The sequence below is a fragment of the Agrobacterium larrymoorei genome (genome assembly GCF_013322225.1).
Classification (GTDB): Bacteria; Pseudomonadota; Alphaproteobacteria; order Rhizobiales; family Rhizobiaceae; genus Agrobacterium; species Agrobacterium larrymoorei_A.
In genome coordinates, this window is record NZ_JAAMFB010000026.1 from 1 (window position 1) to 53,966 (window position 53,966).

Consider the following 53,966-nt stretch of genomic DNA (forward strand, 5'->3'; position numbering starts at 1 on the left):
TCCTGAGTCCGCCCAATTAGGGTGAGTCCGGCGAATTGGGTGAATGCCTTGTTCTTTGGAATCAGCGAGATAGAATCCGCTCGATAAGGACGGCCGACACTGTAACGTCGTAGCAAATGACGATCTCAGCGACCAAAAACAGGATGGGAAATGTGGGCAAGACACAAAACCGGGACGATGTAGGCCTTGCCGCGCGGCGGCTACTCGCTTCGTGCCGCGGCAGAATGGCGCTGCGCCCGCGCCAGTTCTACAAACCGGCGCTTAACCTCGTCAAACAGGACTGGTGGCAGCGCGCCGTAATAGCCGGTTTCACCGTCTATCGGCCTGACGTCGGGTCCGGGCCAGACGAAGCGGTTGCTTTCGGTCAGAACAATCCACGAGCGTTCGTCATCAAGTCCCAGGCGCCGTTTGGTGGTCGCCGGAATTTCAACAGCGTCTTGCGGATCGGACGGCGGCGAATGCGTGATAGGCAGAACCCGCACTGCCGGCGTTCCGTCTTCCAGTGTGGCAACAATCGCCAGGACCACCACGGGACGGTCCTTGTCGCCTTCCTCACGGCCTTCGAGATGCTGCCAATGCCAAAGATATGAGTATCGAAACAGCCAGCCTACCTTCGGTTCAGTCGGCAGCATGCTTGTCCGTCAACAGTTCGGCATTGAGATGATCCAGACTAGGCTCCATCTGCGATCCTTCAATAGCGTCGAGCTCATCGTCGCCGAGCATCGCCGAAAGTTCGACCCGGCGGTCACGCTTAGCCAGACGCACATAGTCTTCATAGGCGATCAGAACCGTACGGGGCCGACCATTCTTGGTAATGATCACCGGCTCGCGAACGGCCGCATCCTGATAAGCCCCGAAATTTTTCGAAACCGCCGCGGCGGTAACCGTGGATGTCATGGCAAAACTCCTTTGTTCCGGAATATACGGGATTTCCGGAACTTTTGCAAACACGCGACAGAGATTGGCGGTGTGAGATGAAACATGATTTGCAGATCCAGACTGCCAAAAACAACGCCGTCCTGAAGAGAGCGGAGGAACTGGATGCACTTGACGCAATCCTGCCTTTCGATCGCCGCGATCAACTTGCAGATCTACTCACCGACGATGATGTCGCGACGCTCAAACATCTGGCCAGCGAGGGAATGGGCGACAACACCATGCGCGCATTGGCGTCGGATCTTGCTTATCTGGAAGCTTGGTGCGTGCTGGTAGCAGGTACTCCCCTCCCCTGGCCTGCGCCCGAAAGTCTGCTTCTGAAATTCGTCGCCCATCATCTCTGGGATCCAGTAGAGCGGGAAACCAATGCCGATCACGGCATGCCCAACGACGTCGCGATCGCTCTCCGCCTCAAGGGCTTGCTGAGAAGCACCGGACCGCATGCGCCGGCGACCGTTCGCCGCCGCTTGACGAGTTGGTCGATCCTGACACGCTGGCGCGGGCTGACCGGATCGTTCTCGGTACCGTCGCTGAAAAGCGCACTCCGGTTGGCGGTTCGCGCCAGCAATCGTCCACGGCAGAGAAAAAGCAAAAAGGCTGTCACCGGCGATATCCTTGCCAAACTGCTGGCAGTTTGCACGGGCGATCGGTTGGTCGATATGCGTGATCGGGCGCTGCTCCTGATGGCTTTTGCGTCCGGCGGCAGACGCCGTTCCGAAGTGGCGGAACTGCGCGTCGAGGATCTGGTAGACGAGGAACCGGTTCGCGCCAATCCGGCTGACGAGCACTCCCCTCTGCTGCCCTGCCTGACGATCCATCTGGGCCGGACTAAGACTACCACGTCAGACGATGATGAACATGTCGTGCTGATCGGCCGCCCGGTTGTCGCGCTTAAGCATTGGCTTGAAGAGGCAAAGATCGAAGCGGGACCCGTCTTTCGGCGTATCGACCAGTGGGGTAACCTCGATCGGCGCGCGATGACGCCGCAGTCTGTAAACCTCATCCTGAAAACGCGCATCAAGCAGGCCGGGCTGGACCCGGCGCAATTTTCTGCACACGGACTTCGATCCGGTTATCTCACAGAAGCCGCCAACCGCGGCATTCCATTGCCTGAAGCCATGCAGCAATCCTTGCACAAGTCGGTCACTCAAGCGTCAGGGTACTACAACAACACCGAACGCAAACTGGGACGCGCTGCCCGGTTGGTCGTTTGATCACAGTCTCGTAAACGCCAAACGCGCAAAGAGCCTCTCCTTCTGTGTAACGCCGAATATACAGTTGTGAGAAGGCTAAAAGCCAAATCATCAAGTTGGTCATCATTCGAGTTGACAAAGTTGAGATCAGAACGATGCCTAGCGTGCAGCGCGTTTTTGAAACCGCAAGCAGGATGATACCGTCTATCTGACCGGCCGGTCGAGGCTCTCAATGCTTGGAAGTCCGCGGCCCAGATCAAAAAAGGCAGTGTGTTTCGGGGGATTGGGCTTTGGAGACGGTTTCCAATAGAGTGACTGAAGAGAGATCGATCAATGCGGTACTATGGCGGGATTGGAGAGTGCGGAGTTTTCTGCTCATGGGCTGCGGGTTAGGCTATCTAACGGCGGTGGCAAACCGAGGCATTTGCTACCTGAAGCGATGGCGCAGTTGCGTCATCTCGTTATTCAGCAGGCATCTAGCTAATTCAACAAAGCGCCGCGGTGCAGTGGACGATCCGCAAGGCGTCTTAGCTGATGGGATAGTATTCAACACGCTTCAGCGCTGAAAGTAGCGCTTGGGTGAACTTCCCATCGGTGGCGGAATCAGTCACGATGCAAGCCAGCGCCATCAACGTTTCTTCGGGGGAGCCGTCGCCCATTGATCTGAATCCATGTGCAAACCGCGTTTCCTCGCAATACTCCCAAGTCGCTTTGTCTTGCGACGGGCCATCATTAACGGCCTTCTCAGGCGCAAGCCCCGAAGCGAAACCCTGGCGCAGAGAATCTAGATCTGACGAGCAAAATACTCCACACGGTAGTATAACAAACGCATCGAATGGGTAGCTGTTAGATCCGGATGCGGCAAATTCGTAGAGAAGATCGTCTCTTAACGTTGGCTCAATCTGAAACGCGAAAAGTAACCTCGTTGGCACATCGCAGTTGGTCTTTGCCGCAAATGCTTCAATCTTTTCCATTGCTTCACATGCAAGGGTAAGGGTATCGCGCGTTAGTGTTGACTTAACTTCGATCACCAGGCGAATATGCTCCCAAGTCACTACGGCATTAATTGACCCGGCGTCGATCGGCCATGCCACTCCTTCAAACTCATCGAGAATGACAAGGTCTAGCTCGGGCTCTAACTGCTCGCCTCCAACGGCGCTCGCGAAAACATTTGTGTGAGGTCGGTATCTCTTCGAGAGCCATGTAGCGATAAAGCTTGCTACGGCGTCTTCTCTAATTACGCCTTTGCCTCCTGGCAATTTGTGGGCAGCGCTACGATGAAACGCAGCCATCATTTCGTGGTAGTGGCCTAGCAGCGTTCTTGACAGTCTTGTTGGCGATTGCGTCATCCAGGTCTCAATCCAAAACTCGGAAAATAGCCTATATGACTTGAGAGTCTTAAGGAATAGTCAGGTATAATGGCCTTTCAAAAGCGACATTGTCGCCACATGCAATCCATCCATTTGAAGTGGACTCGACACTCACCCGCGGGTGAAAGGATCCGAAAGTTCGATAATGTGCTATTCAAAAATCGATGAGCGAGTAATTCCTACCAGGCATATTCCCACAAACAAGATCCGCTCAGTTGCAATGAAGCGAGCAGCATTCAGATGCAGCTTCGAAGGCTGTCAAACACCGATCAAAACAAATGAAGGTGCCGTAGTCCTCGAAATAGCGCATATTCTTCCCAGAAGTCTGGGAGGCGATTCGAGCCTCGATAATATAATCGTGCTCTGCCCTAGTCATCATCGCCTTGTGGACATGTCTGAACAAGAATTCGGACCAGACGTTCTGCGTCGGATGCGTGCGGATCATGAACAGCGTATTCTCAAGTCAGCAGAGAAGACAAACACTCCGCCGTCTCTTCTTCCGCAATCCACCAAGGTTTCGTTAAAACAAGCTCTCGAGTTCTGGGACAGCAACCGTGATTGCGACAATGAAGCAGTATGGCACCAGTTTTTTGTCACCAATCCTCATATTCTGGCGCTCAGCCTCCCGGGTAACGCATTACAATTCGGAGACAAATGCTTCTTAGGCGGCAAAGACCTATTCAACCACAACGGAAGCATCGTTGATTTCCTGTACGTGCCGGAAACGCTGCAAGGGGTCACGCTTTTCGAAATCAAAACGCCTCAAAGTCCGCTGTTAGGATCAGAGTATCGAAACCGGTGTTTCCCGCCTTCTCTGGAACTTGCTGGATCCGTTGTCCAATCCCTTCATTATAGGAATCTTGCCTTCCGTCATCTGGATGAGCTAGTCAGTGGCTTGAATCCAAAACCATCAACTTCGGCAGTGCACGCGGCTGTTATCGTTGGAAATCGCAACGTTTTAGGCGGTAATCAGGACAAGCAACGTAGCTTTGAGCTGTTCAAGGCAGCTGTCCGCGATGTGCAAATCATCACATACGACGAGCTGTTTGCGAAAGTCAAAGCTGTCTTGGAGCTGTAAATTCACTTGTTCGATGAACATTTCAAGGCACATTAATCTTACACCAGAGAGTGACTCCGGCAAACAAATTAGGAAATAGAGCTTTGAAAATAGCGCGGCGGCTTTTTATCGTACCCTTGGCTAACGACCGTCATGGAAAATCGACAATTTTGAGAACTCTCGTTTCACAAGGTACTGGTCAGAAAATTGGCCATCACATGAAGGGGGTGCGGTCACTTGTTAGCCCTTGGGGTCGTCCTATCGACGCCTTCGTATTTGGCAGATCTTTCCAAGAGAAAGAGAAAGCGAAGTATGATTCCGTTGAAGCAGCTCTCAACGCCAACGATGCTATGTGGCGGACACGAGAACTAATCATCATGCCAAGCCACGTGGCATCGAACGATCACATAGACATCAAGCAGATGATCGAAGTTGCCCATTCTGCCGGCTTTGATGCCATCGCCGCGTCCGTCGTTATGAGTTGGGAAAAGACCAAAGAGTGGGAAAAGGGTGATAATCGAGCCGATTTTGCTGCGATATGGCCGATGAACTGGGACGAGCGCTGGACGTTGCCAAACCCTTGGGCTGAAAAATATGAGGGCCAGCTTGAAGCTCTTGGGAATGACCTGTGGTCTTGGGTTGCCCGTGCATTAGCGTCATGACAACTACAATTCGTATCAGCTTTGCACACAGGGGACCACGTTCCGAGTTCGGAAAACAGCCGCTTTGCTCATAAATTTGATTGCTCTGCTAGTCAAAGATATGGCCGGTTAACTGTCCGCGAACGACAGATATATCGCGCGAATTCCCCGAAGAATGTCCTGACGCTCCTTGTCCGGCCACGAATGGAACCCGAACAACTCCGTGCTATAGAAACCCATCAGCGCCAGATAGGCCATTAATGCCGCCTGTGGTCGCTCACCTGACGCCATCGCGTTCAAATCGAGGTCGGTCCAGTCTCGCATGAAGCGCTGGAGCCTATCATCGTTCGACATCGAAGCACTGAGGGTCACCGCAACGGCCTTGTCGATCTCGTCGATCTTCTTTTCGGCCGAAGCAATTCGACCGAAGAGTTCTGGATGCGGGGTATCGGCTGCCGCGCTCACGCATTCCGCGATATAGGCCATATCCGCCTTGACCCGGCGATCCACCAGAGCCTCGAGAAGAGCGCTCTTGGATTTGTGATCGTAGACAACCATCGCCTTGCTAACGCCGACCTCCTTGGCCACGGCATCAATTGACAGGCCCGTAGCGCCGAGACGAGCGACGACCCTTTCGGCGGCGTCAAGGATATCGTCATTGGTGATCTTCCGCGGCCGGCCCATTTCATCTCCTTGTCAGGCTTGAATGATATACGAACGATCGTATATAAACGCAATATCTAAACGATCGTTCAGTAATTGGTGACATGATGCATACCCCCAACCGTTGGCTTGTCCTCGCCGCCGTGATGATGGCATTTACGCCCGTTGTCGTGGATATGACGATCCTTCACATCGCCGTCCCGTCCCTCACGCTTGCACTGTCCGCGTCCGGTACAGAGGTCCTGTGGATCATCGACATCTATCCGCTGGTCATGGCAGGCCTGCTGGTGCCGATGGGTACCCTGGCGGACAAAGTCGGATGCCGCCGGCTGCTTCTTGTCGGTCTCGGCATTTTCACATTCGCTTCGGTTGCTGCAGCTTTCTCAACGTCTGCAAGCATGTTGATTGCCGCCCGCGCCGTCCTCGGTGTCGGCTCGGCGATGATCATGCCCTGTGTGCTCGCCGTCATCCGGCAGACATTCGAAGACGATGCCGAACGGGCGACCGCGCTCGGCGCATGGAGCGTCGTCGGAATGGCGGGCGCGGCGATCGGGCCCTTGGCGGGTGGGCTTCTGCTTGAGCACTTCTGGTGGGGTTCTGTCTTTCTCGTGAACGTGCCGATCATGATGATCGTTATTCCGATGGTCTGGATTTTGATCCCCAGACGGTCTGGAAATGCCTCGGCAAGTTGGAAGCCAGGTCAGGCCCTGATTGTCATCGCGGGCCTGATGCTTACCGTCTATGGAATCAAGACGGGGGTCAAGACCAACCTAGACGGCCAATCCGTCACAACACTGCTGGCGGGCGCAGTTCTGCTGGCCTGGTTCGGCCGGATGCAGATGACGTCGAAGACGCCGATGCTGGACCTCTCCCTGCTTGCAAAGCCGACGATCGCGGTCGGCTTCCTCATGGCCTTTGTCGCCAGCGGTTCACTGGCGGGATTCGAACTCGTCCTTGCGCAGGAACTGCAATTCGTCCTTGGCAAGACCCCGCTCGAGGCCGGCATGTTCATGCTGCCGCTTGTCATCGCCGCTGCGGTCGGCGGTCCGGTCGGAGGTAAGCTCGCGACGTGGTTTGGACTACGCTCGGTGGCTTCCCTATCGATGGCTGTCGCCGCGGCTTCGCTGGCCGCGCTTGCTTTTGCCGATTTCAAGAATGCTGGGGTCGTCGTTCCCGCCCTGCTGGCCGCCCTTGGTTTCGCGCTCGGGGTTGGACTGCTGGCATCATCGATCGCAATTATGGGAAGCGCGCCTGAAGAGAAAGCAGGTGCGGCTGGCGCGCTCGAAAGCACGGGTTACGAGCTTGGAGGCGGACTGGGTATCACCATCTTTGGCGTCCTGGTGAACTCCATCTATCGAAACTCCTTCATACCACCCGCTGGCGCTGTCGAGTCCGCGTCGAACTCGATCGGCGAGGCCATGACGGCCGCGAATTCTGCGGGAGGCACCCTCGGATCCGAGATTGCTGCGGCGGCGAGGTTCGCATTCGTCGATGCGCACGGTACCGTATTAATCTCGGTCTCGCTGATCATCGCGTTGCTGGCAATCGTGGTCTTTGCGTCTTTGCGTGGGGTGAAGATCGCGACGTCACACTGACAATTCCAAAGGCACTCCTCGCTACTGCGACCGGCGTCTCTTTAGGAAAGGCCATGACGAAGTCGGAGAAGCCACTAGCGGACTTCGCCCGTTAGAGTGCCATTTCACCCTCAGCCGGAACGAAGTCCAGAACTCAGTTCGACAACGCTCGTAGCACTGCCTCGGGTTCTCTTTCCATTACACGAAGAAGCGTTCGAGCAGCGCCTGACGGCTGCCGGGCCCCCTGCTCCCACTTTTTGTATCCTGAAGCACTCGTGCCGAGAAATGCAGCCATTTCATCTTGCGTCAGGTGCAGCTTTTGGCGAATTGCTTTTGCGTCCACGGTTTCCAGATCAACGGTAGTGACGCGTAGTCCAACCACGTCCTTACCCTGGGCATGTCCCAGAGCTTCTGTCATAGCCTGAATCAAATCCTCGCCGAATTTTGTCGTCTCGCTCATGGTTTGCTCCTGTACGTCGCTTTGATCGCCTTCGCGAACGCAGCAACCGCCTTGGCCTCTTCCGGCTTTAAATCGGTCTTTTCATTCTTGCCGTAGACGAGAAGCGCATAGATGGGCGCGTCGTCGCCGTACCAGTAATAGATAACGCGGGCACCACCCCGTTTGCCTTTACCTTTGGCACCAAATCGCAGCTTTCGGACACCACCCGCACCCGGTATTTCATCACCAGTCAGAGGATGGGCCGCGAGAAAATCAATCAGATCCTTGCGCTCGTCGTCGGTAAACAGAGCTGCGGCCTGTTTGACGAAGAGCGATGTTTCAGCGACTGTTTGCATATTGCCCTATAACCCATTGGGGTAGTTATGATGATTGGACGAGTTTTTGTCAATGGTCATTCACGCCGACCTTTTCTCAGCTTCCCCGTTCAACCGTAGCAGTGCCATCACCATCGGCCCGAGTGAAAACTCCCCGCGTGCCGCCCGGTTGGTGAGATCCCGCAGATAGCCGCCCGCAGAGTTGATATGCCCTGCCCTCTCCAGAATGCAGGCAATCGCAACCGCTGCGTTTTCAGGCCCCATGGTTTCGCAGGCCTCCTGATAGGCCGACGGGCTGACGCCGAGCATCGATCTTACCACGACGGCGGCCGACATGAGATCGCGCCAACCACCCACAGTGCCAGCCGGACCATAGTCGATAATCTGTGGGCATGCCTTCAGCACAACACCCAGAGGAAACGCCTTCAGCGTCTCGGTGTCAGTCCCGCGTCTCTTGCTCGGCTTTTCGCCCTGCTCTTTTTCAGAGCTAGGTTCAAGTTCATGGAAGGATTCGGATTTTGAATTCTGTATGTGCTGCTCAATATGAGCAGCATTGGTGCTATTAAATTCTGAATTTGACTGCGTATCCAACAGATTAAGGATTTCCTCGCGGAGAAGCTCGAGTTCGTCGAGGATGCTGGCGACGTCAGCGATGGTTGGGGAGCGTGGAATGCGGGCTACGAGGTCGATGTACATCGTCTCGATCGCCATCCAGTCGCCGTCAGCCCCCTCCTCTATCGCCGCAGTGATGAGCTTGCGGACGTCCCGGCGGCAGATTGTCAGGTTCTCTTTCGCCTTACGGAATGCGGAACGAGCAGCAACGACTCTCTGCGCGATGACAGCGAGTTCCTCAGATCGGGCAAGGATTGGCGAAAGGTCGAAGCCAAACGCATTCTCGATCTCGCCGGAACCGTTCTTCCTCGCATAGCGCTTGCCGTTAGCACTGTCCTTGCGGACGATGAGACCAGCATCGACCAGAAGCGCAAGATGGCGACGCAATGTGGCCCCTGCCATACCGTGGGCTCGAAGGATCAACTGCGCGTTTGAAGGAAACACGACGAGCTGTGCGTCTTGGCGCAATTCGTTTTCCGGATAGAAGCTCAGAAGCGCGTCGAGCACCGCCAGGCTGTTCGACTGTAAGCCGAGCTCTTCTCTCGCTTCGGAGACGTCACGGAAGACTTTCCACTTTTCGACTGTCTTGCCAGCCTTAATCTCGTTTGTTGCCACCTGGCGCTTCACCAAGGCAAGCGTCATTGGCCGCCGCCCAAAAGGCGTCGTCACACTTCCTGTCTGCATTCTCTCACCCTCTAAAAGGCAAAAGAAATTTGCTCGCCAAAACAGCGCCAAAGACTCTTGACTGCGATTCGGGGAAATGCGATTCTCTCGTTGCGACACATTGAGAAGGGCTTCCACGACGGTAACGTTTGGGGGCCTTTTTCTTTTGCGGTTTAAATCTCCCGTTTGCGATCAATTGTCAGCTGACAATCGAACTAATGATCTGTTTCAGAAGCATTATCTCTTTCGAACCGTTCAACCAGATCGCTCATTTGAGCGTCCAGAAACTGTGCGAAGGCTTCTGATGTGATGGTGACTTTCGCGCCTTTGTTCGTTCGCTCGATGGATGCGAGGACGACCCCCTTGCGCGTGCGAATCTTTCCGGCCGCGTCCTTCTTCGAGACTTTCGGCCCCTGAGCCTGATTCCAGAGACGCGTAAACCGATCGTTCGTATCGCTTGCCGTAAACTGGTCATCGGCGATAGCATCAGCCACGCGCTTGGAGGCCGCTCTGTCCTTCAACAACTCGGCAAAGGCCAACCAGCGTGGGCGACCGATTTTCGAGGCCGGTCCAATCGCAAGAATGACCTCTGTCGGGATGACATCCGAGACCTGCAGAAGCCGCGACGTTTCAGGCTTATCGACCGAGAGAGCTTGCGAGATCCGGTCGCGATCGAAGCCATGCTGCTCAAGCCTCTTTGCGAACAAGGCTCGCTCGATAAAGCTTAGATCGACGCGTGGTCCATTCTCCTGGCCTTGCGCGACTATAAGCTCTTCGTCGGAAAGCTGACGCACAATCGCCTTGACCGGCCGTTCCAGAACGATGGCCGCACGCAGTCTGCGGTGACCGTAGGCCGCCTGGTAGTGGTTGTCTTTCGTCGGATGCGGACGGACCAAGATGGGGACCTGCTGGCCACTTTCGCGCATGGAAGCGATCAGTTCATCCAGCGCGGCATCCTTTTCAGTCGGAATACGATCCTGAATGAACGAGGCCTCGATCTGGGCGGGACTTAACTCCACAACCTTGTCCCCGGCTGCAAGAGCAGAGCGCAGTTCCTTCGCCGCAGCGGCTTCATCACCGAGACGGCCAAGCGACAGGTTCATGGCTCGCACTGCACCAGCGGGCTTGTGCTGTGGCTGCGATTGGATAGGTGCCTTCGCCGCTTCGTCGCCTGCGGAGCTGACCATATTCTTGAGAATGTCACGACCCTTCATGCACGCCCCCATGAACTCTTGAGAAGAGCTTCCACTTCGAGGTTGACCCCATCCATTGCTTCCACCGCGCGATCGTAGGTCTGCCGGTTCATAGATTCCCGAGCGGCCTCGTAGATCGTCTGCTTGGAGAGGCCAGCATCAGAAATTGCTGTCGACTTCACCATCATGGACGTGAGCACACGATCGCCGAACAAGCTCCGCAAGAATGCAACGATCTGCGCTTGCGGACCATCGTTTGGCTCGTACCGCGTGACCAGATATCGCATCCAATCATATTCCAGGTTACCGCCTGCGTCCTTGACCACCGAAAGAAGGTCAGACGTCATTGCCAGAAACTGGTTCATGGACGCCACGTCGAGCATCTGGGGATGGACCGTTATCAGGACGGCCGTCGCAGCGCAGAGCGCCGAGAGCGTCAAGAAGCCGAGGGTCGGCGGGCAGTCGATAACGACGACGTCGTACCGGTCCGACAGGTCCGCCAGCGCGTTACCGACCCGCATGAAAAACATGTCAGTTTCGGTTCCGTTGCGCTCAGCAAGGGCTCGTGGCGTGTCGTGCTCGAATTCGTGAAGTTCGAGATTTCCGGGGATGAGATCCAGACCCGGGAAATAGGTTTCTCGAACCACCTCCCCTACCGGACGACGAAGCTCATCGTATCGGATAGCCCCGAACAACGTCTCGTTTTCACCAACGTCGAATTCCGGCTGATAGCCCAACATCGCGGACATCGAGGCTTGCGGATCGAGATCGACGGCGAGGACGCGGTAACCGCGCAGAGCCAGGTACTGAGCGAGATGCGTCGAGGTCGTTGTCTTACCCGATCCGCCTTTAAAGTTGGTGACCGCAATGACCTGCAGATGTTCGGTCTCGCGGCGTCCGGCCAGATAGGCTGGCTTTGTCTTACCCAGGATCTGGCGGATGGTGTTGATCTCGGACAAGGAGAAGGTCCGCCGACCACCCGACGTCTTTTCGGAGGTAACGGAATCTTCCTGAGCCGCCAGATGCCGCACGTAGCTGTCGGTTACCCCAAGCAGTTTTGCGGCTTCCGTGCTGCTAAAGCGGCGAAGCGCCTTTTGGGCATCAGGTGAAAACAACCGGGCCGAAAGCTCTTGAAGATTGCTGCTGAGTTTCGCGGCATCATCGGCTATAGTCTTATCAATCGAGACGCGCTCGATTTTGTCGACCTGGGTGCTTTTTGCGCTCTTATTCGCCATTCACGGTAAACCTGACAATTCTCTGCGATTTGCGCAAATGATCTCATAGACCGCATAACCGTCAAGCTGTTTTTGGTTAACCGAAATTAACGATTTCTGGCCGGATAATTTCCTTTTATATTTCCGGCCCTTAGCTGAATTGTCAGCTGACAACCGATTGCTGAGAGTTAGCCGCTCTCACCCGGCGGTTTCCGAGGTCGAGAGAATCGGTGCTGTACTCAGGGACATTGACCCCGTCTCAAGCGCCGTTGCAATGATTGTCGTGGCTCGTCGCCCGGTCGACACACGCGTCCGATGGAGCAGGTATGAAGTGTCGAGCTGATCCAGCTGCTCAGACGTGAAACGGAGTCCGAGGCGAACGCCATTGGGCTTGGGAGACGCTGATCTCGGAAATCAGGATCTGACTGCAGATCCGGAATGCGAACCATGCGAAAGATGGACAACGTTGGACGTCACATCCGATGTCGCAGCGAAGAGTGTATAGCCATCTCGACCCCGGCGCTTCGTCTGATAGAGCGCGCTGTCGGCATTTTCCAACAGAGTCTCAGGTCTGGCGGAAGATTGATGTTGCGTAACGATGCCAATGCTGACGGTGACACGCAGTCGAAGGGCATTCCATTGCAAGGGCGTGCCCTTGACTGCTCCGACTATCCGCGCTGCAACCGCTTCAGCGTCTTGTGTGTTTGACTGGGGGAGCAACAGACCGAATTCGTCTCCTCCAATACGAGCGAAAACGTCGCCGTTTCGCAACTGCCCCATGATCACCCCCACCACGTGCTTCAGTGCCGCGTCCCCTGTCGCGTGCCCATGCCTGTCGTTGATCGCCTTGAACCGATCGAGATCGAACAGAAGCAGGCTGAAATCATCCTTGACGCCATCGCCATCACAGGCCCTGTTCAGATGCGTCATAAACAGCCTGCGATTGGCGATCCCCGTCAACTCATCCTCGTTTGCCAGCTGTTCGACTTGGGAGTGCAAGCGTTCGACAGCTGAGATGAGAAAACCGAAATTCCAGACGACCGAGGCAAACAGGAAGACCAAGAGGTCGATCGAGGCGGCCTGATAAAGTTGGAGGTCAGGCCGGATGCCGGTCACGATGAGAAGGTTGCCCCCAGCGATGACGCTGTGGGACACCACGCCTGCCCCCATCGCTATTGCGGCAACGACCGCTCCAAGATCCCGGCGGTGTCTGCGCAAAAGATAGCTTGCCGCGAGCGCGAGTGGGATCGACTGAGCCAGTGTGTAGACAGGATTACGGCCATACCAAGCGTGAAATGTAGCGAGCATCACCAAGACGCTGACACCGACCAAGATGGAGCTCCACGCCCCATGCACTTTGTCGCCGTGAAACTGACGCGAGCCGCACCAATTCAGATAGAAACCCAGGATAACGAGGCCATTGCCGGCTACCGTGTTGGTGATAATCCCGCCCTCACCTTGAAGAGAAAGAGCGATCCCACCAACGACACCTGCAGCGCTACCTGCAAGCCAGTACCGCGCAGCATGCAGATCCCTGTATCGGTAGGCGATCATGCTCCAAAGCATGCAGTGTGAGAGATTGAGGAGCAGAACGACAACGAACAGCGTGAAGAAATCCGGCATAAGGCATCCTCTTTGAACCGCAGGATGACGGCTACATGCTAAGGCTTAAAAAGCATGTGAAATAATAATGGGTATTTTAGGGAATGTCTGTCGGAAGGACGGACACGCGGTCTGCTCGCGGCTCGGCGGCCTCGCCACTCGAAGATGGAAATGACGGGTGTTGAGTTTTAGTAGGCCCCACCCTGCGCCACGGCTCCATTCCGCGTTATGCCACCAAAACCTCATATAGGGCGTCAGCTGAAAATCCCTTTGGCGGTGTGAATGGTTCGCTTCGAATTGGAAAATGGATCGAACTCCCACGACATTGAACAATCACAAGATCGTTCATGAAACCAGGTGACATCCGAAAACGCCGAGCAACCATCCCGATAGTAATCGCCTTCTCAACGAAGGCGATGACACCCTCAAGCAATGCAATGGGATGTGACTTTCCCATGGCGATCTCCCTTCGTCACCGAGTATCGCTTTAGCCCCCGTCGATGTCCAATGCGCCTTGAAGGCCGTGAAGATGGTCGGCAACAGCCTGAGCCTTGGCAGCGGCCGTAACGATCGCCCGCTTATCCTGCTTTAAAACCTTCAGCCAGCTTTCCAGATACGTTGCGGTGTTTTCGCGTGGATCGTGCTCGAGGCCAAGGTCCGCGCACACGAAGGCTGCCGACAGTTCCGCAACGAGCTCTTCCACGGCATAGGCTTCAGTCCCGAACCGGCCGGAAAGATCGCGATCGAGACGGTGTTTTGCGCCGGTCCAGTGACCGAGCTCGTGCAGAACCGTGCTGTAAAGATGGACTTCGCTCAGAAAGCGTTCACGGGCTGGCATCTCGATGTCATCAGGACCTGGACGATAGCAGGCGTGCTTGCCGCCATACGTGATCTTCGCGCCGGTTCGACCGATGAAGTCTTCGACATGCCCGAGGAGGGGCATTGAGCCCTCCGAAATGTCTTCGACCGGGCTTTTGAAGCGGTCGGGTAGGCCATCGATCTGCTCGACGTTGAAGACCGTGTAGCCCTTCAGGTACGGGATGCTTTTGTCGTCGGCTTCCTGCTCCTTGGGCGTGAAGGTTCCGTACTTGACGACGAGGGTTCCCTGTTCGCCCTTTCTGACCTGGCCTCCAAGATCCTGAGCCTGCCGGTAGGTCATCCAGGTGTTCTCGTCGTAGCCGGCGAGCTGACTGGAAAGCCACAGCATGATCACGTTGATGCCGCGATAGGCTTCGCCGGTGGCGCGCAGTGGTACCGGCGAGCGGCGGACGGTTCCGCGCCAAGGGCGGATCCAGGGTTTCGTTCCCGCTTCCAGCTGCTCGATGATGGCATCCGTAATGCGCTGGTAGGTGTCCGTGCTCTGCATCGCCGTCTCCTTTTCGTTGGTTGACGGCAAAAAACGGAGATAGCCGAGACGAGCCCATGCACCCGGAGGGCCGCAACGGAGAGGAGGACCGCGGAGCGGTTGAATGGGGGAGGGGCTATCGTAGCTTGTCCGTCAATCACCCAACGAAACGGGAGACGGCAAACACAAGGGAGCACGGACCGCTAACGGCGCTGCGGTTGCTTGTGCTGAATGGGGAAGGGGGCTGCGCTAACGATCCCGGTCGTCCCGGTCGGTCTGCTGCCCACGGGTTGCTAAATGCTGCGCTTCGACGGCCTTGAGCTCTGCGTTGTGATTTGACTGTTGCGGCGCTTGTTCAGCCTTTTGCTCGACGCTCTGAGGCTGCGGTTGGGCCTCCTGCTCCGGCCGCCCCAAGGTTCTGAAGTCAGATCGGGCGGTGAATTTCACCTCTTCGTCGTCGGCTGGAATCCGCTCCGGAAGGTCGGCGCGATCGACAGCGATAATGCCGTTCTCGGTCACAACGGTTGCAACGCGGTTGTCATGACCGAACACCTGGCCCTCGATCTCTTCGCCCGGGCGGACAGTCCGAACATAATGCTCGAAGGGCTTCTCGCCGACCTGCTCCAGATCCGCGAATGCACCGCGTAGCGCCTCACGGCGGTTGGGGTCTATCGCATCTTCAACGACGTGCTTCAGCGCGGGGCTGGCAGGGTCATGTGTCGTGGCAATGGACGCTTCGATCATACGGGTTTTGCTGATCACGCTCATATCGATGTCGTGCCCGTAATGCCGGCCGAGCTCTGTGATGAAGGTTTCCTGCGTCCTTCCGTTGCCTTCGCGAAACGGATGGACATAGTTCAGCTCTGACAGCGTTTTTGCGGCTCGCTCAACGAATTCTTCCCTGCTGGCTGCCCGTAACGCCTGCGGATCGCTGACCGGCTTCACCGCCTCATTCAAACCCATGTCTATACGCGCGCCGTGCAGGAAAGACGTTCCGCCTTTTGAAAGGCCACCAATCGGCTCGAGACGAGTTCCGTCAACCACCGGGCTTTCGTTTCTGGTATGACCCGCCCATTCGTACACATCCTGAAATATGTGGCCGTGGATTGCCTTGAGATGAGCGGCGTCAAAGTTACCCTTGGGACCATCACCCTCAAGGATTTCGGAAATCCGGTCCTGCGTTGCACGATACTCGACCGTGCGAAGCTCCGATTTGGATTCGATACCAAACTTGTTACGGAGAACGTTCTGGCGATCCGGATCGTCTGACGTATTCGGATAAGTGTAGGAACCCCTGGGGTATTCATCATCCATACGTAAACCAACAAAAAGCCGTCTGCCCTAGCAGACGGCCTTGAGCCTCTTGAGACTTGAATGAAATGATCAGCCCTTGGGCTGCGGTAAGATGCGGGCGCGATACTCTTCGCGGGTGAGATCGCCGGCAACGTAAGCAGCGGTCGCCGCTTCGAGCAGGGCGTCGTCGCCCTGATAGCCTTGGCGAATGTTCATGGCTCGAGCCTGATCCGTGCTCTTCTTTCGAGCCGCTACGGCTTCCGGGGAGCGGTCGGGACGGGTGGAATGAATGTTCATCGACAAATCTCCAATTACTGTTCAACCTAACACGAAAAGGGCCGAAAATCCAGCTATTTGGCGGATTTTCAGCCATTTCGGGGTGAGGGGCCCGGTCATATGCCGGGCTTCTCTACGCAATCAATCGCGTGGTTCCCACTCGATGATTGCCTGCAGGGTCGGGTCGTCCTGGCCGGGGAACCGGCCTAGATTGGCGTTAAAGCCCATGCGCTTGATCGAGATCGTGTAGTAGGGCCTGCCTTCGCCGTTCTCTTTTTTCCAGATGCCGCCCACGTCGAGCTTGTGACCTGCGGGAGATGTTGCATAAACGCGGTGCGTCGGGGCTCTCTCGTTGGTGGAAGAAAAAGGCGTTACCGTGATTTCGAGGTCTCGCTCGATGGTGGAGATGAGGCCGGTACCGTCTGCGGTTCCGATGTTGTCGCCGTTGAACTGGATGTAGTTGGTGATGTTTTTCATGGTGGTCACTCCTCTTTGGTGGTTGCGATGAGCGTTCACAAGGCACAGCGGAAAGCGGTGCGCACCGGAGGCCGAAGCGCAGCGGAGGAGGCTGGAAGGCTGCCAAATTTGCTTCGCGAGGAAGCCGAAGGCGGGGAAATTTGGTGGATAGCCAGCTTTGCGCAAACCGCGTCGCTGTGCGAACGGGCATCAAGAGCAACCGCCTTGGAGGAGTGGCTACTGAAAGCGTCTAACAAACGTCACCTGTACGTTCAACAACAATAACCGCATTTTCCTGCGCCAATATTATTCAACTTTCGCAAGCATACAACCGGAAACAAACGGTTTTTTCCTCCACTAGTGAGCCAATTTGGCGCTATGAAAAGCAGATCTCGACAGTTCCAGGTCCAATTGTCATTGGGCTAGTGATGAGAATTGGAACGGCGATAGTTGCTCGGCGCGTCGATCTCGGCCGCCCATTGGCCCAAACGTCTGCCTCGGGCGGTGTCTTCGGCCTGATGGTAAGCGTCAAGGGACATTGAGTTGCCACGCGGTAGATATTGCAACAGGAGTCGAGCCTGACCTGCCTTCACCATTTCAAGGCCTATATCGGTTTGCTGGAGGAAGCACTGTCCAACTAGGCGACGGTATTGGTCCTCGTCGATAATGGTGCATGTCACATGCTTCCCGTCGATAAGGCGAGAAAGATAGCTGCGAGCCTCGACACCACACGCCCATTCGGCTCCATTCTTCCAGCCCTTTTGCGAGCGCTCGCAGGCGTCAATCGCCGCAATCCTGATCCGCTGCTGTCGAATGCTGAAGGTGTCACCGTCGATCACGCGTGCTCGGCCGGAATATTCCGCCGCGCTAACAGGTTGTGAAAAAAGCAGGGCAAACAAAAGTGCCGAAAAAATGGGGTTTTTCTCAATTTTAGGCCTCCATAGAGTTGCGGGCGGCAAGCCCGAAGACGGAACGCGAAAGATGAAGTTCACCGGATGCCGCCCTGTCCGTCATGGCGCGCAAATACCCTCCGGGCGAGCTGACTTCTTCGCGAGAATATTTCTCGAACGTGACCGCGATGGCGATCGCGGCGGCCTGTTGGCCCATTTGATCGACGGCGCGAAGCCGCGCGTCCTCGGAGACACCCGCCAAGCGGCAAATCTGCGGGGCGATGCGGGCGAGATCGGACCAACTGCGTGGCGCGGCGGTGAAATAGTCTTTCAACGATGGCGCCGCCCTCCACACATCATCAAGAGCAACAATCCCTTGCTGCGGGCGAGATTGCCTATTGTCTGGGTCGGATCCTCTCGTCAGGCTTTCCTCAAAAGCCCTCTTGCTGGCGTAGCCAGCCTTAAGTGAATTGTGTTGTCCGGCGTTAGCCGGACGCCGTTCCTCTTTACTCAAGTCAAAGGGATGGGGGTTTGTAATCTGTTTGTGCATGTCGTTTTCGACATTCGCGCATGTCATATTATCATAATCAGACGCACTCTGCGGCCGCCTTGATGCCTTGAGAGAGCGTCCAACAAGCCACTCCAGCAGGCTCGCAGCGCGCCTCAAAACAAAAGCAGGCGCTCTGCCTGCGATACCAACAAAGGCAGCAATACGCTCGATGCGAGATGCAAGGCTCGCGAGTGCGGTTTTCGTCAAATCGGCGGCATTCACCAGCGCGTAACGGGCGCTCCTGAGTGCATCGCGAAAGCGGCGGGCAGCGGCGTCGCTGGCGCGCTTCTCCTCTCGCTTCTGCCGCACTAGGGCGTCGAGCTCACGGTAGCGGGCAATCAGTACACGCAAATCGATGCCACAGGCGTCTAAAATTTCGCCTTCGCCGTCCCTGATCGGATAGCGCTTGAAATTCGCGCTGTCCTGCATGGTGACAAGCCCGGCGTCGAACAACTTCGACAGGATACGGCTGACCCGCCCAGGCGAGCGGTTGATCTCGAACCCCAGCTGATTGTTGGACTTGAACACAATCGGTCGCCCACCCTTGTCGAAGGCGTCGGCCCGGGCGGTGTTGATGATCACTGTAAGGAGATGGCTTTCGGTACTGGTAATTAGGCCAGTGCATGGAAGGCTCTGCGACAACACTGCCAACTGGCCCCGCGTCACCGTTCCGACTTCCGTTGACTGTGCCAGTCGCCGGAACTCGGCTCTCTCCTTTGTCATTCTGCGGCCAGTTAGCCGCTTGTTCGTGAGGGTTTCCCTCATTTGTCCTGTCTCCTGTTCAAGGGACCAGACAAAGCTTCGCCGTTACCCGAAAAGGCGCTTTTCTTATTGACAGGGGAAGGGTGGTCTGCGAAAACAAATCTGCTTAATTATTTGGTTTTTTTGCAGACCGCTTCCGGGTTTTCTCGGGAGCGGTTTTCTCTTTTCTGGCCTGCGTGTTCTCCAGACTTGGATTAAAAACGGTGCGAGCCGGGCAGTAGGTGATTCCAGCTAGTTGCAATACATAGCTTGATTATCCAACTTGGCGCAAGATTTGAGCGCTCGTTCAGATTCCCTTCGCCGTCGTGAAGCGTTAATTCCCCCATTTAGGCTACAAATCACGGGTTCATAGTCATATTCACGTGCACCTCAACGCGCCGCTGCGTTACCAAATTGGCGCAACTTCTCGATTAGGAGCACCTTTCGAAGCTTTTGACCACGGGTGGGAAGGAGAGTTTGAGAGGAGGGGGCCTGGGCCTCCTCTCAACGGAGGGGGCGGTTCGCGACGATCCGGGCCTCTAAGAAGCGGGGTTTCATCTCCGTATTGAACTAATTCTACGGACAACAGAACGCCCGCCTCTGGTGTCGGACCAAAGACGGGCGGGGCGGTACAAACCAACAATCAAACGCTTAAACCTGTTCTTCGAAGAACGTGGGCGGAAGATTGAAAGCTTCCAGCGCCGTGTTAACTGCCTTTTGAACGTCACTCCAATCCACGTGCTCGGGATCGGACAGGTACGCTTGAATCAATTGGCAGCAGCATTCCGCTGCTTTGGTAGGGTCGGGTAGGTGATCGAACATGACTTTGCCTCGTAACGAGAGGGGAGCCGGTCACGCTGGAGGACGTGACCGGCTGACAGCAGCGCGGCTATTCCGCTGCTATCGGGAAAGGTTGCTCATCTTCTGAACGGGGTTCAGTCTGTTCGTTCTCGGCCTTCTGTTCAGGCGCGATCCGCACCAGCGACGGAAGCCAGTTGCACCCTTTGATTGCGGTTTCGGCAAAGGCCGCCGCCTCGGCCTTCTTCATACTTGCGACACGCGAAGCGAAATCAGCCCCTTTCACTTCTGCCACCGCCGCCTGAATGCCTGCGCGGTTCAGGCTCGAAAAATAGCTTTCGGCTGTCGTCTCGAACCAGTCGGTCATTTCAACCTTTAGTGTGCGCCCGATCTGGTCGGCGTGGGCGCATGCGTCCTTGCGGAAGCTATGTTTCGTCTCGACAGCGTTAAGAGTGTGCGCAGCGGCATAGGCCAGCAGTCCCAGAAGCTCCGACTGCGGCTTATCGAGGAGATGCTCCCATAGGTCTTCCGGCTCGCCGGGGAGATGATAACCGAAGTTCTCGGCAATCCGGTCCCATTCCTCGGTCGCCCGACTTGCATCCGGTCTTTTCATCGAACCTTGCAGACGCTCATGCGTCACGGCGATCTGCAACGCGGTCATCCCTCGAGAACGGCCATAGGTGCCGGGATAAACAAGATCGAGCAGCATGGCGTGAACGACGCTGACCAGAGCAACATCGGGATTGTTGGCAAGTTCGACACGGAGCGCTGCGGTCTTCTGCGCTGTCAGGTCTTCGACCAGCACAGCAGAATGGACGATCTTCGGCGGGCCGACTTCCTCAACCTTTTCGGAAGCCACGGACCCGTTGTCGTCATCCTCCGTTTCCACTTGCTCGCTCTGTTCGTCATCACCCGGTTTGCGGATGCCAACGGCAATGTCTGGCCTCCCGTAGTAGTCCAAGGAAACGACCACCCCGCTTTTTGCCTTGTCCTCGTCGGAAAAGACTTCCTGCATCGAGTCCAGTTCATCCAGTCGTGCGCTGATGGCATCGATGCGCTCGGAATGGCTTTCCTCGCCCTCGTCTCGGTCCATGAGCTCTACGAGTTCATCGTGCTCGGCGCACAGGCGCAAACGTTCCGATTGTTCATCAGGGGAAAGCTCGATCTGTTTCGGATAGACGCGAGGGACGCCGAAAATCCAGTCGGGCCGCTGCATGTATGTTTCGACAAATTTCCAGCCTTGCGACAAAAACGGCTCGGCCACCGCTGCCAACTTCTCGCTGACCAGCTTTTCAACCAGTATTACGTCGAGCGCGAACCCGCCGCCCTGCGCGTCGAACAGGTCGCGGCGCACCGCGCCTCCTGTCTGTTCATAGACATCGAGGCCCCCGAGGAACGTGATACGCTTGTCGGTTCCGGCAATTTCGTCTGTCATCAGTGCCGACTTGATCCGCGACAAATCGCGGCTCCATCGATCGAGAGACTCCCAGACCTGTTCCTGACGCTCATGATCATCGCAGACCGTGAAGGCGGTCAGTTGCTCAAACGTCATTTCGTCGTTGCGAAACAGGTCCAGCAAGACCGGCGAGACCTTCGCTAAGGCCAAACGGCGGCGAACGATGATTTCAGTCACACCGAACCGTGCAGCGATATCCGCGATTGCCTTGCCTTCGTTGACCATGGCCTGAAACGCCACATATTGGTCCACAGGGTGCATTTCCTCGCGCTGCACGTTCTCGGTCAAGCTCAGCTCTGTCGCCTCGTCGGCGGTCTTTACGATAGCGTTTACAGCATAATCAGCTGCAATCTGGCCGCGCTCGACAAGGAGCAAGAGAGCAGCCCGCCGACGACCACCCGCCGTAACGAAATAGCGGCCCTTGGAAGCCTTGCGCACGACGATATTCTGAACAACGCCATTGGCGAGAATGGAGGCTGCGAGGCTTTCGACGCCCTCGGCCTTGTAGGTTTTGCGGACGTTTTTCGGGTCCGTATCAAGCTTGCTAAGCGGAATGCTGATAATCTCGGTCATAGGTCAATCTCCAAAGTTTTCCCGGTTCCTTGGGAGCAAGCCCCGCTAGTGGGCGAAGCCTCTGCCTACGTTCCGTAGGATGTGCCCCCACATCCGGCGGAACGAAGGGGGAGGGCGCAGCCCGCTCCCGTCAGGGGGTGGAGCGGGTCATGGGTCCGGAGGAGGGAAAAACGGAAGGTTCGCCGGCTCGGCGGTGAAAACCGTTTTTCCAGACGAGGGACAGCGCTTGCGCGCTTGCCCATTGGCGCGATCCGCGACCTGTCGTAAGAGCGGACAGGTATGAAAAAATCGTGCGCCCGCTTCTCGGACGCTCATTCCAGAAGTGACCCGGCCGGCCGGTTCCCGGGATCGATCTGCCCGCTGCGCTCCGAGTGTTGGGGCGCTCCGCTTACCGGGCAGATCTGGTTCGTAGTGATTCAGCCAAATCAGAAAGTGTTGGGCGGCCCGCGAGCACACGCAAAGGTGACATTATGTCAGCCGAATTTGGAATTTCGCGCGAACATGGACAATATTGGGGGTGAAAATGAGGATAGAAGGTTTAGACGAAACCGTTCTTTGCCTGTCTCTTTGGCGGACTTCTAGCCGGTTTATCTGTGTGCGGCGCCCAGAGCCTCGAGGCGTCGCACGTGGTCACCATGGTATCGGCGGCCATAGGTGGTGGTGGTGGCACATACATCGGCCAGAAGGTTTTGAACGTCAGCTAGTTCCATCGAGCAAGTGGCCAAGGCCATGAGCCAAACGAACAATGAAGAGTATCGGAGCTTTCAGCATCGCGACGGCCGTTCTTCAGGCCGGGAAAGCGGGAATTCTCGAGGCGTTTTTGCCGGGAAAAAGGAAGCCGCAGGAGGCTTAGCTTGCGCCGCGAAGCGGAAGCCGGGACCGACTTCCTCCGGCAAAAACGTACCGCACTCGCTTTCAATGACCTGAAGCTGACGTTTCTCTTTTCATAATGTAATGCGCGATCAAAAAGACCTTCTCGATAGCGTCCGCCAGATCGAGAGAGGCTTGCTGTACATCTGAGGGCGTTGAGGGGTCCGTTGCCAACGCAAGAAAACCCTGCCGGACTTCTTCGCAGGGATCAGAGATGTCATGCACCTTCGCCAATAGTTGCTCTTTTGAAGTCATCGTTCATCCGCCGGTCTCTTGCCATCGTGATCGAAAGCATATTGTACGGGATGTTGAGGTCCTCTAATGCAATAGGGGTGCCCCTTGGTTCCCCGCTTCTTCGCGAAAACGCAAATTAGCAACGCCGATTCCGGATTGCTGCAAGAAACAGCGCGCCGGGCGTGGGCGGTCACTCCCCGCTGTGAAAGATGCCGTTTAGATGTGTGAGATATCCAAGTCAGACAAGCTTTTCATCGTCGGCAATGGCTTTGATCTTCACCACGGGATCGAGTCAAGATATTCCGACTTTGCAGACTACCTCAAGCGAGTTGATCGTCACACTTTCGATATTGCTGAGGATTACGTGGTTCCAGATAAGGACCTTTGGAGCGTCCTTGAGGAACGCTTCGCGGAAGTCGATGTCGACCAGATTGAGGATCACGCGCAGAACTACCTACCGTCCTATGGCGCAGATGATTGGAGCGATTCTGGTCATCATGATTACGAGTACGAGATCGAACAGATTTGCGAGGCAATTTCCGACAAGCTACGGAAACATTTTGCCGACTGGATCCGCCAGCTTGAACTTCCAGCCAAAGTAACCGCTCCCGTCAAATGTATCGACCCGAGAGCCTTATTCTTGAACTTCAATTACACCAACACCCTGCAGGCTCTCTACAGCGTTCCAGTTGATCGTGTGCTTCACATTCATGGGTCGGTGATGGACAGCACCTCCGAGATAGTCCTCGGCCACGGATGGGAACGACAAGCCGACGATCTTCGCTCGCGAATGACGGATGAGGATACTGACGTTCGTGTCGCTGGTGGCTTCGAACTAATCGACAGTCTCTTTGCTCAGACGTTCAAGCCGACCAAGGATATCCTCGCCCGAAACGAAGATTTCTTTAGGAAGTTGGACACCGTGACTGAGGTTTATGTTCTTGGACATTCGCTGGCGCAGGTCGATGAGCCATATTTTAGCGAGGTGCTGAAGCGCGTCAACGTTAACGCTACGTGGACGGTCAGCTATTATTCCGATGATGGGGCCGCATGGTTCGCAGCCGACGAGATTGGAATACCAACCGCTAGACTCCGCCTTCGCACTCTAAATCTACTCTAGCCGAACAGGCATCATGAAGCTTCGATTGTGTAGACCTCGGCGTTGTCCTGGATCTCGCGTAAACCCTTGAAGCTGGAATGCCGGAGCTTCTCGTCGGAAGTCCATCCGCGGTACTCGATTTCGGCAATCAATGTTGGCTGCAACCAAGTGACGCTGCGCGTACCGGAGTAGAGGACAGGAGGAGCTTTCTTCCTCCACGGCAGCTTGTCCATCATCGATCGGAGTTCTGCTGCCTGCTGGCCCTTGAACCCAGTGCCGACAGATCCAACGTATACGACCTGGTCGCCTCGATAGGCACCCAGGAGCAATGATTTGAAGGCTCCAGCCGACTGCTCGTATCCAACAATGAAAAAGCTCTCGGACTGGATGCATTTGATTTTGATCCAGTCGCCGAGTCGGCCCGATCGATATGGGCTGTCGAGGTGCTTCGCGATGATGCCTTCGAGGCCGTGATCGCAGGATGCCTGAAAGAGCGTTGCGCCATCGGTGTCGAAGGCTTCCGAAAACATGATGCTGGATCCCTCGCTGTTTCCGATCAGATCTTGCAGAAGGTGGCGGCGCACTCGAAGCTCGGTCTTCTGGAAGTCGTGACCGTCCAGATACAGGAGGTCGAAGGCGACGAACTGAGCCGGGGATGTTTTCTTGCCAGCTCGGCCGCCGAGCGATCCCTTAAGGAGATTGAAGTCGCTCCTCCCCTGCTCGTCATACATGACCGCCTCGCCGTCTATGATTGCGGAAGCCACACCGAGATCCCGGGCTCCTTTCTCTATTTCCGGAAAGCGCGATGTCCAGTCGTGGCCGCCTTTAGTGAGGATGCGGATTCCGGTCGGCTCGATGTGGATCGCCAGCCGATATCCATCCCACTTGATCTCATAAGCCCAGTCATCGCCTTCGGGAGGCTTCGACTTCAGGAGTGCCAGACACGGCTCCACCCGGATCGGCATAGGGTCAAGGAGAAGGTTCGGCTGCGCCGGATCACGGCGGCGCCGAGGCTTCGACCGTATGGGTGCCTCGGCATCTCGAAGGAGTGGTTTTGATCTCGGTGGCTTTGTCATGGAAGCAATTCAGCCAGAAAACGGTTAAGAAGCTCACATGAGCAGATTTTCAGAGACAGAAGCCGCCTTGCTTGAGCGGCTACGCACCCTCAAGGCAGCGCCGGAGATGTCGATAAATCTTTACGACATCGGCGTGCCAATGGTTGCGGCTGGCTTCACTCAGGAGGAAACGATAGCCGTGCTGGATGCGCTTGAGCAGGACAAGATCATAACCTATGTCCCCGGAAATCGACTGTTGATGCTCAAAGAATTGCCGGAGTAATTGAACTTGCAAGTTATCATCCCCACAATCCGGCACTCTGGGCGAGCTGCTGACAGTTGCCAAGCTAAATACGTTGGGGCTGGCAGCTTACATGAGCCCAGAGGGCGCACCTGGACACGATGTAATCGTCGTCGTGGATGGCATACCGAAATCGATCGAGGTGAAGACGCGGCAGTTTCTGAAGCGGCCGACCGAAATTACGCGTTGGCCTGTCGAGTGGGATAAGAAAGGCGATGCGGATTTCTTCGTCTTTATCGAACTCGATCTGAGAACGATGGCCCCGACGTTCTATGTCCTGACCAACGAGCAAGCCCGTGCGACTTTCAGGGACTACAACGGGGGCGGAAATTGCTATCCGCCGGAGGTTCGTCGAACGATCAAGCCGAACGATTTCACTACACTCATGTCCGCCGGACACGGAGATGTTGGTCAAGTTATCTCGGCGAATCTGTGATATCGGCCTCTGTATCACTAGCTCGTCTGGCGAGTAAGCCGCGCCGCGGAGGGCGCGGCTTTGCCTTATTGAGGCTTGTTGGCGTTTCCGGCCTTGCCATCGAGCTCGACCTGATAGGTGAACTCAACCTTGGCGAGGGGCGGAAGCATGATGGCGATGGAGAACTTAAGTTGGCCTTTATGGGCCAACTTCGCGATTTGCCGGTTGATGAACTGGCGAAGGCGACGGCCGGTTTTCTGGCAGAAGGTTACGAGCGTTTTCATGAGGTGATCCTCCTTGGTGGTTGTGCGTAATCGCGAAGCTCGAATACGGGTGGAACCGCCGAGTGCATCGCGCAGCGATCGCAACGCAGCGAAGCGGAGAGGAGAACCCCTCGGGGTTGCACGCAAAGGCGGGGCCTGCCGTATCGTGCGCAGCATTAGATTACGTACAGCCACCAAGGAGAGACCGGTAAACGCGGCCTTCGTAGCCCCGGCCGTCGCCTTTGCCTTCAACCGGCAAATCGCGATCCGACCGCAAGGGCGGATTTCCATCGCCGTCATGCTGCAGCGGTGGAGGGCACATATCAGGACGTCTCCGGCCGGAAACGCCAACAAGCCTCAATGAGCCGACCCGCTTGCGGGGCGTCCATCGTGCGGGGGAAGGGGAGTTTGAGGGGAGGGGCCGAAGGGGGCTCCCCTCATTGCACCCGCTGGCCGCTCAACGCGGTCAGCGAGCGCGCGCTTGAGGCATGACGGTGGAACCGATCAGCGCGACAGGAACCTGCTCAAGCTCAGGCCAGCCAGCAGGATGTAAGGCGGAATACCGAGTGAATAATGCCCGCAATTCAGTTCCAGGATGTGGGGCGAAGCGCCGACACTTTCGAGCCTCTGCATAAATCGGGCCGATAGATTGGGCAAAACGACGGTGTCACGTTTCGCAAGGACAACGTGAAGCCTCAAGTCCGGTCGCGCTAGGTTTTGCGCGTAGTTCTCCAGATTGAGCGGTCCCCACGCTCTTCTGAGATCGTTCAGCTCGATATGGGGCGCAAGGCTCTCGTGAATGGATCGTGTCGCGCGTCCTGTCCAAACCATATCGGCAAGGCTACCGGCTGTCAGAAACAGCGAGGCTTTCGACACGGCGGGCTCGTGCGCCGCGATCAATCCTGCGACCCAAGAGCCCAGGCTCATGCCGAGAACCGAAATCTCGCGATAGCCTTCGCTTTTCAGCCAGCCAATGACTTTCCGGCCATCGCAAACCGCTTGCCTCATGGACTGGAGCGTTCGCCCGAGATTGGCACTGAGGATGTAGTCGGCATACAGCGAGCCGGGACGGCTGCGCTCGAAATGATAGGGCATCGCGATCTCGATCACGGTGATGCCGCGCTTTGAAAAAAACGTCGCAATCTGGGCTTTGCGGGCGTCGGCATTCCAGTGGTGGAAAATCACCAATGCCTTTTTGCTGGACGCGCTTTCCGTGATTTTTGCCCAAACGGTATTGTTCTCGTCGACATCGGTCGCGATGTCGGACGGGAACTTGAGCCATCCGTCTTTTCGGTCAAAGCCGTCAGCGCTCCGGGGCGGTCGCTTGAAGAAACCCGGATCGGAAGCGGCCTTGTCGGCAAGCAAACAGAATTCTTCCAGAGACGCGGTATTCTGCGCGCCGGGAAAGGCGCGATCGGCGTCGATCAGGAAAGGCGTTGTCTTCTTGGCCTCGTCACCGCGCTGCGCGCGCCGCTCGTCCCAACCATCAAGCCAGCTATGAAACACGTTGATCGCTTTCTATCTCGTCTGCGCGCCATCGCCCGAACTCCGGATCGAAGAGGGCGTATGTCGCAAGCATAGTTGCAACACCCAGGAGGATCGAGAAGCCGTCAAAGGCATCGATCAGCATGTAGGTTGCAAAGAGCAACGCGACGACCGCCGACATCCGCCATAGCGGCATGTGGAAGCGTCTTGCAAACCGAACGGACCCGAACAGGAAGCCTACACAGGACGAGATCGCCACCAACAGACTGCTGAAATGCGTTGGCATTCTGTAGTGGAAGCCATTTCGGCCATTGGCATAGCCGTCAATGACAACGGAACTATCGTTCACGAGCCACGTCACGATGTCCTTGCCGTTCGAGGCCAGGTAGGCGCTTTGCAACTTCATGCAGATGGCGACCAGAATACCCACCGTTGTGCACCGAAATATTCCCTCCATCACTCTTAGAGCAATCGCCCCGGCTTCCCGCTGAAACTCATCCGGCCGCAGCTGTGTGGTACTTTCAATCGTCCAGAGGTCATGAAGGATCGTATGGAGCAGGATCAGCCCTGCGAACAGAAGATAGAAGCAGAGGCACATGTAGAGATACGCAAGGCTTGTGAAGACGATCGACATTGGCACCGAGACCACCTCGGGCCGAATGAGCGCCAGCGTGCCCCAACTTATCGCGTAGTCGCCTTTTCCCTTGAGCAGCGGCATCAGATCCACCGCAATCCACTGGAAGATACCCGCGAAGGGAATGCAGATGACGAAAACGGCCCAATAGGAGTAGGAATAGGCCTTCAGGTGACGTTCCCAATCGCGGCGGCTTTGGATCCTGTCACCATGGCCTGCCAGCACCATCCGGCCATTATTTTTCCAGTAAACCAGAAGCTCCGTTACCAGCACGAAAAACAGGGGCAGGAGGACCATGAAAAGGAAGGTCCAGTTGGGTGCCCAAAGGAACCCGACCTGCTTAACAATGCCATCGGCCCGGGTGTAGATCGCGCTGTGTATGCCCAGGATATAGGCTAAGAACCCGAGAGCCGACGCGCCGGCGAAGACCGAAGCGGGCAGATTCAGGGGCGAGCCGCGCGTGAAGACCGCTTCCGACATTCGGCCGAGACTGAAGCGCGGCTTTTCGGTCTGCGCATCGCCTTGCGCCGCATAGACTATTTCCACGGCCTCGATCTCGGCTAGAGGAACATCAGGAATGCGATTGAGACGGCTGTCTGCTTTTTTGGAACTCCGCCTCTTGGCGACCAATCGGGATTGAGCCGCGCTGAGCTCCATCTGCCATTCGCTCGTCGCTTGCTTATCAGCGCATCCAAAAACCCTCGCAAGCCAGCGAATGTTGGCCGCGCTCACACCCTTGTCGTTCTCCTGAAACCAGAGTTGTACCGTTCGCAAATCGACGCCGACATGATTGGAATCTATCTGCGAAATCGCTTCGGCCAGAAGCTCCGGCGTCCACGGACCCGATGGAAAGCCGTCGCTGTCCAGGGGGCGTCCAGCCCCCGCAGCGGCAAGGTCCTTGAACAGTTCCTTGAAATCCCGCCCATCCTTAGGGGGCGCGATGAAAAACTTTCCGTTCTTCTCCAAAGGCTTACCGGCGTTGATTTCGTTTCGTTTCGTGGAACTTCGTAGTGTATCGTGCCTTCATCCGCAAGCAGTGGTCTACGCTAGCACGCTCATAGATCAGTGAGTTGTTCAGCCATGATAGATTTGTCGTCATCCGATCCACGCTTATCCCGTCATCGCACGCACAAGGCGCTCGTGTGCAAGGACACCCTTGAGACTTGCCTTGAGGAGTTGATTGATCAGCACATCGTCGCGCTCCATGCGATGGCAGAGGCCGCTCAATTTGACGCCGCTCTGGTGAGGCAAGAAGCGGAAGCCCGACAAGCGATCCTCCATTACAGGACGCAGGGTGAGAGCGAGGTGAATGAGAAGCTGACCTATATCGCAGCTTATATTCTTAAAACCGGCAATGTTCTGACGCCCCAGGAAATGGATCTGCTCCTCGGATCTCCGCGCCGGATGTAAGCGATCCGGCCGTCATGCCTGACCTCACTCGATCACGTCCAACACTTCGTGATCGATGACAGCAGCCTCAAAACCCGAATTAAAAAGAAGCAGCAAATTTTCTCTATTCATGAGTGCGAGGACAAGCTTCTCGATCTGTACAGGCGTCCACTCAGTTTCGCCCTGACGCACAATATCTTCTCGTAGCTTCAGGGCGTCCTCCTTCGCAGCTTCGTATGTGTCGAAGATATCAAAGCCGGCATCGTCATCTTTCCAGCGTCGATCGCCTTCGGCCCATCGGCATGGAGAATATGTGTAGAAAATCTGTGATACATCTTCGGACATGACTTCCTCGCGCGTTGCTGTTGACGGTCACCAGCCGAGATCGGTTTCCGCAAAATCGTTGCCCTTGTAAGCGATCTTCGTGCGGTAGGCTCTGGCGCAAGCATAGGTGAAGCAATCGCCCATATTCAGTTTCGCGGGGTGATTGACGATCTTGCCAAACTGCTGTGCAGCGTCGAGCGCTTTCGTCCCGACATCACCAGAGATCATGGACTCCTTGGCCTCAAGGTCCGCAAAGAATTGATCGACCATCCTTCGCGCGGTAGCGAGCATATCAGGGGTCGCAGGCCGGTCCCGGCCTTTCGCCTCGGCCATGCGCCGCGTCAGCGAAAGCGAGGCTTCCATTCGAACCACCGCCGACACGTAAAAGGGGCCGTCATGCTGTTCAAGCCGCTGCATTAGCTCGCCGGCGTCGTCTTCGCCGGCAAGGATAGCGACGGCCACGGAAGCGTCAACGAACAGCATCAGTCTTCGCCCCACATTTCATCAGTTTCGCGTTTGTGATCCCCCGGCGCAAATGGACCGGCGTCCCGCGCCATCGCGAGGGACTTAGCCAGGCGCTCGCGCATGGGCAAGCTGCCCTTGCGGCTGGCGATCTCGCGCCTAAGCGCTGTCTTAACGGCATCAACCTTGGATGTCTTAGTCAAGCGGATCAGCTCTTCGGTGAGGGTATCGACTTCCGGATCCTTGATGTACAGCGGCATGATACATATCCTTTCGAGGATATTATGATATCCTCAATTGCATATGCTCGCAACTGTTCCAAGATCTTTCCGGGGAAATCCTCGCGTTGCCCATTACGTAACCTTGCAGCATCTCAGCGGCGCAACTTTAAGAAAGTCTTGAACTACATCGTAATTAAGCACTGACTTCCGCACAAGCGGGGTCGTGCGAGCAACTGAAGGTCCATGACATGATGTCACTCCCGGCTATCATCGGAATTTCGGCAGGTGCGGCGGGCGTTGTTGCGTTCAGCCGCAAGAAGCAGCCGCAAAGCCTACTTAGAAAGATCGCTTCTTTTTCTCGCTTTCATCAGCACGGTCGTCGTCATGCTTGCAGTCAATTTTGCTCTCTTCTACGCGGCCAGACCCGAAAAGACCGGGTGGGAGGGGAGCCCGAGGGGAGGGGCAAGGGCTCCCCTCGTTCGGACCTGGGCCGCTCGATGCGGCACGGGTCCGACCTGCGAAAACGGGTATGGGGCCAGTCTGGGAAAACCGGCCCCAAAACATCAGCTTCGATTGCTCGGTTAGCGAACGATCCCAAGTCGCTCGCCGATGCTCGGCGGCGTCGGCGTCCCGCCTTCCTTCGTCAGGGCTATGATGACATCATGGGTCAGCCCGTGAACTTCATAACCCTCTGAGCGGGCCGCATCGATGATCGATTCAAGGCTCGGATACTCTTCTAGAAAGCCGCCAAGCCATAGCGCGCAAGCGTCCGTCGCCTCGTTGGGGAACGCCTGCAGAAAGAACGTGCGCAACGGCGGGTCAAAACCGATTACCGCGTTTTCATCGGTCTGAAGGTCTGATTTTACGGTGATAGGGTATCGGCTCAATGTTGGTCCTCCTGATGAAAGGGCCGCGCGATCGGCGCGGCCAAGGGTTATTTGAACAGCGGCATTGTCCGCTTGTTTTTCAACTCGGCGCGGTCGGCGTCGAAACGGTAGCCGTCCCAATCCTTCCACGGTTCCCAGCCTGTCGCGGTTGCGCGCCCGTACCAGACGCGCAGCCGCACCTTACCGCCTTGCAGTTCCCCGACGATCTCGACGGTATGGCTCCCACCAAGACCGGACGGGATATCGAACACCTCGACGCTGCGACGGGCCGCCTGATTGGGCGCGGGCTTTCCCTCGCATTCGTCGCAAAGGTCTTCCTCCCGTGCGCCTTTCTCGCTTTCCCAGAAGCCGCCACCACAGCGTTTGCAAACAGAGTGCGTCATGGTTGTCCCCTAGAACCGGAAGTGGGCATAAAGCCCCTGATTGGCTCGGTGACTGGCAAGCGCGTAGGCGCAGGCCTGAGCCAAGTAATCCGCGTACCGGCCTAGCGGCCAGTTTTCCGAACGGGCGACGATATCGGCGGTCAAGTCCTCGTCACTTGTGCCAACATGCATATTCCCGACGATCCAGCGGAGCTGAACAACCGGAATACGTGGGTCATGTGGCACCGGCAGCACGGAAATCAGTCCGTTTCGAAGGCTTGCGCCTTCACCAGCTGCCTTTCCCTCCCTCTCGGTTAGGAAATAGGCTTTGACCAGATCGCGGCGCTGTGTGTCGGCGGCACACATGAACGCGTGCCCCTTGTCCCCGGTCGTATAGAGGCCCCAATCGGCTGCATGGCCGCCGAACATCGGGTCGCCCTTGCCGCGAAATTCCATGACGGTAAAAATCTGCTCGGTCATGTCATCAATCCTCGATGTGTTAGGAGGATCAAGCGGCGCTGGCGCCGCTGATCTTGCTCAAGACGGTTTTGACGGCATAGCGTCCCGCCTCGTTCAGGTGACGCTGCCACGCGCCTTGCGAGGGCGACCAACGGAAGCCATGGAATTTGAGGATGCGGCGGGCTTCTTCATCGGGCTTGCCGGGAAAGATCATCTGGATGCGGGCTATTTCGGTGTTTTCTTTCACCTCCACGGCTCCCGCTTCTGTCTCGACTTCCTCCGACCTGTCGCCCCGCGTCTTCATTGCGGCGAGGCGCGCTAGACGCTGCTGCATGCGGCGGAGCTCGGCGCGGGTGTTGGTGGTGCAAAAGCCGCGTCGGCTTTGCCATGGCGCAATTGTGATTCCCCGCGCTGCCTGCTCTTCCTGCAAGCCGGTCTCCGACACCACGCGAGCCAATATGTCGGCTTCGCTGGCATGGTCCTTTTCCATCCGGCGAATAATGGCATTGGCGCGCTTCATCCTTTCGATGGACAAGGCAAGGTGCTCGATGCGCGATGCGATCCGCTGCAGCGCTTCGGGGTCGCCGGAGCGGATCGGCTCGCCGTCCGCGCCATGCGGGTATGCCTTGCGCCTGATTGCCTTGCAGGCATTTTCCGCATGGGCCGATATATCGGCGCGGCGGGCATCGGAAACCCGCATGCGCTTTTCGTTGCGAGCAACGGGAAAGCGGGCCGGGCCGGTTATCATCCAGTTGGCGCAACGGCTTTCCGCTGCCCAATACTTGCAAGTGACGTCGATATGTCGTCGCGTGAAAGCCTCGATTTCGGGGCCGGGAATAGGGGTCGCGGCCTCCGTCCAAAGGTCGATGGCATAGTTGGCAAAATCGTTCAGCCGCTCGGCCAAACCTTCTAGCTCCCGGTCTGCGCGACGCTCGGGCGAGTGGGTGAGCCAGCTGAAATTATGCTCGATGTCCTTCGCCGCGATCTTGGCGGCGAAGGTGTCTGCTACGATTTCTAAAACGCGGTCGGCGGCTTCACGCTCGAAGAATGCAATGGTGATGCTCATTTCTTCACTCCAGCCATGACAGTGGGCATGGTGCGAGTGATCCGCGTTTGCAAGCCGGTCAGAAAACCGGCAAGGATAACCCCCTTCATGGTCGTCTCATCGATTGACGCAAAAACCGGATCAAGCACCGGTTTGCACACGGTGAACCGTTTGGCGGCGTCTTCGATGGTCATTTGGAGAGGCGTGAAGTGTTCGCCGTTTTGTGCACCGACAAGGACAATTTTCCCGGCCAATGGCTGCGGGTATCCATCTGCGATGGTGAAGGATGTTATTCCGTCCTGTAACCCGTCCTCATCGATGACGAGCACATGGTGGCTATCGAACGGCACCACCTGAACCAGCTCGCATCCAATCAAGGTGTAGGTTTGAGCAAAGGCGCTGCGCGCGTCGATCTCGACGGTTTGAATGGTCCCCGCCTCCGGGTCCAACAGGTAAACGGTTGCTGTTTTGGTCATGTCTAGCCCTTCCATTTCCGCGAAGCGGTCTTCTCATGCCCCTCGTGGGCAGGAGCCCCGCTCCTGCTCACGAGTTCGCGCGGAGCAGCGGGAGAGAGGGTGGCAAGGGAATAAAACGGAGGGGGGTCGCCCGCCCGGAGGCGAAGACGAAGGGTCGGCGCGTGAGCGCTGATCCTGCATGGAGCGCAAAGCGCGAAGGAAGGACGGGGATACCGTTTTTTCGCTTGCGAGGGAGAGAGGGCAGCGCTCCTCTTTCCCTCATCCAACAAGCAGGACACCGAAGGTGTCACCGTCAACCTCCCCACCCCGAAACACTCTTCAGGAGGACACGCTCCTTGCGAATGGCATGAGAGGTGCGGTTTGCTCTCAATACGAGCCATACGTAGCCGGCCAAAACGATGACTGCTGGAATGAAAATATCCAAGACGATGATATCCCAGAAATAAAAGGGGCCGCCCTGTTTCGAGGCAGAGCGGCCCCCTGCCGGCATGGCAGAACGGGCTAGTGTCCTGTCACAACCTGACCTCGGTTTGATGCAATATGGTATCTTGCGATCAAACTGTAAATGCCAGTGAATAGCCCAATATGGCGCAAACTATTATTTGTTTCGCGGCGGATTCCGCGCTGCGCAAGCGATCGTTACCCGCAGGGCGGAGACGCTTTTCCAGCGGCTCCGTGCCAAAGGCATAGAGCGCGGTCGCGTAGCGATGCGCCAATTTTAATCTGGAACCTTTGTTTCGGGACTCCTATCATGCAGCCAATTCGGTAACAAAAAATCATACTTAGAAATTACAGCGCGGTAAACCATGGCAGGGTCCAACGATGGAAAACTGGGTTGAACAACTCGGCCTACAACTGGTGCAGGATCCTGATCTTGAAAAGCCGGTCTATCGGAAGCCCTACCACGGCAAAGTCCATCTGAACGCGGAACTGGACGACAAAATCAGCATCAGTATTCGGGAGGCCCGCGATAAAACGGTCTTTGTCACGCTCCAAAATTGCTCCCCTGCTTGGCTTGAGTAACGCGGTCTATCACCGGATATCTGAGAAGTTCTGGACGCTACACCAGAGGAAATCCTTGCCCCTGCCGCTCCGCATCTATGGAGCGGAAATCAGGAACATTCCCGGCTCCTGCAAAACACGATCTCGAAAATCCGACAGCTCGACACGGAAGCTCTCGAACAGATTTTCAAGCTGGTTGCCTCGAGGGAGAAAAACCGACACCTACGGCGGGCCGCTGAGATAGAGGCGCGGCGCAAGCCGCGCCTCTACTTCGGTCTCATTGGTTTGGCGTTGGATGGGGGCCGCGACCGCAGCGGCGAAGGTTGAGCAACACTTGGCAGTCAGCGCACAGACCATTACAGGGAAAGCCGCCGCAGGCGTCCGTAGGGCAGGGCTGCATGCAGCCCTATGAGATGATGATCCTTCGGCCGCGGCGACACCAGCATCTCTGACCACCTGAATTTGATGCCCGCAATTCACATTGCATGGCCGCCGACGATGCCCAGCGAGCCCGCCGCCATCCAGACCGCCATCGCGATCATCATCAGGTTCTCGGTAAGCGAGATGAAACCCAGCGGGACATTGCTGGACCCGCCAACGCATGCACATTTCAACTCCCTCTTATCGATGTAGACGGCCTTGAAGACCGATACTGCGCCGATCGTACCGATGAAGATTGCGACTGGGATAGAGATCCAGTTGAGTGCACCTGCGACCATCAGGATGCCCGCGAGTCCTTCTGCATACGGATAGACGTAGCTGTAGGGAACCCACCGCTTTGCTAGCAGATCATAGTTCAGGAACATGGTCGCGAAGGTCTCGACGTTCTGAAGCTTCAAAATCGCGAGCACGACCATCGAGAAGGCGATGAACCATTCCGCCGCTCTCAGCGTGAAGGGATTTTCGCTGACCGCATAGCTCGCCGCCATCGCCGTCAGAGCGGTCATGACGAAGAGGACCACCACCGGGCGGTATGTCGTCGCCTTGGGATCGGCAACCTTCTTGCCTAGAAACCTGCGGAGGTCGTCGTGTCCGCCGATCCGCCCGCCGTCGATGAACACCTGCGGCGTGGTGGCAACGCCGTGCTTTTTCTTGAAAGCCTCAGTCTCATCGCGTGTCGTGAGATGACGGTCTTCGACTTCGTAGCCGGACTGCTCAAGCAGATACTTCGCCTTCAGGCCGTATGGGCAGGTGTGGCCCGGCATCACCATCCGGTGGATCACAGCCTTTTTATTGTCCTGGACCCTGTCCAACATTTCACATCTCCTTTGTCTTGTGAAACCGTTGGCATGACCATACGTTCCGTACCGTAGTACGGAGTCAACAGCCAATGGACATGACAATCGGAAAACTTGCGGCGGCAGGGAACGTCGGGGTCGAGACGATCCGCTTCTATCAGCGGCGGGGTCTGCTCATGACCCCAAAGAAGCACGTCGGTGTCCGGCACTACGGGGAGGATGACCTTCGCCGTCTCAGGTTCATAAGGCAGGCGCAGACCGCGGGCTTCACGCTCGAAGAGATCAAGGAACTCATGGATCTGGATGCCGGAGACGATCGTGAAACGGCGCGACAGCTTGCGAAGGTCCGGCTCGAGGCCCTCGAAGCCCGCATCGCCGAACTCGATCAGGCGAGGATTGCGCTCAAGCGGTTGGTGGGGGAGTGCGCATCCGGGAAGAAGGGGCCATGCCCCATCCTGTCGTCTTTCGGAATCTGACGGGGGCGCGGTCACTTCGGCCTGACGGCGAGGTAGACATAGGGCGCGCCACCATTATTCGGTACAGCGATGACATCGTAGGACGCACCGGGATCGATGCCCATGCCGAGCGATCCCCTCGGCATCCCTGCGACAGCCAGACCTGCAAGGGCTGGCTTTTCCGAAAGAAGCCGTTGCGCGGCTTCCAGAGGTACGTGGCCTTCGAGAAAGTATCCGTTCACGGTTGCAGTATGGCATCCATAGATCGAGCCAGGGATCTTGAGCTTGGCCTTGACTGCGTCCATGTCGTCCTCGTTCCTGATAACGACGGAAAAGCCAGCGTCTCCGAACGCAGACGCCCACGCCTCGCAGCAGCCACAGTGTGGGTCTTTGTGGACGATCAGTTCCGGTATGCTGGCCGCCGCCGCGCTTGGGAGAAGCGCCGCCGACGCTGCCATGCAGATGAATTCCCTACGCTTCATAATTTATTACCTTCCTGCCGCCGAATTATGCACACTTGCTTCCTGACAAGAGAAAATTGTCATAAAATCGTGCCTTGGCTACACTGCCATCATGGTACCAGATGGTCCCCAAGTGCCGCACCTATTTTCTCGCCTCTGTTTTCGCCACTCACGTTCCGCGCAAGTACAGGAATGTCAATCTTTCCACATTGCCAAACTTTCCGAGAGCCAGAGCATCATTCGCATCAGGTGGGGACGCGCTTTTCATAGACGATTCAGTCGCTTTCGTTTGAAGACTGGATTACGCGATCTTTGGAAGTAACTATCCAGCAGCCAAGTTAAGAGAGTATTTAGCGCGGGCAATCGACAAGCCGTCAATTTTTTTACTCCAAATAGGCTATATCGATAAGCTCCTTCCGCCCTTCGACTTGCACTCTATCTTGTCGAAGCCACGGAGTTGAACACTCCGCGCCAGGAACTTTATCTATGATGACTTTGGAGACGACGAGAGGTGATCGAAGTTTCTTAGCAATTTTATCGAGTCTCTGTGCGACATTAACTGCATCACCGATGACGGTAAACTCATCATGGAAACCGCTTTCAATTACACCGCCCAAAACCGAGCCATAGTGAAGGCCGATTCCAGTTTTAAGCGGCGAAACACCCTCCTTGATGTTTTCCCAACGCCATCCATCTAGGGCCGTGACCAATTCGAGAGCGCAAGAAAGCGCCCGATGCGCATCGTCTCTCTGTGATTTCGGTTGTCCGAATACAGCCATAGCGCCATCTCCCATGAATTTGTCCACCGTGCCGCCGTAAGCGAATACAGTACCGGCCACAATCCGTCGGTATTCTGCAAGTACTCGGGCGAGTTCGGAAGCGGGTGCCGTTTCCGAATACTGGGTGAAGTCTCTAATGTCGACGAACATCACAGCTGCGTTCCGGCGCTCAAGGTCAAGGACGCCGCTCGCGTCCTCAAGATCCGACACCACAGTCGGAGAGAAAAAACGAGACAGGTTCATGCGTCTCTCATCGATCAATAGCGAATGTTTACGTGTCCGATCGTAGTCAAGCATCAGCAAATAGAGAGCCAAGGCGGTAAATCCATAACTCGCCGTCAGTATTAAATCCTGATTGAAAAAATCACTAAGCTGCATAGTCGGGGTAGTGACATGGTGCCTGTATGACATTATCTCCTTCATCGTAACCCAAGACGTTACGACAATTGTCGAGAATACGGCAATAAGCTGATGATCGAGCTTTAAAGCTATATTATTGAGAAGGATGAAGGCGATGGCAAGGCTCGAAGTAGTGAGGTTGTGCTCTGCGGTTACTGGACTGGCGAGCAGATGGTAATAAAGGACAACCGTCACCAAGCCTGCGTCGAGAATCACAAAACTTGCGTTCAAAACTTTCAGTGCTGGAAATCGCACGGCGGCAACTACCGAAGCAACACTGGCACAGAGATACATGAAACTCACAATCATGTTCGACGTAGAGGTCGCCGAATTGTTGCCGAAAACCAAATTCGCAATCAGAATGGAAACGGCCACAAACCTAAGCGAGGCGAATTGGAGGTCTTTGATAGCCTCGCGACCTGTCGATGGTATCCTATGGTTCATTGTAGTGTCTCTACGATTGAGGCTGCTTAAGCCAAACGCGAGGTAATCTAGGCGTCGAACTCCTCCAGCGTCTCAGCTCTAGCCTCAACACTGATAAGTGCAACTCTGTCCTATCAGCGCGGCCTCAGAAGAGACCGCGCGTTTTCGTTGAGATAAGCTAATTTACGCTACTTCACCTGTGTGACCGTCAGCTTGCCGTTGACGCGCTCGGCCACGAACTGGACCTTCGCGCCCTCCTTGAGCTTAGCCAGGACGGCATCGTCCTTGACCTCGAAGACCATGGTCATTGCGGGCATCTCGAGACCTTTGAGCTCTTCATGGATCAGGGTGACCTTCTTCGCCCTCGCGTCGAGCTTCTTCACGGTGCCGTTAGTGAACTCCTGGGCGAAGGCGCCAGCGGCGGCGGAGAGGGCGATGGCGGCGGCAAGGCCGAGCTTGATGATGTTCTTCATGTTCGAATTCCTTTCAGGTTACTTGGCGACGGCAACATCGCCGTGCATGCCAGCGTCGTAGTGGCCGGGCACGAGGCAGGCGATCTTGAAGACGCCGTCGTTGGTGAACTTCCAGACGATCTCGCCGGCTTTGCCCGCCTTCAGCCGGATTGCGTTCGGGTCGTCATGTTCCATCTCCGGGAACTTCTCCATGACGGCCTTGTGCTCCATGACCTTGTCTTCCTGATCGAGGACGAACTCGTGATCCAGTTCGCCTTCGTTCTTGATCGTGAAGCGGACGGTCTGGCCCTTGCGGACTTTGAAATTGTTCGGGGTGAAGACCATCTTGCCGTCCGGAGTTTCCTTCATGCTGACGCGAATGGTCTGCGTGACCTTGGACTTGTCGCCCGGCTCGCCGACGGCCATGGCCTCGCCGTGTCCTCCGGCATGGTTGCCGGACGCGAGGGCAGGGGTTGCAAGTGCGGTGGCCAGCAAAAGGCCGATAAATGCATTCTTCATGTTGGTGTCCTTTAATTGTTCGGGGAACTTGTTCTCAGCCGTGGTTCGAATGCTTCGACGGCGGCTGCGTCTTCGCGTCTTTCGCCTTGGTCGCGTCGGGCAGGCTGCCCGTCCACTCCCAGGCCTGCGTGCCGGGCGGGTTCTCGTACCAGCCCGGATCGGTGTAATCGCCCGCCGAGATGCCCTCGCGGACCTTCACCACGGAGAACATGCCACCCATCTCGATGGGGCCGTGGGGACCCCAGCCAGTCATCATGGGTACGGTGTTCTCCGGGATCTCCATCGACATCTCGCCCATGTCGGCCATGCCTGCAGTGCCCATCGGCATGTATTCCGGGCGGAACTGTCTGATCTTCTTCGCGACCTCCTTCTTGTCGACCCCGATGAATGTCGGGATCTCGTGGCCCATCGCGTTCATCGTGTGATGCGACTTGTGGCAGTGGATCGCCCAGTCGCCGAGATACTTCGCGTCGAACTCATAGGCGCGCATCGCTCCGACCGGGATGTCGATGCTGACTTCCGGCCAGCGGGCTTCCGGACGCACCCAGCCGCCGTCGGTGCAGGTGACCTCGAAGTCGTAGCCGTGCATGTGGATCGGATGGTTCGTCATCGTCAGGTTGCCGACGCGGACGCGGACCCTGTCGTCTTTCGAAACAACCAGCGGATCGATGCCGGGAAAGACGCGGCTGTTCCATGTCCAGAGGTTGAAGTCGGTCATCTCCATCACCCGAGGCACATAGGTGCCGGGATCGATGTCAAACGCGCTCAGGAGGAAGACGAAGTCCCGGTCGACGGGCATGAACGCCGGATCCTTGGGATGAACCACGAAGAAGCCCATCATGCCCATCGCCATCTGCACCATCTCGTCGGAGTGCGGGTGATACATGAACGTCCCCGATTTCACGAGGTCGAACTCGTAGACGAACGTCTTGCCAACCGGGATGTGCGGCTGCGACAGGCCGCCCACGCCGTCCATGCCCGACGGCAGGATCATGCCGTGCCAGTGGACGGTGGTGTGCTCGGGAAGCTTGTTGGTCACGAATATCCGGACACGGTCGCCTTCGACGGCCTCGATGGTCGGACCCGGTGACTGGCCGTTGTAGCCCCAGAGGTAGGCTGTCATGCCTTCCGCCATCTCCCGCTCGACGGGTTCGGCGACGAGATGGAACTCCTTGACCCCGTTGTTCATACGGAATGGCAGGGTCCAGCCGTTGAGTGTGACGACCGGATTGTAGTCCGGGCCGACCGATGGCTTCACAGGCTTCTGCGTCGCCGCCGAATCCATGAGAGCCGCTTCCGGCAAGCCCATGTTCGTGGTCTGGCTCCATGCCTGTGAGGAGACGAGGGCGGCGGAGGCAGCGCCCGCTCCGAGCAATTGTCTTCTGCTGAACATTCTCTTTTCCTTTCTCAGTGACCGCCCGCGGGCGCTTCTTCGGCCGACGCGACTTCGGATTCAGCCGCAGCGGACCCTGTGCTGCCGCCGTAGATGACGGGCGCAAGGTTCGCCTCTGCTAGCCAGAAGTCGCGCTTCGCGTTCACGGCGAGGATGGTGGACGTGATCTTGTCACGCGTGTCGGAGATGAGCTCGAACGTGCTGGTGATCATGCCGTTGTAGTTGAGCATCGACTGCTGCTCGATCGCGCTGCGCAGCGGCAGGACGTTGTTCCGGTAATGCCGGGCGATATCATAGTTGGATCTGTAGGCAACGTAGGCGGAGCGCGCCTCCGACCGCACGTTCACGGCAAGCTGGGCCAACTGGTTCGCCGTCCGCATGTAGGCGAGTTCGCCCCTGCGCAGGCGCGCCTGTCCGGAATCGAAGATCGGGATGGTGAACTCGAGGCCTGCGGTCTTCGAAATGTCGGAAACGATCTTCCCGTCCTCCCGCTCGCGCTCCTTCTCCCAGTTGCCGACAAGCTCGATGTCGGTGACGATGCGCGTCGCATTCGTAAGGTCGTAGGACCTTGCCGTCGCCTGCAGTTCGAGACGGGACACCTGCAGATCCATCCGCTTGTGGACCGCCTCGGCTTCGATGTCGTCCCGCTTGATCAATGCCTTAGGCAGGTTCGGCAGGCGGTTCGGTATCTGGAAGTCGATGTCCGATCCCGACAGGCCCATCAACCGGACGAGTTCCTCCTTTGCGATCTTGGCCGCCAGCCGCGCCTTTGCGGTGTCACCTGTCAGCTCCGCATAGAAGACATGCTCGCGTGCCTGCTCCCCCTTGGGCATGGAGCCAGCCTCGCCGATCTTCTTCGCGAGTTCGGAGGAAGCGTCGGCGGCGATCTTCGCCTGATTGAGGTATGCGACGTTCTCCCATGCCGCGACGGCATTGATCCACGCACGCCGCGTCTCCGCAGCGAGCGAGATCGTCGCGATCGCCGCCTTGAGCTGAGCCTGCCGGAAGCGGTTGTCGGCGAGCTTGATGTTCCGGTCGTAGGTTGCGAGCGCCAGGATGTTTGCGGCGATCGCGCCTTCAAGAACCCGGTATGCCTCGAGGCCCGGCGTTCCGATGCCGGAAAGTCCGACCGAAAACGTCGGAAACACCGACAACTGCGTCTGCCACGCATCGGCGGAGCTGTCGCCGAGATCTGCATACGAAGCCTGAAGACCCTTGTTATTAAGAAGCGCCACCTGGACTGCCGTCTCGACATCGATGGTCTTCTTCGCCATCAGCGCCTTGACGCGGTCACGGGTTGCCTGAGCCTGCGCCTGGTTCTGGATCCAGACCGTCTGCTTTCCCGTGGCCTCGCCGCTTTTCAGGGAGGCATTGGCAAATCCCGCATCGACCGCAGAATAGTTCGTCGTCACGCATCCGGCGGCTACAAGAGGAAGCACGAGGGCGGATATGACCTTGAGTTTGCGAAGCGTCATCGCGTTCAGCCCTTCTTCTTGGGGGCCTGGGCGTCGTTGAGATCCCGCCACGGCTTGGGGTCGACGGGCATCCGGTGGGTATAGCCACCGATCGGGCTCTGGTAGCGGACAGGCTGGGCATAGGACACGGTGTCGGGATTGTCGGCCGAGGCTACGACTTGAGGCAGGGTGGATGCGCATCCGCTTGCGGCAAGCGGAATGGCAACCACCAGGAACATACGTTTCATGGTGAGTATCCAAGAATGAGATCGGTTTTGCGCCGCCACGCAGACAAGCGTCGAGGCACAGCAAGACCCGCGCAGCGGGTGCTAGTTCTCAGATGTTAGGTGGACGATGCAGGCTCGGCGCTTCGCCGACCGTGTCCGTGTCGTCGGCGAATTCACGGATGGAGATCACGCGTGGATGGCTCAGGGATGAGCCAGTGCACGTGATGGCGGCGACACCGCAGTAGTCCTTGCAGCAGGAGTTCTTTGTCTTCTCCGAGCTGGCGTGTTCGTGCTGGTCTCCATGATCATCCGCCTTGGCCATGGCAGTGTGATCGCCGCCGTGGTGTGAAGAATGATCGGTCTCCATCTGGGAGGTCCCGGCCGAGTTGTCGGGATGCATCGCAGCGTTGACGGCGGTAAAGCTATAGCCAGCCAGTGACAGTATCATCACCAGTCTGAACAACAGTGCCATCGCTTTCGACGTGATTCGATACATCCCGCTCATGCCTTCCAAGATCACCAAAGCCCATGGCCTTGTCAATCGACGCAGTCTTCGATTATCAATTCGCGTTATTTGTGTGGCATCGCCACAACGGCGCGATAAGTCTTGCCTCCTGATACGCCGGGCACACCAGAACATCTGAAGGCTCTCAGCCGGGAACGCGCAGCAAGTCTCTTGAGGGAGGTTCCTCTCTCCTTGCGCTGTGCAGCACCCTTTCGTGCTCCGCCCACGCCGTGGTGAGAAGGATGCTGCCCAGCGCTCTTGCAAGATACCTGACTTTTATCCGCTTCATGTTCGGACGCTCCGGTTCCGTTGGACTTGGTTAGCGACGACCGCGTGCTCTGAGGACCTCGGCAGCCGGGTTGGAGATGGTGACGGTTCCATATTTGGCGTTGGTGCGCCGAACGCGTCCGTCGGCAAGCACCTCGAACGTGACCGACCGATCGGAAGAAGCGACGGCACTTTCGCCCGGCCGCCCGTGGCCCTGTACGATCCGGTCGACCGGACCGGCACTTTCGCTCAGGGTACCGGTTGCGAACGCCGATGTCGCCGTCGATGCCAGGACAATGAATGTCGCGATGAACTTTGTATTCATGGTGATCTCCTCGTATGAAGCTGCGGACTGCAGCATGGAGACACTAGACACTCGTTCTGACAGGGCCTTCTCGCGAACTTTACATTTTTGTAAGGCGCGGTCCGGCTGGCGTGATCAGATCCGCCGCAACAAAGCCCGATTGTTCGGCTCTTCGGGAGTGCGATGAAGCCTGACGAGTCGCGGATAGGTCCCCGAGATGAAGATACTCCTCCTAGAAGACGACCAGAAAACCGGAGACTATGTCTCCAAGGGGCTGACCTCGTCCGGACACGTGGTGGACTGGGTTTGCGACGGTCGCGACGGTCTCTCGGCGGCCCTGGGATCAGCCTACGACGTGATGGTGGTCGATCGCATGGTGCCGGGACTGGACGGGCTTCTTGTCGTCAAGACGATGCGTGCCGCCGCCGTTCGCACCCCCGTTCTTTTCCTCACGTCCATGAGCGGGGTCAACGACCGTGTTGAAGGCCTCGAGGCGGGCGGTGATGACTACCTCGTGAAACCCTTCGCCTTCTCAGAACTCGCCGCCAGGATAAACGCGCTTGTGAGACGGCCTCCGATTGCGGCAGAGAAGACGACGCTGCGCGTGAGCGATCTGGAAATCGACCTCGTGAAGCGGACCACCCAACGTGGAGGCGCGCCAGTCGAACTTCTGCCCCGGGAGTTCCTGCTCCTGGAGCATTTCATGAGGAACGAGGGCAGGGTGCTCACCAAGACGATGCTGCTGGAACGGATATGGAACTTCAATTTCGACCCCCAGAGCTCGGTGGTCGAAACGCACATCAGCAGGCTGCGCGCGAAGATCGACAAGCCCTTCGAATTCCCGCTGCTCCACACCGTGCGCAACATTGGCTACTCGCTCCATGCTCGGCGGTAGCTTCTTCAAGAGCACGGCCGTCCGGCTCGCCATCATCTACAGCTCGCTGTTCGTATTTGCCTACCTGGGGGCGAACGTCGTCGCATATCAGATGGTGCTCGGCTATCTCGACGATCGCCTCGAAGCGGCAGTGATGGAGCGTTACCGGGAGATCGAGACCGCGTTCCTGACCAGAGGCGTCTCCGGTGCTGTCGACATGGTCAATAGCCACGGCCCCGCCATCAGGGGGCAGGAGACAATCTATACGCTACAGGATCCGACGGGCAGGGTGCTGGCAGGCAACGCCGCGCTCGCAGCCGTTCCCGCCGGATTTTCGGTCCTGATGCCCGACAACCATCGTGAAGGAGCGACAGGGTACAAGCTCTTGAGGGGCAAGCTCGGGGACAACGATCTCGTGGTGGGGACAAGCGAAGGAGACACCGAGCAACTTGCGCGGATCGTACTCCTGAGCTTCGGCTGGACCACAGCCATCGTCTTCGCCGTGGGTCTGCTTGGTGCGGCAGTTCTCAGATACCGGGCGCGCAACCGAATCTTCGCCCTGTCCCAGGCGGCACATGCGATCGGTCATGGCGAGCTGTCGAGAAGGCTTGCGGTGTCGCCGCGCATGGACGAGATCGACGTACTTTCTAGCGAGGTAAACGTCGCACTGGGTAGGCTGGAGGCGAGCGTCACTGCCCTCAAGCAGGTGACGACGGATATCGCCCACGATCTCAAGACTCCGATCGGACGCGCTTTTCTCGCTCTCGACGACGCACTGAACCGCGACCATCCTGACGAAGTGAAGGGCGCCGTCGCGGTGGCGCTTCAGGAATTATCGTCCCTCGCCAAGACTTTCGACGCATTGCTCCGGATCGCGCAGATCGAATCCAGAAGCAGGAGGGCGCAGTTCGTTGACATCGACCTGACCGACATTGTCCGCGACATTCACGAGATATACGATGTCATCGCGTCCGAAGAAGGACACCTTCTCCGGTTGGTGGTCCCCGAGGAGGAACTTCGCCTTCTAGGCGATCCCGACCTGATCCGGCAGATGTTGACCAACCTGCTCGCGAACTCCATGCGACACACCCCTGCCGGATCCGCAATCGCCCTAGAGCTGGCGCACCGTGGGAAGGGAATGGCGCTCACAATCAGCGACAATGGTCCGGGAATTCCGCAGGCCGAGCGCTCCAGGGTGCTAGAGCGCTTCTATCGTCTCGACAAGAGCAGGACGACCGAAGGTTCTGGTCTCGGCCTGAGCATGGTGAAGGCGATCTGCGAGCTGCACGATGCCAGTATAGAACTGTCCGACAACGCCCCCGGCCTCAAGGTCACGGTCATCTTCCCAGGCGACCGATCGTGAAACGGGGGGAGCTCACTGCCTGGCGAGAGAGATCGCCGAAACGTCCGATGTCGAACGTCCCTGTCGCGGACACCGGGCTGAAGCCGTTCGGGCCCGTATATCCGGTCGTGTAGCTGGAACTGAACGAACTCTTCAAATCGCGTTCGGATTCCGCCGGAGCCGCGAGCGCCGCCACATGCTCCTCGCGAGGCAAGGGGACGGATGCGGAAGAAGCCTGAACCGCATCTGCGACCTTTGCCGCCGACGCGGTGCGTATCTTTTCGGCTTGCGGCCTCGCGCAAAAAGCGCATCTTCCACGTGTTTCAGACGAAAAAAATCAAGTTCGCATTATCCACTCTGTGGAACTTTATTCTCCGCCTGATGTTCACGCATTAATCTCGGGGGTAGCGGATGATCCTGAAACTCAGCCTGCGATCTGTTCTGAGCGCCTTCGCGATAGCGATGGTGGCTATCAACCTGTTTGCCATGATTCCGCCAGCCGCCGCTTCGGCACATGATTGCAATGCTTCGCGGTCCGACACCCACACCGCTCACCATCATGATTCGACAACGCAGTCAGCCTGCTGTGACAGCATGCACTGCTGTCCCATGCTTCCCGGCCTCCCGTCGCCGGAAACGCCGTCGGCAGCCTGCTTCCGTCCGCATGCCCACCTCAAGTCCGAGCAGCCTCTGCTGCTTGTGACCGTGATCGACCCGCCTCCACGATCTTCCGCGTCGTGAACCCGGAACCAAATCTCACGAAACAGGAGTTCAAGATGAACAACACGATCAAGACTGCTTTCGCCTCTTCGCTTCTCGCAGCGTATGTCCTTGCCGCCCCGATGGCGTCCGCCCAGATGGCCCCATCCGCGATGGCGTTTCCAGAGAAGTGCAAGTCCGACATGTCTTCCGGTGGTGACATGGCCATGCAGGGGCATGAGATGTCCGGCACGGGAGAGCATCAGAAGGCTTCCATGGATGGCATGAAGACCATGAACATGAACATGATGCAGGGCATGATGAAGAAGGACCCGGACGTGGCATTCGCGTGCGGGATGATCGCGCACCACATGGGCGCTATCAGCATGGCCCAGGTCGAGCTGAAGTATGGCGACAACGCCGAGACCAAGGCGAAGGCCCAGAAGATCATTGACGACCAGACGAAGGAGATCAAGGAACTGACGGCGTGGGTCGAGAAGGAGGTCAAGTGATGCAGCACATGTCGTCCGAAATGAAGACCTGCATCGACAACTGCCTCGCGTGCTACAGCGAATGCCTCTCGATGGCGATGGGGCACTGCCTCGAGATGGGAGGAGAGCACACCGAGCCGGGGCGCTTCAAGCTGATGATGGCCTGCGCTGAAATGTGCCGGACATCCGCGCACCTCATGCTGATCGGTACCGAGCATCACAGGCACACCTGCCGCGAGTGCGCGGAAATCTGCCGTCAGTGCGCGGACACCTGCGAACGCGTCGGTGGCATGCAGAACTGCGTCGCTGCATGCAGGAAGTGCGCCGAGAGCTGTGAGAAGATGGCGGCCTGAGCGGGTATCGGGAGGGTGTCCTCATCCTCCCGACCACTTTGATGACCTGTTGCCATGACGATCGGATGGCGCAGTGGGCTCGGGCGGCTTCACAACTGCCTCATTGTCGTGCAAGAATGCATCCATGAAGCCACTGATGGTCATTCAACGCATTCTGTGCGCGTTCGCCATGCTCTCGGTCCTGATGGGTCCAGTGAGCGTGACGGCGGTCGCAGCGGCCATGGGATCATCGTCCCCGATGGCGGACATGGCGATGGAGTTGGCGGGCCAGGTTGCAGACGAAGAGGCAATGGCAGACATGCCGTGCTGTCCGGATGAGAATAAGCCTGCCATACCCGACTGCATGAAGTCCTGCCCTCTTGCGCTCGTTTGCTCGACGATGATCGTCGGGAACCTGTCCTCGGGCGCCAGCCTGCCGTCCATTTCCGGTATGCCGATTTAGGTCGCAATTTTATGATGTAAACACCTGTATTTTAACGTTTTTTCGGGGCGATAGGCGGATGTTGACAATCACTGAGAACTACGATGACGCGGTCCAAAAAGTCTTATCACTGACTGAGAAATTCAACCTTCCGGCGCTCAAGTCAAAAGCAATCTTGAGTAGTGCTAATCAACTTTCTGAAATTATCGATCAGTTGCCGGTCTCGACGAAACAGTCCCTTATTGATTATCGAAACAGCAACTCAAAGGCGTACCTGTCCGAAGCGCTTTTGTTCGCTGAAACCTCCGGAACGACAGGCGCGCCGCTTCAAATACCTCGCACACGTCTAGACCTTGCAAATGGCGTCAGAAATTACACGGAAGCCTATAAGACTGTCGTGCGACCTGGCGAGGATCGAGTTGCATTTATTCATCCGTCGATCTTGAGCCCTTTGAGGGACCTTACGGTGAGGTCTCTTCAAGACCTGGGTGTTGGCATCATGACTCTGTTTCCGATTCCCGGTCTTTGTAGCTTCCAGCGGATACATCATGTTCTTAGCCAAAATGAAGTGACAACGCTGCTCACCTCCCCGTCGATTGTCTATCAGCTCCTGTTCAATTTCTCTAAGCTTGGCTTGCAGTTCCCGCTGTCGATAAACAAGGTCCTCGTAACGGGTGAATATTTTTCAAGAAGTATCGCGGATAACATTAGAAGATTGATAGGCCGCGAGTGCCACATCGCCCCCATCATCTACGGCGCAAACGAAATTGGCATGATGATGTATGGGGATGACCGTTTTACGTACCGGGGCGTCACTCGCGATTTCGTTTTCGAGTGCCTGCCGCTCGAGAACCCTGATCTTTACACCTCGTTCGTGCCTGACGGCGTGCAAATAGGCGAACTGCTTGTCACGGGACTCACCCCCACGATCATGCCTGTAATTCGCTATGCTACACGTGACGTATTCAATTTTGTCCCTGACCAAGATGGAGGCTGTAGGTTCGAACATCTCGGCCGGAAGGATGATTATCCGGTCAATTTGCGCCAGAGAAACTCCGTGGATGACGTTCTCTACTCACTGTCTGAACCGATTTTCCACCACCAGCTTATTTTGAATAAACGCAGCTCCATCGCAACGATCCAGATCCTCTCTCGTGGCACGATCAGCGCCAAGGAACAGACGGAGGTGGTGGACCGGCTGAGGGAAATTCTCGGAGATTCAATCAAGGTGACCCTCGAAACACAGAACTACGACGGTGACTTTGTTGATAGTGAGTGCGTTGCCAAGATCAACCGATTCATTCTGGCGGCTTAGGCGACACCCCATTTGCAGGTGCCATATGAATACAATCCGGAGATCTCAATGAGTAAACGTCAGGATCAGATCAAGCTTGGGGCTTTTTTATATCTCACGGGGCATCACCTGGCTGCATGGCGGCATCCAGATACCTGGGCGGGTGACAAGCTTGAACACTACACAGATTTTGCCAAGATCGCAGAAGCGGCCAAGTTTGACGCTCTTTTCATCGCTGATATCGCAGCTGTTCGCCTCGACAAGCCGGAAGCTGCCGCGCATTCCGCTCACAGTGGAATAGCGCATTTTGAACCGCTGACGCTGCTTTCAGTTCTCGCAGCTGTAACAAACCATATCGGCCTAGTAGGGACGGCTTCCACCACTTTTAGTGATCCCTACAATGTGGCACGTCAGTTTGCCTCCCTGGACCACATCAGTGGTGGTCGCGCTGGATGGAATGCTGTCACCTCATCGGATCCAAATGCCGCACCAAATTTCGGCCATGCCGAACATGTCAAACATGCTGATCGCTATAGAAGAGCAGAGGAATTTTCCGATGTAGTTCTTGGGTTATGGGGCAGCTTCGATGATGATGCCTTTGTGCGGGATCGGAAAAGCGGACGCTATTTTGACCCCTCTAAATTCAACACTCTTAACCATAAGGGCGAGTTTTTCAGCGTTCGCGGGCCGCTAAATGTGCCGCGCTCGCCTCAAGGTCACCCGGTTGTGGTGCAGGCCGGATCTTCCGACGCGGGCCGGGACCTAGCAGCACGCACCGCTGAAGTCGTATTTACGGTCCAACCAAACTTGGAATCTGCAAAAAAATTCTACAGCGATGTTAAAACTCGTGCCGCTGATTTCGGTCGAGATCCTACCCAGATCAAAATCTTGCCGGGCCTTTTCCCTGTGGTGGGACGGAGTCAAGCTGAGGCTGAAGCCAAATTAGAGGAATTGCAGGACCTTATTCAGCCCGTGGTGGGACTTGGACTACTCGAAGGTTTGGCCGGTCGCACTGTTAATCTCGCGGATTATCCAATCGACGGGCCACTACCGGACCTCCCGCCTACAAATAATCAACTGAGCCGACAAGCCGTGGTACTGGACCTCGCCCGGCGAGAAAATCTTACGATCCGCCAACTTTACAAACGCCTAGCAGCGTCTCGTGGCCATATGACCGTCGTCGGTACGGCGAAACAGGTCGCGGACGAGATGGAGGCTTGGTTCGAAGGTCTTGGCGCTGACGGATTTAACGTCATGCCGCCGACAATACCAGGCGGCCTTCACGATTTCGCTGACTTAGTTATCCCCGAACTTCAGCGGAGAGGCTTGTTTCGAAGCAGCTACGAAGGAAAGACCCTGCGAGAAAATCTTGGTATCACTAACACCTTATCCGGACGCGCTAGGTCGCAATATAGTGCAGGATCAATAGAACAAGCGAAGTCCAGATAGATGAAGAGCGCAATGCCATGTTCGTCGCGGTCACGAAGGCTCGGCGCTGGCTCTATATTACCTATTTCCATAGGCGCAAGATGCCCTGGGGAGATGTAAGATCGCAAAGACGATCTCGATTTCTCGACGAGATAGAGCAGTAATCCAGTAAAAGTTCTGCATTTTGACAATGGCTCCTGAGCCCTCGTTAAAAGGGGTCAGAAAAAGATGGGGAGGCGGCAACAACCCATCTTTTTCTGACCCAAATACCGCCGATAATCGAGGTAGACTGGTGACGACGACCGGAGCCTTGTCCGGCACCCGGCCATAGAGGTCGACCACATCCTGATTGATCATCCGCACACAACCCGACGACACTGATTTTCCGATACTCCATTCGGGGGAACCATGAATCCGGTAGAGCGTGTCCTCGCCGTTCTGGAATATGTAGAGCGCCCGCGCACCGAGCGGATTGTTCAGGCCAGGGGCCATGCCACCGTTTGCGATGCTGTACGCTACCAGTTCGGGCTGCCGGGCGACCATCTCGTCAGGTGGCGTCCAGCGCGACCACTGGCGCTTGTACTGGATGACACCTTTTCCTGACCATTCGAATCCCTGCCGACCGATACCGACACCGTAACGCATTGCCTGTCCGCCCTCGTATGTGAGGTACAGGAAATAGTTCGCCGTATCGACGACCAGTGTACCGGGCCGCTCACCCGTGGGATCGCTCACCATCTGGCGGTGGAAGCGCTCGCTGATCTTCTGGTAGGGGATGGCGGGAAGCGGGAACTGCTCTTCTGGCATCGGCCCGTATATCGTGGCGAGAGCGGGACTTTCGACCGGAATAGCTGCGGGGCGCTCCTTTTCGGCTGTCGTCGCGGAGCAGCCTGTCAGAGCGACCGTTGCGACCCCTGCCCCGCCCATCATGAATCCGCGTCGTGTCAAATTCTTGGCCGCACTTGATATCCTTTTGAGTGTTGAAATTACGCCCGATGAAAATCCGGGCTGATCACGCTGAGCCCGCCACGAGTCTGCGGATCTTCTGCAACCGAACTTCTCGGGGCTCATGCATGTCGAGTGTCCCTTTGAAGCTGCCGTCTGCGTCCATGAGATAGACGCCCGCGATATGGTCCATGGTGTAGTTCCCGCCATCGGTCGGCACTTTGCGGGAGTAGGCGGCGAATGCCTTCACTGCGGTGGCCGTCTGTTCGGGGGTACCCCTGAGCGCCATGATCCGCGGATCGAAGGAAGTCATGTAGCCATTCAGCATCGTCTCGGTGTCACGCTCTGGATCCACGCTGATGAAGATGACATTGAACTTGTCCGCAGTAGAGCCGAGCTCTGCCATGAGGTCGGTCAGCTCGAAGAGCGTCGTGGGGCAGATGTCCGGGCAGTGCGTGAAACCGAAGAATGCCAGATACGGTTTGCCATCCAGAACACCGTTATCGACTGTCTGGCCCTTGTGCGAAACGAGGCGAAATGGCTTGCCGATGGCAGGGGAAGATGAGTTCGACGCATCCGCCACATTACTCGGACGCACATTCAGATCAGGGCCTAGGATCAACAGCCCTGTTGCGACCACCGCGACTAGGCACCAGATCGCGATCCGGAAAATCCTCACACCTTTCATCAAACCTCCCACCACTGTCCCATGTCATCGGGAATCATTCGTCGGAAAGCCGTAATCCCTCTAGTAGCCTGAGGTTCAATAGCATTCTGACACCCTTTGTCGGTTCTGCGCTGAAGTGACGCACCAAGCCAGGTTTCGATTTTTGCCGGGACACCTATTTCTTCCGCAACTGGTCTTGACCCTCAAGCTACTAGAGGTCTCACAATGGGAGCGAATCCAGTGAGGGCAGCAAATGCGTCAGGCGACAGTGCAATCGGAAGACAGGGCGTGGCTACCGACCTTCGGGGCATGGATGGTCGCTCTGACTTCGACTTTGGGCGCGCTGTTCATTGGGGAAGTCATGGGGCAGGCTCCTTGCGACCTCTGCTGGCACCAGCGTGCCTTCATGTTCCCATTGGCTGTCCTGCTGGCTGTGGCCGCGTTCCGGTCGGATGGCCGGGCGTGGTTCTATGCAGCACCGCTGGCCGCCATCGGATGGCTCATCGCTGCGTTCCACAATCTCCTCTATTTCAAGGTCATCCCCACGGCCATCAAGCCATGTGGTCAAGGACCCTCCTGCTCGGGCGACGGGATGATCCTGTTTGGGGCGCTTCCTATACCTCTTCTCTCGCTTGCAGCATTCACCGCAATCATCATCCTACTTCTTATCGTGCGCCGGAGAATATCAGCATGAACAGACGCACCCTCGTCCTCGCATCGGCATCGGCCGCTATCGTCGTATTCGCCGGAGGCGCTGCTCTTTATAGCAGCAACACCACCGAGCCGACACCTGCACCTGCACCAGTCCCCGTGTCGGGGAACGACACCCTGGTCAGAATGCACTCGCCTGTCGTGGGGCCGGTGTCCGCTCCCGTGACCATCGTCGAGTTCTTCGATCCGTCCTGCGAGGCCTGCCGGGCCTTCTATCCGATCGTCAAGCAGATGATGGCGCAGACTGGATCCGATGTCCGCCTCGTCCTACGCTACACCGCGTTCCATCAGGGATCCGACGACGCCGTGCGGATACTCGAAGCCGCCCGCAAGCAGAACCGCTTCCAGCCTGTTCTCGAGGCCATACTGGAGCAGCAGCCTATCTGGGCTGATCACGGAAAGCCGGATCTGGCGAAGGCGTGGCAGATCGCTGCATCGGCGGGGCTGGATATCGAACAGGGACGCAAGGATGCGGCATCGCCGTCGGTCGATAAAGTTCTCGCCCAGGACATGGCCGATGTTAAAGCCAACAACGTCAAGCAGACACCGACATTCTTCGTCAACGGGAAGCCTCTCACAGAATTCAGCCCCCAGGGTCTCCTGACTCTCGTCAAGGCCGAAATCGAAGCGAGTAAGACCGGGTCCTAACACCCGTATTCCAACCCGTCAGACAGGATCCTGATCGCATGAGCGGACACAACCACCATCACGGAGCGGACGCGTCCGACAAGCGCATCTGGTGGGCGATCCTGGTCAACGTGCTTCTCACGTTTGCGCAGATCGCCGGAGGCATCGTCTCCGGCAGTCTGTCTTTGATAGCCGATGCCATCCACAATTTCAGCGACGCCGCTTCCCTCGTGATTGCCTACGGCGCGCGAAGGATTGCACGCCGTCCTTCCGACGATACGATGACATTCGGCTACGTCCGGGCAGAGATCGTCGCAGCGCTGATCAACTACACGACGCTGATCGTCATCGGCATCTACCTCGTCTACGAGGCGGTGATGCGGTT

64 protein-coding genes (1 of these 64 running past the window's edge) are annotated in these 53,966 nt (G+C 56.9%); 21 read left to right on the plus strand and 43 right to left on the minus strand.

From position 1 onward, the window contains the following. Positions 1-200 precede the first annotated feature (200 nt). Together G6L28_RS15895 and G6L28_RS15900 are read right to left on the minus strand one after the other, a co-directional pair. Entirely contained in the window at positions 201-632 is a 432-nt protein-coding gene (locus G6L28_RS15895; RefSeq protein WP_174064809.1) for a plasmid maintenance toxin (PemK-like), read from the minus strand. Next, positions 619-897, minus strand: coding sequence for a type II toxin-antitoxin system Phd/YefM family antitoxin (locus G6L28_RS15900; RefSeq protein ID WP_174064810.1), 279 nt, complete (start codon positions 895-897; stop codon positions 619-621). Before G6L28_RS15900 ends, G6L28_RS15895 begins: the two co-directional genes overlap by 14 nt. A gap of 77 nt (positions 898-974) precedes the next feature. Here G6L28_RS15900 and G6L28_RS15905 point away from each other — a divergent pair, with 77 nt between their 5' ends. Beyond that, positions 975-2,150 (plus strand): site-specific integrase, encoded by a 1,176-nt coding sequence (locus G6L28_RS15905; RefSeq protein WP_174064811.1) that lies wholly within the window; start codon positions 975-977, stop codon positions 2,148-2,150. A 506-nt stretch (positions 2,151-2,656) separates the two neighbouring features. Here the strand turns inward: G6L28_RS15905 and G6L28_RS15910 are convergent. Beyond that, a complete protein-coding gene (locus tag G6L28_RS15910; protein WP_174064812.1) occupies positions 2,657-3,478 on the minus strand; it encodes a DUF6602 domain-containing protein in 822 nt (273 codons plus the stop codon). 241 nt (positions 3,479-3,719) lie between these two features. Between G6L28_RS15910 and G6L28_RS15915 the strand changes: the two genes are divergently transcribed. Continuing rightward, on the plus strand, positions 3,720-4,577 hold the full coding sequence (locus G6L28_RS15915) for a Shedu anti-phage system protein SduA domain-containing protein (RefSeq protein ID WP_174064813.1): 858 nt from the start codon (positions 3,720-3,722) through the stop codon (positions 4,575-4,577). Positions 4,578-4,660: 83 nt separating this feature from the next. Continuing rightward, positions 4,661-5,218 carry a hypothetical protein gene (locus tag G6L28_RS15920; protein ID WP_174064814.1) on the plus strand — a complete coding sequence of 186 codons (558 nt, stop codon included), beginning with the start codon at positions 4,661-4,663 and terminating at the stop codon, positions 5,216-5,218. Positions 5,219-5,326: 108 nt separating this feature from the next. Here the strand turns inward: G6L28_RS15920 and G6L28_RS15925 are convergent, their stop codons facing one another. After that, positions 5,327-5,881 (minus strand): TetR/AcrR family transcriptional regulator, encoded by a 555-nt coding sequence (locus tag G6L28_RS15925; RefSeq protein WP_174064815.1) that lies wholly within the window; start codon positions 5,879-5,881, stop codon positions 5,327-5,329. 86 nt (positions 5,882-5,967) lie between these two features. Between G6L28_RS15925 and G6L28_RS15930 the strand changes: the two genes are divergently transcribed. Further along, a complete protein-coding gene (locus G6L28_RS15930) occupies positions 5,968-7,455 on the plus strand; it encodes an MFS transporter (protein WP_174064902.1) in 1,488 nt (495 codons plus the stop codon). A gap of 133 nt (positions 7,456-7,588) precedes the next feature. Here G6L28_RS15930 and G6L28_RS15935 read toward each other — a convergent pair whose 3' ends face one another. From G6L28_RS15935 to G6L28_RS16005, 15 genes are all read right to left on the minus strand, one after another. Next, positions 7,589-7,894: a helix-turn-helix domain-containing protein gene (locus tag G6L28_RS15935; protein ID WP_174064816.1), complete on the minus strand. Its 306-nt coding sequence runs from the start codon at positions 7,892-7,894 to the stop codon at positions 7,589-7,591. After that, positions 7,891-8,229, minus strand: a complete 339-nt coding sequence (locus G6L28_RS15940) for a type II toxin-antitoxin system RelE/ParE family toxin (protein ID WP_174064817.1) — start codon at positions 8,227-8,229, stop codon at positions 7,891-7,893. Before G6L28_RS15940 ends, G6L28_RS15935 begins: the two co-directional genes overlap by 4 nt. 60 nt (positions 8,230-8,289) lie before the next feature. Continuing rightward, complete coding sequence (gene repC / locus G6L28_RS15945) at positions 8,290-9,504, minus strand: plasmid replication protein RepC (protein ID WP_174064818.1); 1,215 nt, start codon at positions 9,502-9,504, stop codon at positions 8,290-8,292. Positions 9,505-9,698: 194 nt separating this feature from the next. Continuing rightward, positions 9,699-10,697 (minus strand): plasmid partitioning protein RepB, encoded by a 999-nt coding sequence (repB, locus tag G6L28_RS15950; RefSeq protein WP_174064819.1) that lies wholly within the window; start codon positions 10,695-10,697, stop codon positions 9,699-9,701. Continuing rightward, on the minus strand, positions 10,694-11,911 hold the full coding sequence (gene repA / locus G6L28_RS15955) for a plasmid partitioning protein RepA (RefSeq protein WP_174064820.1): 1,218 nt from the start codon (positions 11,909-11,911) through the stop codon (positions 10,694-10,696). Before repA ends, repB begins: the two co-directional genes overlap by 4 nt. 393 nt (positions 11,912-12,304) lie before the next feature. Then, on the minus strand, positions 12,305-13,513 hold the full coding sequence (locus G6L28_RS15960) for a GGDEF domain-containing protein (protein WP_174064821.1): 1,209 nt from the start codon (positions 13,511-13,513) through the stop codon (positions 12,305-12,307). 205 nt (positions 13,514-13,718) lie between these two features. Then, positions 13,719-13,949, minus strand: a complete 231-nt coding sequence (locus G6L28_RS15965; RefSeq protein ID WP_174064822.1) for a hypothetical protein — start codon at positions 13,947-13,949, stop codon at positions 13,719-13,721. Between the two features lie 30 nt (positions 13,950-13,979). Continuing rightward, positions 13,980-14,858, minus strand: coding sequence for an ArdC family protein (locus G6L28_RS15970; protein WP_174064823.1), 879 nt, complete (start codon positions 14,856-14,858; stop codon positions 13,980-13,982). A 228-nt stretch (positions 14,859-15,086) separates the two neighbouring features. After that, positions 15,087-16,151, minus strand: a complete 1,065-nt coding sequence (locus G6L28_RS15975) for a Fic/DOC family protein (protein WP_174064824.1) — start codon at positions 16,149-16,151, stop codon at positions 15,087-15,089. Positions 16,152-16,220: 69 nt separating this feature from the next. After that, positions 16,221-16,427, minus strand: a complete 207-nt coding sequence (locus G6L28_RS15980) for an antitoxin VbhA family protein (protein ID WP_012653082.1) — start codon at positions 16,425-16,427, stop codon at positions 16,221-16,223. Positions 16,428-16,547: 120 nt separating this feature from the next. Further along, positions 16,548-16,883 (minus strand): DUF736 family protein, encoded by a 336-nt coding sequence (locus G6L28_RS15985; RefSeq protein WP_174064825.1) that lies wholly within the window; start codon positions 16,881-16,883, stop codon positions 16,548-16,550. A gap of 401 nt (positions 16,884-17,284) precedes the next feature. Beyond that, positions 17,285-17,791: a thermonuclease family protein gene (locus G6L28_RS15990; protein WP_410171828.1), complete on the minus strand. Its 507-nt coding sequence runs from the start codon at positions 17,789-17,791 to the stop codon at positions 17,285-17,287. A 1-nt stretch (position 17,792) separates the two neighbouring features. Beyond that, positions 17,793-19,067, minus strand: a complete 1,275-nt coding sequence (gene repC, locus G6L28_RS15995) for a plasmid replication protein RepC (protein ID WP_174064826.1) — start codon at positions 19,065-19,067, stop codon at positions 17,793-17,795. Between the two features lie 865 nt (positions 19,068-19,932). Beyond that, positions 19,933-21,870 (minus strand): ParB/RepB/Spo0J family partition protein, encoded by a 1,938-nt coding sequence (locus G6L28_RS16000; protein WP_174064827.1) that lies wholly within the window; start codon positions 21,868-21,870, stop codon positions 19,933-19,935. 915 nt (positions 21,871-22,785) lie between these two features. Next, positions 22,786-22,995, minus strand: a complete 210-nt coding sequence (locus G6L28_RS16005; RefSeq protein ID WP_174064828.1) for a hypothetical protein — start codon at positions 22,993-22,995, stop codon at positions 22,786-22,788. 199 nt (positions 22,996-23,194) lie between these two features. On the opposite strand from G6L28_RS16005, the gene G6L28_RS16010 reads away from it, so the two are divergent. After that, positions 23,195-24,094: a bacteriophage abortive infection AbiH family protein gene (locus G6L28_RS16010; RefSeq protein ID WP_174064829.1), complete on the plus strand. Its 900-nt coding sequence runs from the start codon at positions 23,195-23,197 to the stop codon at positions 24,092-24,094. Positions 24,095-24,105: 11 nt separating this feature from the next. Here the strand turns inward: G6L28_RS16010 and ligD are convergent, their stop codons facing one another. Next, complete coding sequence (ligD, locus tag G6L28_RS16015) at positions 24,106-25,149, minus strand: non-homologous end-joining DNA ligase (protein ID WP_174064830.1); 1,044 nt, start codon at positions 25,147-25,149, stop codon at positions 24,106-24,108. Between the two features lie 37 nt (positions 25,150-25,186). Here ligD and G6L28_RS16020 point away from each other — a divergent pair, with 37 nt between their 5' ends. Then, positions 25,187-25,411 carry a hypothetical protein gene (locus G6L28_RS16020; RefSeq protein ID WP_174064831.1) on the plus strand — a complete coding sequence of 75 codons (225 nt, stop codon included), beginning with the start codon at positions 25,187-25,189 and terminating at the stop codon, positions 25,409-25,411. A gap of 91 nt (positions 25,412-25,502) precedes the next feature. Next, complete coding sequence (locus tag G6L28_RS16025; RefSeq protein ID WP_174064832.1) at positions 25,503-25,865, plus strand: hypothetical protein; 363 nt, start codon at positions 25,503-25,505, stop codon at positions 25,863-25,865. Between the two features lie 65 nt (positions 25,866-25,930). On the opposite strand, the gene G6L28_RS16030 is transcribed toward G6L28_RS16025, so the two are convergent. The 3 genes from G6L28_RS16030 to G6L28_RS16040 form a co-directional block, all read right to left on the minus strand. Beyond that, positions 25,931-26,128: a hypothetical protein gene (locus G6L28_RS16030; RefSeq protein ID WP_174064833.1), complete on the minus strand. Its 198-nt coding sequence runs from the start codon at positions 26,126-26,128 to the stop codon at positions 25,931-25,933. A gap of 483 nt (positions 26,129-26,611) precedes the next feature. Continuing rightward, the gene (locus tag G6L28_RS16035) at positions 26,612-27,613 is read right to left on the minus strand and encodes an alpha/beta fold hydrolase (protein ID WP_174064834.1); all 1,002 of its coding nucleotides are present in this window, start codon (positions 27,611-27,613) and stop codon (positions 26,612-26,614) included. Continuing rightward, on the minus strand, positions 27,603-29,192 hold the full coding sequence (locus tag G6L28_RS16040) for an RcgA family putative transporter (protein ID WP_174064835.1): 1,590 nt from the start codon (positions 29,190-29,192) through the stop codon (positions 27,603-27,605). The genes G6L28_RS16035 and G6L28_RS16040 overlap by 11 nt, the downstream gene beginning before the upstream one ends. Before the next feature lie 114 nt (positions 29,193-29,306). Between G6L28_RS16040 and G6L28_RS16045 the strand changes: the two genes are divergently transcribed. Next, positions 29,307-29,636 carry a hypothetical protein gene (locus G6L28_RS16045; protein ID WP_174064836.1) on the plus strand — a complete coding sequence of 110 codons (330 nt, stop codon included), beginning with the start codon at positions 29,307-29,309 and terminating at the stop codon, positions 29,634-29,636. A 24-nt stretch (positions 29,637-29,660) separates the two neighbouring features. Here G6L28_RS16045 and G6L28_RS16050 read toward each other — a convergent pair whose 3' ends face one another. The 8 genes from G6L28_RS16050 to G6L28_RS16085 all read right to left on the minus strand — a co-directional run bounded on the left by G6L28_RS16050 (position 29,661) and on the right by G6L28_RS16085 (position 33,851). Next, a complete protein-coding gene (locus tag G6L28_RS16050; protein WP_174064837.1) occupies positions 29,661-29,960 on the minus strand; it encodes a hypothetical protein in 300 nt (99 codons plus the stop codon). A gap of 27 nt (positions 29,961-29,987) precedes the next feature. Then, positions 29,988-30,422 (minus strand): type II toxin-antitoxin system VapC family toxin, encoded by a 435-nt coding sequence (locus G6L28_RS16055; RefSeq protein ID WP_174064838.1) that lies wholly within the window; start codon positions 30,420-30,422, stop codon positions 29,988-29,990. Beyond that, positions 30,422-30,661: a type II toxin-antitoxin system VapB family antitoxin gene (locus G6L28_RS16060; protein WP_012653071.1), complete on the minus strand. Its 240-nt coding sequence runs from the start codon at positions 30,659-30,661 to the stop codon at positions 30,422-30,424. The genes G6L28_RS16055 and G6L28_RS16060 overlap by 1 nt, the downstream gene beginning before the upstream one ends. A gap of 542 nt (positions 30,662-31,203) precedes the next feature. After that, positions 31,204-31,509 carry a hypothetical protein gene (locus G6L28_RS16065; protein ID WP_174064839.1) on the minus strand — a complete coding sequence of 102 codons (306 nt, stop codon included), beginning with the start codon at positions 31,507-31,509 and terminating at the stop codon, positions 31,204-31,206. A gap of 47 nt (positions 31,510-31,556) precedes the next feature. Continuing rightward, a complete protein-coding gene (locus tag G6L28_RS16070) occupies positions 31,557-31,892 on the minus strand; it encodes a hypothetical protein (RefSeq protein WP_174064840.1) in 336 nt (111 codons plus the stop codon). Between the two features lie 9 nt (positions 31,893-31,901). Further along, complete coding sequence (locus G6L28_RS16075; RefSeq protein ID WP_174064841.1) at positions 31,902-32,351, minus strand: hypothetical protein; 450 nt, start codon at positions 32,349-32,351, stop codon at positions 31,902-31,904. Positions 32,352-32,379: 28 nt separating this feature from the next. Further along, positions 32,380-33,396: a hypothetical protein gene (locus G6L28_RS16080; protein ID WP_234902605.1), complete on the minus strand. Its 1,017-nt coding sequence runs from the start codon at positions 33,394-33,396 to the stop codon at positions 32,380-32,382. Further along, positions 33,393-33,851, minus strand: a complete 459-nt coding sequence (locus G6L28_RS16085; RefSeq protein ID WP_234902606.1) for a DUF3846 domain-containing protein — start codon at positions 33,849-33,851, stop codon at positions 33,393-33,395. The genes G6L28_RS16080 and G6L28_RS16085 overlap by 4 nt, the downstream gene beginning before the upstream one ends. 822 nt (positions 33,852-34,673) lie before the next feature. On the opposite strand from G6L28_RS16085, the gene G6L28_RS22895 reads away from it, so the two are divergent. Next, positions 34,674-34,874 (plus strand): hypothetical protein, encoded by a 201-nt coding sequence (locus tag G6L28_RS22895; RefSeq protein ID WP_234902607.1) that lies wholly within the window; start codon positions 34,674-34,676, stop codon positions 34,872-34,874. 455 nt (positions 34,875-35,329) lie between these two features. Here the strand turns inward: G6L28_RS22895 and G6L28_RS16095 are convergent, their stop codons facing one another. Further along, on the minus strand, positions 35,330-36,109 hold the full coding sequence (locus G6L28_RS16095) for a glutaredoxin family protein (RefSeq protein ID WP_174064843.1): 780 nt from the start codon (positions 36,107-36,109) through the stop codon (positions 35,330-35,332). Positions 36,110-36,183: 74 nt separating this feature from the next. Between G6L28_RS16095 and G6L28_RS16100 the strand changes: the two genes are divergently transcribed. Next, complete coding sequence (locus G6L28_RS16100; RefSeq protein ID WP_174064844.1) at positions 36,184-36,567, plus strand: MerR family transcriptional regulator; 384 nt, start codon at positions 36,184-36,186, stop codon at positions 36,565-36,567. Between the two features lie 11 nt (positions 36,568-36,578). On the opposite strand, the gene G6L28_RS16105 is transcribed toward G6L28_RS16100, so the two are convergent. From G6L28_RS16105 to G6L28_RS16145, 9 genes are all read right to left on the minus strand, one after another. Then, entirely contained in the window at positions 36,579-37,028 is a 450-nt protein-coding gene (locus G6L28_RS16105) for a DUF411 domain-containing protein (protein WP_174064845.1), read from the minus strand. A gap of 362 nt (positions 37,029-37,390) precedes the next feature. Continuing rightward, on the minus strand, positions 37,391-38,629 hold the full coding sequence (locus G6L28_RS16110) for an adenylate/guanylate cyclase domain-containing protein (protein ID WP_174064846.1): 1,239 nt from the start codon (positions 38,627-38,629) through the stop codon (positions 37,391-37,393). 167 nt (positions 38,630-38,796) lie between these two features. After that, positions 38,797-39,081 carry a copper-binding protein gene (locus tag G6L28_RS16115; protein WP_174064847.1) on the minus strand — a complete coding sequence of 95 codons (285 nt, stop codon included), beginning with the start codon at positions 39,079-39,081 and terminating at the stop codon, positions 38,797-38,799. Between the two features lie 18 nt (positions 39,082-39,099). Then, a complete protein-coding gene (locus G6L28_RS16120) occupies positions 39,100-39,579 on the minus strand; it encodes a cupredoxin domain-containing protein (RefSeq protein ID WP_174064848.1) in 480 nt (159 codons plus the stop codon). Positions 39,580-39,613: 34 nt separating this feature from the next. Next, the gene (locus tag G6L28_RS16125) at positions 39,614-40,972 is read right to left on the minus strand and encodes a multicopper oxidase family protein (RefSeq protein ID WP_174060293.1); all 1,359 of its coding nucleotides are present in this window, start codon (positions 40,970-40,972) and stop codon (positions 39,614-39,616) included. A gap of 14 nt (positions 40,973-40,986) precedes the next feature. Next, positions 40,987-42,447, minus strand: coding sequence for a TolC family protein (locus G6L28_RS16130; RefSeq protein WP_174064849.1), 1,461 nt, complete (start codon positions 42,445-42,447; stop codon positions 40,987-40,989). A 5-nt stretch (positions 42,448-42,452) separates the two neighbouring features. Next, entirely contained in the window at positions 42,453-42,674 is a 222-nt protein-coding gene (locus tag G6L28_RS16135) for a hypothetical protein (RefSeq protein WP_174064850.1), read from the minus strand. Between the two features lie 88 nt (positions 42,675-42,762). Further along, positions 42,763-43,149: a hypothetical protein gene (locus G6L28_RS16140; protein WP_174064851.1), complete on the minus strand. Its 387-nt coding sequence runs from the start codon at positions 43,147-43,149 to the stop codon at positions 42,763-42,765. Between the two features lie 328 nt (positions 43,150-43,477). Beyond that, positions 43,478-43,750 (minus strand): hypothetical protein, encoded by a 273-nt coding sequence (locus G6L28_RS16145; RefSeq protein ID WP_174064852.1) that lies wholly within the window; start codon positions 43,748-43,750, stop codon positions 43,478-43,480. A gap of 196 nt (positions 43,751-43,946) precedes the next feature. Here G6L28_RS16145 and G6L28_RS16150 point away from each other — a divergent pair, with 196 nt between their 5' ends. The 8 genes from G6L28_RS16150 (at position 43,947) to G6L28_RS16185 (ending at position 50,652) form a co-directional block, all read left to right on the plus strand. Then, positions 43,947-44,624 carry a winged helix-turn-helix domain-containing protein gene (locus tag G6L28_RS16150; protein ID WP_174060297.1) on the plus strand — a complete coding sequence of 226 codons (678 nt, stop codon included), beginning with the start codon at positions 43,947-43,949 and terminating at the stop codon, positions 44,622-44,624. Next, on the plus strand, positions 44,611-45,966 hold the full coding sequence (locus G6L28_RS16155) for a sensor histidine kinase (protein ID WP_174064853.1): 1,356 nt from the start codon (positions 44,611-44,613) through the stop codon (positions 45,964-45,966). Before G6L28_RS16150 ends, G6L28_RS16155 begins: the two co-directional genes overlap by 14 nt. Before the next feature lie 390 nt (positions 45,967-46,356). Then, the gene (locus G6L28_RS16160; protein ID WP_174064854.1) at positions 46,357-46,686 is read left to right on the plus strand and encodes a hypothetical protein; all 330 of its coding nucleotides are present in this window, start codon (positions 46,357-46,359) and stop codon (positions 46,684-46,686) included. A gap of 35 nt (positions 46,687-46,721) precedes the next feature. Then, positions 46,722-47,156, plus strand: coding sequence for a DUF305 domain-containing protein (locus tag G6L28_RS16165; RefSeq protein WP_174064855.1), 435 nt, complete (start codon positions 46,722-46,724; stop codon positions 47,154-47,156). Next, positions 47,156-47,488 carry a four-helix bundle copper-binding protein gene (locus tag G6L28_RS16170; RefSeq protein ID WP_174064856.1) on the plus strand — a complete coding sequence of 111 codons (333 nt, stop codon included), beginning with the start codon at positions 47,156-47,158 and terminating at the stop codon, positions 47,486-47,488. Before G6L28_RS16165 ends, G6L28_RS16170 begins: the two co-directional genes overlap by 1 nt. A 124-nt stretch (positions 47,489-47,612) precedes the next feature. After that, a complete protein-coding gene (locus G6L28_RS16175) occupies positions 47,613-47,930 on the plus strand; it encodes a hypothetical protein (protein WP_174064857.1) in 318 nt (105 codons plus the stop codon). Between the two features lie 58 nt (positions 47,931-47,988). Further along, complete coding sequence (locus tag G6L28_RS16180) at positions 47,989-49,224, plus strand: hypothetical protein (RefSeq protein WP_174064858.1); 1,236 nt, start codon at positions 47,989-47,991, stop codon at positions 49,222-49,224. A gap of 48 nt (positions 49,225-49,272) precedes the next feature. After that, positions 49,273-50,652 carry an LLM class flavin-dependent oxidoreductase gene (locus G6L28_RS16185; RefSeq protein WP_174064859.1) on the plus strand — a complete coding sequence of 460 codons (1,380 nt, stop codon included), beginning with the start codon at positions 49,273-49,275 and terminating at the stop codon, positions 50,650-50,652. A 57-nt stretch (positions 50,653-50,709) separates the two neighbouring features. On the opposite strand, the gene G6L28_RS16190 is transcribed toward G6L28_RS16185, so the two are convergent. Both G6L28_RS16190 and G6L28_RS16195 read right to left on the minus strand, forming a co-directional pair. Further along, positions 50,710-51,561 carry a L,D-transpeptidase gene (locus G6L28_RS16190; RefSeq protein ID WP_174064905.1) on the minus strand — a complete coding sequence of 284 codons (852 nt, stop codon included), beginning with the start codon at positions 51,559-51,561 and terminating at the stop codon, positions 50,710-50,712. Between the two features lie 82 nt (positions 51,562-51,643). Beyond that, positions 51,644-52,264 (minus strand): SCO family protein, encoded by a 621-nt coding sequence (locus G6L28_RS16195; protein ID WP_174064860.1) that lies wholly within the window; start codon positions 52,262-52,264, stop codon positions 51,644-51,646. Between the two features lie 232 nt (positions 52,265-52,496). On the opposite strand from G6L28_RS16195, the gene G6L28_RS16200 reads away from it, so the two are divergent. The 3 genes in view from G6L28_RS16200 to G6L28_RS16210 are tightly spaced (at most 38 nt apart) and all read left to right on the plus strand, a layout consistent with a single transcriptional unit that may run on beyond the window. Continuing rightward, positions 52,497-52,937, plus strand: coding sequence for a disulfide bond formation protein B (locus G6L28_RS16200; protein WP_174064861.1), 441 nt, complete (start codon positions 52,497-52,499; stop codon positions 52,935-52,937). Continuing rightward, positions 52,934-53,602 carry a DsbA family protein gene (locus G6L28_RS16205; RefSeq protein ID WP_174064862.1) on the plus strand — a complete coding sequence of 223 codons (669 nt, stop codon included), beginning with the start codon at positions 52,934-52,936 and terminating at the stop codon, positions 53,600-53,602. Before G6L28_RS16200 ends, G6L28_RS16205 begins: the two co-directional genes overlap by 4 nt. Before the next feature lie 38 nt (positions 53,603-53,640). Beyond that, positions 53,641-53,966, plus strand: partial view of a cation diffusion facilitator family transporter gene (locus G6L28_RS16210; RefSeq protein WP_174064863.1) — the beginning only. Its footprint extends 598 nt past the window's final position; only the first 326 of its 924 coding nucleotides appear in the window; its start codon is at positions 53,641-53,643; its stop codon lies off the right edge, out of view.

Bases quoted from the DNA above. Each gene is read 5' to 3' on its own strand.
- G6L28_RS15895 (WP_174064809.1), bottom strand. From the start codon at position 632: ATGCTGCCGACTGAACCGAAGGTAGGCTGGCTGTTTCGATACTCATAT.
- G6L28_RS15900 (WP_174064810.1), bottom strand. From the start codon at position 897: ATGACATCCACGGTTACCGCCGCGGCGGTTTCGAAAAATTTCGGGGCT.
- G6L28_RS15905 (WP_174064811.1), top strand. From the start codon at position 975: ATGAAACATGATTTGCAGATCCAGACTGCCAAAAACAACGCCGTCCTG.
- G6L28_RS15910 (WP_174064812.1), bottom strand. From the start codon at position 3,478: ATGACGCAATCGCCAACAAGACTGTCAAGAACGCTGCTAGGCCACTAC.
- G6L28_RS15915 (WP_174064813.1), top strand. From the start codon at position 3,720: ATGAAGCGAGCAGCATTCAGATGCAGCTTCGAAGGCTGTCAAACACCG.
- G6L28_RS15925 (WP_174064815.1), bottom strand. From the start codon at position 5,881: ATGGGCCGGCCGCGGAAGATCACCAATGACGATATCCTTGACGCCGCC.
- G6L28_RS15930 (WP_174064902.1), top strand. From the start codon at position 5,968: ATGCATACCCCCAACCGTTGGCTTGTCCTCGCCGCCGTGATGATGGCA.
- G6L28_RS15935 (WP_174064816.1), bottom strand. From the start codon at position 7,894: ATGAGCGAGACGACAAAATTCGGCGAGGATTTGATTCAGGCTATGACA.
- G6L28_RS15940 (WP_174064817.1), bottom strand. From the start codon at position 8,229: ATGCAAACAGTCGCTGAAACATCGCTCTTCGTCAAACAGGCCGCAGCT.
- repC (WP_174064818.1), bottom strand. From the start codon at position 9,504: ATGCAGACAGGAAGTGTGACGACGCCTTTTGGGCGGCGGCCAATGACG.
- repB (WP_174064819.1), bottom strand. From the start codon at position 10,697: ATGAAGGGTCGTGACATTCTCAAGAATATGGTCAGCTCCGCAGGCGAC.
- repA (WP_174064820.1), bottom strand. From the start codon at position 11,911: ATGGCGAATAAGAGCGCAAAAAGCACCCAGGTCGACAAAATCGAGCGC.
- G6L28_RS15960 (WP_174064821.1), bottom strand. From the start codon at position 13,513: ATGCCGGATTTCTTCACGCTGTTCGTTGTCGTTCTGCTCCTCAATCTC.
- G6L28_RS15965 (WP_174064822.1), bottom strand. From the start codon at position 13,949: ATGGGAAAGTCACATCCCATTGCATTGCTTGAGGGTGTCATCGCCTTC.
- G6L28_RS15970 (WP_174064823.1), bottom strand. From the start codon at position 14,858: ATGCAGAGCACGGACACCTACCAGCGCATTACGGATGCCATCATCGAG.
- G6L28_RS15975 (WP_174064824.1), bottom strand. From the start codon at position 16,151: ATGGATGATGAATACCCCAGGGGTTCCTACACTTATCCGAATACGTCA.
- G6L28_RS15980 (WP_012653082.1), bottom strand. From the start codon at position 16,427: ATGAACATTCATTCCACCCGTCCCGACCGCTCCCCGGAAGCCGTAGCG.
- G6L28_RS15985 (WP_174064825.1), bottom strand. From the start codon at position 16,883: ATGAAAAACATCACCAACTACATCCAGTTCAACGGCGACAACATCGGA.
- repC (WP_174064826.1), bottom strand. From the start codon at position 19,067: ATGAGGGAAACCCTCACGAACAAGCGGCTAACTGGCCGCAGAATGACA.
- G6L28_RS16000 (WP_174064827.1), bottom strand. From the start codon at position 21,870: ATGACCGAGATTATCAGCATTCCGCTTAGCAAGCTTGATACGGACCCG.
- G6L28_RS16005 (WP_174064828.1), bottom strand. From the start codon at position 22,995: ATGACTTCAAAAGAGCAACTATTGGCGAAGGTGCATGACATCTCTGAT.
- G6L28_RS16010 (WP_174064829.1), top strand. From the start codon at position 23,195: ATGTGTGAGATATCCAAGTCAGACAAGCTTTTCATCGTCGGCAATGGC.
- ligD (WP_174064830.1), bottom strand. From the start codon at position 25,149: ATGACAAAGCCACCGAGATCAAAACCACTCCTTCGAGATGCCGAGGCA.
- G6L28_RS16020 (WP_174064831.1), top strand. From the start codon at position 25,187: ATGAGCAGATTTTCAGAGACAGAAGCCGCCTTGCTTGAGCGGCTACGC.
- G6L28_RS16025 (WP_174064832.1), top strand. From the start codon at position 25,503: ATGAGCCCAGAGGGCGCACCTGGACACGATGTAATCGTCGTCGTGGAT.
- G6L28_RS16030 (WP_174064833.1), bottom strand. From the start codon at position 26,128: ATGAAAACGCTCGTAACCTTCTGCCAGAAAACCGGCCGTCGCCTTCGC.
- G6L28_RS16045 (WP_174064836.1), top strand. From the start codon at position 29,307: ATGATAGATTTGTCGTCATCCGATCCACGCTTATCCCGTCATCGCACG.
- G6L28_RS16050 (WP_174064837.1), bottom strand. From the start codon at position 29,960: ATGTCCGAAGATGTATCACAGATTTTCTACACATATTCTCCATGCCGA.
- G6L28_RS16055 (WP_174064838.1), bottom strand. From the start codon at position 30,422: ATGCTGTTCGTTGACGCTTCCGTGGCCGTCGCTATCCTTGCCGGCGAA.
- G6L28_RS16060 (WP_012653071.1), bottom strand. From the start codon at position 30,661: ATGCCGCTGTACATCAAGGATCCGGAAGTCGATACCCTCACCGAAGAG.
- G6L28_RS16070 (WP_174064840.1), bottom strand. From the start codon at position 31,892: ATGACGCACTCTGTTTGCAAACGCTGTGGTGGCGGCTTCTGGGAAAGC.
- G6L28_RS16075 (WP_174064841.1), bottom strand. From the start codon at position 32,351: ATGACCGAGCAGATTTTTACCGTCATGGAATTTCGCGGCAAGGGCGAC.
- G6L28_RS16080 (WP_234902605.1), bottom strand. From the start codon at position 33,396: ATGAGCATCACCATTGCATTCTTCGAGCGTGAAGCCGCCGACCGCGTT.
- G6L28_RS16085 (WP_234902606.1), bottom strand. From the start codon at position 33,851: ATGACCAAAACAGCAACCGTTTACCTGTTGGACCCGGAGGCGGGGACC.
- G6L28_RS22895 (WP_234902607.1), top strand. From the start codon at position 34,674: ATGGAAAACTGGGTTGAACAACTCGGCCTACAACTGGTGCAGGATCCT.
- G6L28_RS16095 (WP_174064843.1), bottom strand. From the start codon at position 36,109: ATGTTGGACAGGGTCCAGGACAATAAAAAGGCTGTGATCCACCGGATG.
- G6L28_RS16100 (WP_174064844.1), top strand. From the start codon at position 36,184: ATGGACATGACAATCGGAAAACTTGCGGCGGCAGGGAACGTCGGGGTC.
- G6L28_RS16105 (WP_174064845.1), bottom strand. From the start codon at position 37,028: ATGAAGCGTAGGGAATTCATCTGCATGGCAGCGTCGGCGGCGCTTCTC.
- G6L28_RS16110 (WP_174064846.1), bottom strand. From the start codon at position 38,629: ATGAACCATAGGATACCATCGACAGGTCGCGAGGCTATCAAAGACCTC.
- G6L28_RS16115 (WP_174064847.1), bottom strand. From the start codon at position 39,081: ATGAAGAACATCATCAAGCTCGGCCTTGCCGCCGCCATCGCCCTCTCC.
- G6L28_RS16120 (WP_174064848.1), bottom strand. From the start codon at position 39,579: ATGAAGAATGCATTTATCGGCCTTTTGCTGGCCACCGCACTTGCAACC.
- G6L28_RS16125 (WP_174060293.1), bottom strand. From the start codon at position 40,972: ATGTTCAGCAGAAGACAATTGCTCGGAGCGGGCGCTGCCTCCGCCGCC.
- G6L28_RS16130 (WP_174064849.1), bottom strand. From the start codon at position 42,447: ATGACGCTTCGCAAACTCAAGGTCATATCCGCCCTCGTGCTTCCTCTT.
- G6L28_RS16135 (WP_174064850.1), bottom strand. From the start codon at position 42,674: ATGAAACGTATGTTCCTGGTGGTTGCCATTCCGCTTGCCGCAAGCGGA.
- G6L28_RS16140 (WP_174064851.1), bottom strand. From the start codon at position 43,149: ATGTATCGAATCACGTCGAAAGCGATGGCACTGTTGTTCAGACTGGTG.
- G6L28_RS16145 (WP_174064852.1), bottom strand. From the start codon at position 43,750: ATGAATACAAAGTTCATCGCGACATTCATTGTCCTGGCATCGACGGCG.
- G6L28_RS16150 (WP_174060297.1), top strand. From the start codon at position 43,947: ATGAAGATACTCCTCCTAGAAGACGACCAGAAAACCGGAGACTATGTC.
- G6L28_RS16155 (WP_174064853.1), top strand. From the start codon at position 44,611: ATGCTCGGCGGTAGCTTCTTCAAGAGCACGGCCGTCCGGCTCGCCATC.
- G6L28_RS16160 (WP_174064854.1), top strand. From the start codon at position 46,357: ATGATCCTGAAACTCAGCCTGCGATCTGTTCTGAGCGCCTTCGCGATA.
- G6L28_RS16165 (WP_174064855.1), top strand. From the start codon at position 46,722: ATGAACAACACGATCAAGACTGCTTTCGCCTCTTCGCTTCTCGCAGCG.
- G6L28_RS16170 (WP_174064856.1), top strand. From the start codon at position 47,156: ATGCAGCACATGTCGTCCGAAATGAAGACCTGCATCGACAACTGCCTC.
- G6L28_RS16175 (WP_174064857.1), top strand. From the start codon at position 47,613: ATGAAGCCACTGATGGTCATTCAACGCATTCTGTGCGCGTTCGCCATG.
- G6L28_RS16180 (WP_174064858.1), top strand. From the start codon at position 47,989: ATGTTGACAATCACTGAGAACTACGATGACGCGGTCCAAAAAGTCTTA.
- G6L28_RS16185 (WP_174064859.1), top strand. From the start codon at position 49,273: ATGAGTAAACGTCAGGATCAGATCAAGCTTGGGGCTTTTTTATATCTC.
- G6L28_RS16190 (WP_174064905.1), bottom strand. From the start codon at position 51,561: ATGATGGGCGGGGCAGGGGTCGCAACGGTCGCTCTGACAGGCTGCTCC.
- G6L28_RS16195 (WP_174064860.1), bottom strand. From the start codon at position 52,264: ATGAAAGGTGTGAGGATTTTCCGGATCGCGATCTGGTGCCTAGTCGCG.
- G6L28_RS16200 (WP_174064861.1), top strand. From the start codon at position 52,497: ATGCGTCAGGCGACAGTGCAATCGGAAGACAGGGCGTGGCTACCGACC.
- G6L28_RS16205 (WP_174064862.1), top strand. From the start codon at position 52,934: ATGAACAGACGCACCCTCGTCCTCGCATCGGCATCGGCCGCTATCGTC.